54 protein-coding genes and 1 riboswitch are annotated in these 56,502 nt (G+C 33.6%); of the genes, 29 read left to right on the forward strand and 25 right to left on the reverse strand.

Annotated features, from left to right (window positions below; all coding sequences use genetic code 11):
- The 4 genes from Q0800_RS01400 to Q0800_RS01415 form a co-directional block, all read right to left on the reverse strand.
- Positions 1-1,472 (reverse strand): ABC transporter ATP-binding protein (locus Q0800_RS01400; RefSeq protein WP_299126949.1); only part of this gene is annotated, 1,472 nt, incomplete at its 3' end.
- A gap of 3 nt (positions 1,473-1,475) precedes the next feature.
- The gene (locus tag Q0800_RS01405) at positions 1,476-3,203 is read right to left on the reverse strand and encodes a phospho-sugar mutase (protein WP_299126951.1); all 1,728 of its coding nucleotides are present in this window, start codon (positions 3,201-3,203) and stop codon (positions 1,476-1,478) included.
- A 78-nt stretch (positions 3,204-3,281) separates the two neighbouring features.
- Positions 3,282-4,229 (reverse strand): glycosyltransferase family 2 protein, encoded by a 948-nt coding sequence (locus Q0800_RS01410; protein WP_299126953.1) that lies wholly within the window; start codon positions 4,227-4,229, stop codon positions 3,282-3,284.
- Positions 4,230-4,272: 43 nt separating this feature from the next.
- Positions 4,273-4,785, reverse strand: coding sequence for a DUF4199 domain-containing protein (locus Q0800_RS01415; RefSeq protein ID WP_299126955.1), 513 nt, complete (start codon positions 4,783-4,785; stop codon positions 4,273-4,275).
- Between the two features lie 161 nt (positions 4,786-4,946).
- Here Q0800_RS01415 and Q0800_RS01420 point away from each other — a divergent pair, with 161 nt between their 5' ends.
- The 5 genes from Q0800_RS01420 to Q0800_RS01440 all read left to right on the forward strand — a co-directional run bounded on the left by Q0800_RS01420 (position 4,947) and on the right by Q0800_RS01440 (position 11,119).
- Positions 4,947-5,198: a type B 50S ribosomal protein L31 gene (locus tag Q0800_RS01420; RefSeq protein WP_299126957.1), complete on the forward strand. Its 252-nt coding sequence runs from the start codon at positions 4,947-4,949 to the stop codon at positions 5,196-5,198.
- 230 nt (positions 5,199-5,428) lie between these two features.
- Positions 5,429-6,604 carry a GlmU family protein gene (locus Q0800_RS01425; protein ID WP_299126959.1) on the forward strand — a complete coding sequence of 392 codons (1,176 nt, stop codon included), beginning with the start codon at positions 5,429-5,431 and terminating at the stop codon, positions 6,602-6,604.
- Between the two features lie 225 nt (positions 6,605-6,829).
- The gene (locus Q0800_RS01430) at positions 6,830-7,732 is read left to right on the forward strand and encodes a hypothetical protein (protein ID WP_299126961.1); all 903 of its coding nucleotides are present in this window, start codon (positions 6,830-6,832) and stop codon (positions 7,730-7,732) included.
- Positions 7,733-7,837: 105 nt separating this feature from the next.
- A complete protein-coding gene (locus Q0800_RS01435) occupies positions 7,838-9,478 on the forward strand; it encodes a DUF1800 family protein (RefSeq protein WP_299126963.1) in 1,641 nt (546 codons plus the stop codon).
- 12 nt (positions 9,479-9,490) lie between these two features.
- On the forward strand, positions 9,491-11,119 hold the full coding sequence (locus tag Q0800_RS01440) for a DUF1501 domain-containing protein (RefSeq protein WP_299126965.1): 1,629 nt from the start codon (positions 9,491-9,493) through the stop codon (positions 11,117-11,119).
- Here the strand turns inward: Q0800_RS01440 and Q0800_RS01445 are convergent.
- Positions 11,116-12,738 (reverse strand): ABC transporter substrate-binding protein, encoded by a 1,623-nt coding sequence (locus tag Q0800_RS01445; protein ID WP_299126966.1) that lies wholly within the window; start codon positions 12,736-12,738, stop codon positions 11,116-11,118. The two genes, Q0800_RS01440 and Q0800_RS01445, sit on opposite strands and share 4 nt — an antisense overlap.
- A gap of 150 nt (positions 12,739-12,888) precedes the next feature.
- On the opposite strand from Q0800_RS01445, the gene mtaB reads away from it, so the two are divergent.
- The gene (mtaB, locus tag Q0800_RS01450; RefSeq protein ID WP_299126967.1) at positions 12,889-14,232 is read left to right on the forward strand and encodes a tRNA (N(6)-L-threonylcarbamoyladenosine(37)-C(2))-methylthiotransferase MtaB; all 1,344 of its coding nucleotides are present in this window, start codon (positions 12,889-12,891) and stop codon (positions 14,230-14,232) included.
- Between the two features lie 61 nt (positions 14,233-14,293).
- A complete protein-coding gene (locus tag Q0800_RS01455; protein WP_299126968.1) occupies positions 14,294-14,827 on the forward strand; it encodes a hypothetical protein in 534 nt (177 codons plus the stop codon).
- A gap of 90 nt (positions 14,828-14,917) precedes the next feature.
- On the opposite strand, the gene Q0800_RS01460 is transcribed toward Q0800_RS01455, so the two are convergent.
- Positions 14,918-15,214: an N-acetyltransferase gene (locus Q0800_RS01460; protein ID WP_299126969.1), complete on the reverse strand. Its 297-nt coding sequence runs from the start codon at positions 15,212-15,214 to the stop codon at positions 14,918-14,920.
- A gap of 184 nt (positions 15,215-15,398) precedes the next feature.
- On the opposite strand from Q0800_RS01460, the gene Q0800_RS01465 reads away from it, so the two are divergent.
- The 3 genes from Q0800_RS01465 to cls are packed head-to-tail and all read left to right on the forward strand — an operon-like array spanning position 15,399 to position 18,484.
- Positions 15,399-16,055 carry an alpha/beta hydrolase gene (locus Q0800_RS01465; protein ID WP_299126970.1) on the forward strand — a complete coding sequence of 219 codons (657 nt, stop codon included), beginning with the start codon at positions 15,399-15,401 and terminating at the stop codon, positions 16,053-16,055.
- 42 nt (positions 16,056-16,097) lie between these two features.
- Positions 16,098-17,033, forward strand: coding sequence for a lytic transglycosylase domain-containing protein (locus Q0800_RS01470; protein ID WP_299126971.1), 936 nt, complete (start codon positions 16,098-16,100; stop codon positions 17,031-17,033).
- A gap of 2 nt (positions 17,034-17,035) precedes the next feature.
- Positions 17,036-18,484, forward strand: coding sequence for a cardiolipin synthase (gene cls / locus Q0800_RS01475; protein WP_299126972.1), 1,449 nt, complete (start codon positions 17,036-17,038; stop codon positions 18,482-18,484).
- Position 18,485: 1 nt separating this feature from the next.
- Here the strand turns inward: cls and Q0800_RS01480 are convergent, their stop codons facing one another.
- Positions 18,486-19,064 (reverse strand): DUF2892 domain-containing protein, encoded by a 579-nt coding sequence (locus Q0800_RS01480; protein ID WP_299126974.1) that lies wholly within the window; start codon positions 19,062-19,064, stop codon positions 18,486-18,488.
- A gap of 158 nt (positions 19,065-19,222) precedes the next feature.
- Here Q0800_RS01480 and rpmH point away from each other — a divergent pair, with 158 nt between their 5' ends.
- From rpmH to Q0800_RS01500, 5 genes are all read left to right on the forward strand, one after another.
- Positions 19,223-19,384, forward strand: coding sequence for a 50S ribosomal protein L34 (rpmH, locus tag Q0800_RS01485; RefSeq protein WP_138434274.1), 162 nt, complete (start codon positions 19,223-19,225; stop codon positions 19,382-19,384).
- Between the two features lie 98 nt (positions 19,385-19,482).
- Positions 19,483-22,338 carry a carbamoyl-phosphate synthase large subunit gene (carB, locus tag Q0800_RS01490; RefSeq protein ID WP_299126976.1) on the forward strand — a complete coding sequence of 952 codons (2,856 nt, stop codon included), beginning with the start codon at positions 19,483-19,485 and terminating at the stop codon, positions 22,336-22,338.
- A 76-nt stretch (positions 22,339-22,414) separates the two neighbouring features.
- The gene (locus Q0800_RS01495) at positions 22,415-23,275 is read left to right on the forward strand and encodes a T9SS type A sorting domain-containing protein (RefSeq protein ID WP_299126977.1); all 861 of its coding nucleotides are present in this window, start codon (positions 22,415-22,417) and stop codon (positions 23,273-23,275) included.
- A 116-nt stretch (positions 23,276-23,391) separates the two neighbouring features.
- Positions 23,392-23,535: a DUF5777 family beta-barrel protein gene (locus Q0800_RS14145; protein ID WP_366518823.1), complete on the forward strand. Its 144-nt coding sequence runs from the start codon at positions 23,392-23,394 to the stop codon at positions 23,533-23,535.
- A 174-nt stretch (positions 23,536-23,709) separates the two neighbouring features.
- Positions 23,710-24,039: a T9SS type A sorting domain-containing protein gene (locus Q0800_RS01500; protein ID WP_299126979.1), complete on the forward strand. Its 330-nt coding sequence runs from the start codon at positions 23,710-23,712 to the stop codon at positions 24,037-24,039.
- Positions 24,040-24,204: 165 nt separating this feature from the next.
- Here Q0800_RS01500 and Q0800_RS01505 read toward each other — a convergent pair whose 3' ends face one another.
- The 5 genes from Q0800_RS01505 to Q0800_RS01525 all read right to left on the reverse strand — a co-directional run bounded on the left by Q0800_RS01505 (position 24,205) and on the right by Q0800_RS01525 (position 29,355).
- Positions 24,205-24,753 carry an acyl-CoA thioesterase gene (locus tag Q0800_RS01505; protein ID WP_299126981.1) on the reverse strand — a complete coding sequence of 183 codons (549 nt, stop codon included), beginning with the start codon at positions 24,751-24,753 and terminating at the stop codon, positions 24,205-24,207.
- 8 nt (positions 24,754-24,761) lie between these two features.
- Positions 24,762-26,081 carry a DNA recombination protein RmuC gene (gene rmuC / locus Q0800_RS01510; RefSeq protein WP_299126982.1) on the reverse strand — a complete coding sequence of 440 codons (1,320 nt, stop codon included), beginning with the start codon at positions 26,079-26,081 and terminating at the stop codon, positions 24,762-24,764.
- Between the two features lie 107 nt (positions 26,082-26,188).
- Positions 26,189-26,983: an ABC transporter ATP-binding protein gene (locus Q0800_RS01515; RefSeq protein WP_299126985.1), complete on the reverse strand. Its 795-nt coding sequence runs from the start codon at positions 26,981-26,983 to the stop codon at positions 26,189-26,191.
- Between the two features lie 119 nt (positions 26,984-27,102).
- Positions 27,103-28,125: an iron ABC transporter permease gene (locus tag Q0800_RS01520; protein ID WP_299126986.1), complete on the reverse strand. Its 1,023-nt coding sequence runs from the start codon at positions 28,123-28,125 to the stop codon at positions 27,103-27,105.
- An 84-nt stretch (positions 28,126-28,209) separates the two neighbouring features.
- Positions 28,210-29,355, reverse strand: coding sequence for an ABC transporter substrate-binding protein (locus Q0800_RS01525; RefSeq protein WP_299126987.1), 1,146 nt, complete (start codon positions 29,353-29,355; stop codon positions 28,210-28,212).
- Positions 29,356-29,493: 138 nt separating this feature from the next.
- A riboswitch (cobalamin riboswitch) is annotated at positions 29,494-29,746 on the forward strand.
- Between the two features lie 63 nt (positions 29,747-29,809).
- On the opposite strand from Q0800_RS01525, the gene Q0800_RS01530 reads away from it, so the two are divergent.
- Complete coding sequence (locus Q0800_RS01530) at positions 29,810-31,756, forward strand: TonB-dependent receptor (protein ID WP_299126990.1); 1,947 nt, start codon at positions 29,810-29,812, stop codon at positions 31,754-31,756.
- Between the two features lie 279 nt (positions 31,757-32,035).
- Here Q0800_RS01530 and Q0800_RS01535 read toward each other — a convergent pair whose 3' ends face one another.
- Complete coding sequence (locus Q0800_RS01535; protein WP_299126992.1) at positions 32,036-33,460, reverse strand: S41 family peptidase; 1,425 nt, start codon at positions 33,458-33,460, stop codon at positions 32,036-32,038.
- 209 nt (positions 33,461-33,669) lie between these two features.
- On the opposite strand from Q0800_RS01535, the gene Q0800_RS01540 reads away from it, so the two are divergent.
- From Q0800_RS01540 to Q0800_RS01555, 4 genes are read left to right on the forward strand one after another with little or no spacing between them, the layout of a single operon-like run.
- Positions 33,670-34,179 carry a sigma-70 family RNA polymerase sigma factor gene (locus tag Q0800_RS01540; RefSeq protein WP_299126994.1) on the forward strand — a complete coding sequence of 170 codons (510 nt, stop codon included), beginning with the start codon at positions 33,670-33,672 and terminating at the stop codon, positions 34,177-34,179.
- Positions 34,166-34,666, forward strand: coding sequence for a hypothetical protein (locus Q0800_RS01545; RefSeq protein WP_299127009.1), 501 nt, complete (start codon positions 34,166-34,168; stop codon positions 34,664-34,666). The genes Q0800_RS01540 and Q0800_RS01545 overlap by 14 nt, the downstream gene beginning before the upstream one ends.
- A gap of 59 nt (positions 34,667-34,725) precedes the next feature.
- Complete coding sequence (locus tag Q0800_RS01550) at positions 34,726-35,301, forward strand: DUF4252 domain-containing protein (protein WP_299127011.1); 576 nt, start codon at positions 34,726-34,728, stop codon at positions 35,299-35,301.
- A gap of 35 nt (positions 35,302-35,336) precedes the next feature.
- The gene (locus Q0800_RS01555; RefSeq protein WP_299127013.1) at positions 35,337-35,879 is read left to right on the forward strand and encodes a DUF4252 domain-containing protein; all 543 of its coding nucleotides are present in this window, start codon (positions 35,337-35,339) and stop codon (positions 35,877-35,879) included.
- Between the two features lie 249 nt (positions 35,880-36,128).
- Here Q0800_RS01555 and purB read toward each other — a convergent pair whose 3' ends face one another.
- Together purB and Q0800_RS01565 are read right to left on the reverse strand one after the other, a co-directional pair.
- Complete coding sequence (gene purB / locus Q0800_RS01560; RefSeq protein WP_299127016.1) at positions 36,129-37,472, reverse strand: adenylosuccinate lyase; 1,344 nt, start codon at positions 37,470-37,472, stop codon at positions 36,129-36,131.
- A gap of 226 nt (positions 37,473-37,698) precedes the next feature.
- Positions 37,699-38,268 (reverse strand): adenylosuccinate lyase, encoded by a 570-nt coding sequence (locus tag Q0800_RS01565; RefSeq protein WP_299127018.1) that lies wholly within the window; start codon positions 38,266-38,268, stop codon positions 37,699-37,701.
- Positions 38,269-38,441: 173 nt separating this feature from the next.
- Between Q0800_RS01565 and Q0800_RS01570 the strand changes: the two genes are divergently transcribed.
- The 3 genes from Q0800_RS01570 (at position 38,442) to Q0800_RS01580 (ending at position 40,891) form a co-directional block, all read left to right on the forward strand.
- A complete protein-coding gene (locus tag Q0800_RS01570) occupies positions 38,442-38,849 on the forward strand; it encodes a hypothetical protein (RefSeq protein WP_299127021.1) in 408 nt (135 codons plus the stop codon).
- Entirely contained in the window at positions 38,846-39,535 is a 690-nt protein-coding gene (locus tag Q0800_RS01575) for a helix-hairpin-helix domain-containing protein (protein ID WP_299127023.1), read from the forward strand. The genes Q0800_RS01570 and Q0800_RS01575 overlap by 4 nt, the downstream gene beginning before the upstream one ends.
- Positions 39,536-39,601: 66 nt before the next feature.
- Positions 39,602-40,891 carry a glycosyltransferase gene (locus Q0800_RS01580; RefSeq protein ID WP_299127024.1) on the forward strand — a complete coding sequence of 430 codons (1,290 nt, stop codon included), beginning with the start codon at positions 39,602-39,604 and terminating at the stop codon, positions 40,889-40,891.
- Positions 40,892-41,012: 121 nt separating this feature from the next.
- Here the strand turns inward: Q0800_RS01580 and Q0800_RS01585 are convergent, their stop codons facing one another.
- Entirely contained in the window at positions 41,013-42,002 is a 990-nt protein-coding gene (locus Q0800_RS01585) for an aldo/keto reductase (RefSeq protein ID WP_299127026.1), read from the reverse strand.
- Between the two features lie 61 nt (positions 42,003-42,063).
- Positions 42,064-42,744: a Sir2 family NAD-dependent protein deacetylase gene (locus Q0800_RS01590; protein WP_299127028.1), complete on the reverse strand. Its 681-nt coding sequence runs from the start codon at positions 42,742-42,744 to the stop codon at positions 42,064-42,066.
- A gap of 70 nt (positions 42,745-42,814) precedes the next feature.
- Here Q0800_RS01590 and Q0800_RS01595 point away from each other — a divergent pair, with 70 nt between their 5' ends.
- On the forward strand, positions 42,815-43,471 hold the full coding sequence (locus Q0800_RS01595) for an RNA methyltransferase (RefSeq protein WP_299127030.1): 657 nt from the start codon (positions 42,815-42,817) through the stop codon (positions 43,469-43,471).
- Between the two features lie 22 nt (positions 43,472-43,493).
- Here Q0800_RS01595 and Q0800_RS01600 read toward each other — a convergent pair whose 3' ends face one another.
- The 8 genes from Q0800_RS01600 to Q0800_RS01635 all read right to left on the reverse strand — a co-directional run bounded on the left by Q0800_RS01600 (position 43,494) and on the right by Q0800_RS01635 (position 52,294).
- Complete coding sequence (locus Q0800_RS01600) at positions 43,494-44,303, reverse strand: carboxypeptidase-like regulatory domain-containing protein (RefSeq protein WP_299127032.1); 810 nt, start codon at positions 44,301-44,303, stop codon at positions 43,494-43,496.
- A 109-nt stretch (positions 44,304-44,412) separates the two neighbouring features.
- Positions 44,413-46,215 carry a DEAD/DEAH box helicase gene (locus Q0800_RS01605; RefSeq protein WP_299127034.1) on the reverse strand — a complete coding sequence of 601 codons (1,803 nt, stop codon included), beginning with the start codon at positions 46,213-46,215 and terminating at the stop codon, positions 44,413-44,415.
- Between the two features lie 232 nt (positions 46,216-46,447).
- On the reverse strand, positions 46,448-47,083 hold the full coding sequence (locus Q0800_RS01610; RefSeq protein ID WP_299127035.1) for a hypothetical protein: 636 nt from the start codon (positions 47,081-47,083) through the stop codon (positions 46,448-46,450).
- The gene (locus Q0800_RS01615; protein WP_299127037.1) at positions 47,058-47,684 is read right to left on the reverse strand and encodes a tRNA (guanine-N1)-methyltransferase; all 627 of its coding nucleotides are present in this window, start codon (positions 47,682-47,684) and stop codon (positions 47,058-47,060) included. Before Q0800_RS01615 ends, Q0800_RS01610 begins: the two co-directional genes overlap by 26 nt.
- 134 nt (positions 47,685-47,818) lie before the next feature.
- The gene (locus tag Q0800_RS01620) at positions 47,819-48,559 is read right to left on the reverse strand and encodes a hypothetical protein (protein ID WP_299127039.1); all 741 of its coding nucleotides are present in this window, start codon (positions 48,557-48,559) and stop codon (positions 47,819-47,821) included.
- A gap of 61 nt (positions 48,560-48,620) precedes the next feature.
- The gene (locus Q0800_RS01625) at positions 48,621-49,133 is read right to left on the reverse strand and encodes a hypothetical protein (RefSeq protein ID WP_299127040.1); all 513 of its coding nucleotides are present in this window, start codon (positions 49,131-49,133) and stop codon (positions 48,621-48,623) included.
- A 170-nt stretch (positions 49,134-49,303) separates the two neighbouring features.
- On the reverse strand, positions 49,304-50,752 hold the full coding sequence (locus Q0800_RS01630) for a glyceraldehyde-3-phosphate dehydrogenase (protein ID WP_299127042.1): 1,449 nt from the start codon (positions 50,750-50,752) through the stop codon (positions 49,304-49,306).
- Positions 50,753-50,890: 138 nt separating this feature from the next.
- A complete protein-coding gene (locus Q0800_RS01635; RefSeq protein WP_299127043.1) occupies positions 50,891-52,294 on the reverse strand; it encodes a trypsin-like peptidase domain-containing protein in 1,404 nt (467 codons plus the stop codon).
- 151 nt (positions 52,295-52,445) lie between these two features.
- Between Q0800_RS01635 and dapF the strand changes: the two genes are divergently transcribed.
- The 5 genes from dapF (at position 52,446) to Q0800_RS01660 (ending at position 56,469) form a co-directional block, all read left to right on the forward strand.
- A complete protein-coding gene (gene dapF / locus Q0800_RS01640) occupies positions 52,446-53,225 on the forward strand; it encodes a diaminopimelate epimerase (protein ID WP_299127044.1) in 780 nt (259 codons plus the stop codon).
- Positions 53,219-53,743, forward strand: coding sequence for a GNAT family N-acetyltransferase (locus Q0800_RS01645; RefSeq protein WP_299127046.1), 525 nt, complete (start codon positions 53,219-53,221; stop codon positions 53,741-53,743). The genes dapF and Q0800_RS01645 overlap by 7 nt, the downstream gene beginning before the upstream one ends.
- 3 nt (positions 53,744-53,746) lie before the next feature.
- Positions 53,747-54,790, forward strand: coding sequence for an endolytic transglycosylase MltG (gene mltG, locus Q0800_RS01650; protein ID WP_299127047.1), 1,044 nt, complete (start codon positions 53,747-53,749; stop codon positions 54,788-54,790).
- Between the two features lie 2 nt (positions 54,791-54,792).
- On the forward strand, positions 54,793-55,698 hold the full coding sequence (locus Q0800_RS01655; protein WP_299127048.1) for a DUF2279 domain-containing protein: 906 nt from the start codon (positions 54,793-54,795) through the stop codon (positions 55,696-55,698).
- Positions 55,699-55,815: 117 nt separating this feature from the next.
- Positions 55,816-56,469 carry a peptidoglycan-binding protein LysM gene (locus Q0800_RS01660; RefSeq protein ID WP_299127050.1) on the forward strand — a complete coding sequence of 218 codons (654 nt, stop codon included), beginning with the start codon at positions 55,816-55,818 and terminating at the stop codon, positions 56,467-56,469.
- Positions 56,470-56,502 lie beyond the last annotated feature (33 nt).

The following is a 56,502-nucleotide window of genomic DNA, read 5'->3' on the forward strand; positions in this document are numbered from 1 at the left end:
TCTTTTACAAATTCCCAAGCATTAGCTATTTTTAGTGCTTTTATAATATCGTCTTCTGTTGCGTTTTCGCTTCCGATTTTAAGATTATTTGCTACAGTATCGTTAAATAAAATAGAATCTTGGGTAACGATTCCCATAAGCGCTCTAAGGGAATGTTTAGTTAAATTTCTAATATTATCTCCGTCTATACTAATGTTACCTTCGTTAACATCGTAAAAACGTGTTACTAAATTTGCAATGGTACTTTTTCCACTTCCCGATTGGCCAACTAAAGCCACACTCTTGCCTTTTGGAACAGTGAGCGAAAAGTTTTTAAGTACAAGATCGTCTTCGTATTTAAATGAAATATTATCTATGCTAATGTTAGATGTAAAGTCTTGTTTAGTTTTTGCATTTGGAACGTCTTCCAAAGGTGATATGGTTTCTAGTATTTCTAAAATTCGATCAGCTGCTGCATTACCAGCTTTTACTTTATAACTTGCTTTGCTAATTGCCTTTGCAGGAGTTAATATTTGATAGGCTAGTGCCATATAGGTAATAAAAGCACCACCAGTTAGTGTTTTTTCAATTAAAACCATAGACCCACCATACCATAAAAGGGCTGCAATTGTCACAATACCTAGAAACTCACTAGTGGGCGAAGCTAAGTTTTGCCTATTCATTAATTTATTTGAAAAGTTATAAAATCGATCTGTAGATTCTTGAAATTGATCGTTAAAACGTTTTTGTGCGTTAAAACCTTTAATTACCTTAAGTCCAGACAATGTCTCTTCTAATGTAGATAAAAAAATACCTTGTTCGGTTTGGACGCGGTTGGATTTTTTCTTGAGACTTTTTCCAATTCTTGAAATAATAAAACCAGAAATAGGGATAAAAAGAAACACAAAAATTGTTAGCTTAACAGAAATAGTAAACATGGCAATTATTGCAAATAATATAGTTAACGGTTCTTTAACTATAAGCTCTAAAATGGCAAGGAGGGAGTTTTTAACTTCATTGACATCTCCTGAAATTCGGGCTATAATATCACCTTTCTTCTTTTCGGAATAGTAGGATATAGGTAAAGTCAATACCTTATCATAGATTTCATTTCTCAGTCCTTTAAGAACGCCATTCCTAAGGAATGTAATAAAATAAAGCCCTAAATAATTAAAAAAATTCTTTAGTAGAAATAACGAAATAATAAGAATTATCATATACAAAAGAGAGCGTTGTGGACCAAACTCATCTGATGTTGATGAAATAAAATAATTCATAGAATTTTCGAGGTATTCCTTTAAGCCAGTAAAGCCTTTATAAACTGGTTTTGCGGTTACCTTTTTACCCTCTCCAAATAACACATTTATCATTGGCATTAAGGATACCATGGCAAGGGTGCTAAAAAGCGCATAGAAAACATTAGCTATGATATTTAAAATCCCATAACGTTTGTATGGGATAATAAACTTAGAAAGTTTCTTTATATAATTCATGCATTATAAATTCATATCCTTTAGGATAGCATCAATTCTATCTTCCAATAGCTGCTCCGTTGCTGCAAAAGCAGACACATTGTCTAGTTTGGTGTTTACGCTGATATAGAATTTTATTTTAGGTTCCGTACCACTTGGTCTTAAGGCAATCTTACTTCCATCTTCGGTATAGTAGATAAGAACATTAGATTTTGGGATGTCAATGACGGTTTCAGTACCACTAATGGTATCTTTAGCCATAGATTGTTGATAATCTTCAATCCTAATTACCTTAGCTCCATTGACTTCTTTTAGTGGATTTTCTCTGGCATCAATCATCATTTGTTTAATTTCTTGCGCCCCAGAAATACCCTTTTTTGTTAGAGATATTAGTCTTTCCTTATAAAAACCGTGTTTCACATATAAATCAATAAGCTTTTCGTAGAGTGTTTTTCCTTCGGCTTTGGCTTGGGCTGCAATCTCGCAAGCCAATAGGGTAGAGGTAACAGCATCTTTGTCTCTTACAAAATCACCAACCATAAAACCAAAACTTTCTTCTCCACCTCCAATAAAATCTAGTTGTGGAAAATCTTTTATCATTTTGGCAATCCATTTAAAACCCGTTAACCCTATTTTGTATTCAACATCATAAGAATCTGCCAATACAGACATCATTGGAGTGGATACAATAGTACTGGCAATAAATTGATTACCATTGATTTTTCCAGCATTTTTCCATTGTTCTAATAAGAAATCTGTCATTAGTAACATGGTCTGGTTTCCGTTAAGGATAACGAGCTTGTTCTCTAAATTTCGGGTTACTACACCTAGACGGTCACAATCTGGATCGGTACCAATTACAATATCTCCATTAACGTTTTCGGCTAGTTCCATCGCCATCTTAAGTGCTTCTGGCTCTTCGGGATTTGGCGAAACTACAGTAGGGAAATCACCATTGGGCTCTTTTTGAGCTTCAACAATATTTACATTGGTGTAACCTGCACGCTTAAGCGTTTCAGGAATTGACATTATAGATGTGCCATGTAATGAGGTAAAGACAATATAAAGATTTTGCCTTGCCTCAGCAGATGTATTGAAACTTCCATTTTTAATAGATGCAGTTATAAAGGCATCATCAACGTCCTTACCAATGTATTCAATTAGCTCAGTATTAGCTTCAAACTTAATTTCTGAATAGTCTAATGCGTTTATTTCTGCAATAATTTCACCGTCTTGCGGCGGAACTAATTGTCCACCATCTTGCCAATATACCTTGTACCCATTGTATTCTGGCGGATTGTGTGATGCTGTTAAAACTATACCGCAATGACAACCTAAATGTTTTAGTGCAAAAGATAATTCTGGTGTTGGTCTTAAATCTTCAAACAGATAGACCTTAATACCATTAGCAGAAAATACATCAGCTACCACTTTTCCAAAGGTTTTACTATTGTGTCTGCAATCGTAAGCGATGGCAACTTTTACTTGTTCATTTGGGAAGGATTGGTTTAAATAATTACTTAGGCCTTGGGTGTTTTTTCCAAGGGTGTATTTATTGATTCGGTTGGTGCCAAGTCCCATAATCCCTCGCATTCCGCCAGTACCAAATTCTAAATCCTTGTAAAAACTTTCTTCTAAACCTTTAGGGTCAGAAGCAATCTTATCTTTTATTTGGTCTTGAGAATCTGTGTCAAAAGTTGGAGTTAGCCATGCGTTAACACGTTCTAAAATCTCTGGTTTAATGTGTATCATGAAAAATTGGTTTAGTAACAAAAATAATCAAATCATCATTTTAAACTATTCTGTACTGTCTTTAAATTAAGTCTATAACTATAAATTTAAATGATCTTTAATAAAATAGCGTTGCTGTTGCCGTTTAGACCTTAGGATTAATTCACCTAAGAAACCTGCAATAAACAATTGCGAACCAATAACCATAGTTGCTAAGGCAATATAGAATTGTGGACGTTCAGTAATTAGACGTCCTGTTGGGTTAATAAACAATTTATCTACACCGAGATAAAACGAAAAGCCAAAGCCAATTATAAACATTAAAACACCTAAGGAACCAAATAAATGCATTGGTCGTTTTCCAAAACGCGAAATAAATGATATGGTTATTAAATCTAAAAAACCATTGGTAAAACGACTCATACCAAATTTGGTTGTTCCATACTTGCGTGCTTGGTGTTTTACTACTTTTTCACCAATATTAGAGAATCCAGCATTTTTTGCAAGCAAAGGAATATAACGATGCATTTCGCCGTAAACATCAATGTGTTTTATAACGTCATTACTGTAAGCTTTTAAGCCACAATTAAAATCATTTAATTTTACACCAGACGTTCGTCTTGCCACCCAATTGAATAATTTTGAAGGCAGATTTTTAGAAAAATAAGAATCATAGCGCTTCTTTTTCCAGCCAGAAACCAGATCATACCCATCGTTAACAATCATTTTATATAAGTCTGGTATTTCTTCTGGGTTGTCTTGCAAATCAGCATCCATTGTAATAATAACGTTGCCCTGTGCTTTTTCAAAACCAGCATGTAAGGCCTGTGATTTTCCAAAGTTTTTTAAAAATCGAATACCTTTAACACAAGGATTAGTTTCAGAAAGTGCAATAATGACGTCCCAAGATTTATCAGTACTACCATCATCAATAAAAAGTAGTTCGTAAGAAAATGAATTGGACTGCATCACTGATACAATCCAATCGTATAATTCTTTTAAGGAATCTTCTTCGTTGAGTAGTGGTATAACTACTGATATTTCCATAGTATTTGTCTCATGTATAGACGTCAAAAATAAAATAAATTATTTAGTGATCACTTTTCATTATTAGGCCAGTAATTACCGATACAATTAAACCAAATATTAACGATCCAATAATTGACATTAAGCTAAAAAAACCAGGAGTCATAAACATACTGCTCATACTCATAGCTTGCTCAATTTGTTCATCGGTCATTTCAGGATTGTTTTCAATCATTTGATTATATGCTGTTTCTTTTTGAATATCTATAAACTCTGGGTAAATATATTCATAGTGTACATAAGAATAGATTGCGGCAATTAATCCACCCACAACAGCTATTGCTAAGCCAACTTTAATGGCTTGTCCCACAGATAATATATTAGAATTTGATTGTTTATAAGCTTTTATGCCATATACTAAAATTAATACACCAAGCGTAAAGCTGATACCAGATAGAATCCAGCTTTTATCAATATTTCCTACATACATTATTACGAGTACTGCTATACTTATTAAAGCGGAATATAAACCATAGGTATAGGCTATTGGTTTAACAGGTGCTGTTTGATGTTCCATAATTTTCTTGAGTTTTATTGTTAATTGTTTAGTTTGTAATCAAATATAGGAATTTGTTACAGTAATTAAGAAAATAAAAATTATTAAAAATGATTGTACATTTACAAAAATTACTTAAATTTGCACCTCGAAAAATCGAATTTATAATAAAGCATTAAGCGATGAAAGCAGGAATACATCCAGATAATTATAGAGTAGTAGCGTTTAAAGATATGTCTAACGAAGATGTGTTTTTAACAAAATCTACAGCAGACACGAGTGAAACTATCGAAGTTGATGGTGTTGAATATCCATTAGTAAAATTGGAAATTTCTAGAACTTCTCATCCTTATTACACTGGTAAGTCTAAATTAGTAGATACAGCCGGTCGTATTGATAAATTTAAGAACAAATATGCTAAGTTTAAGAAATAAACATAGCTTACCGATAATCGAAAAAGCCTTTCTAACAACAGAAAGGCTTTTTTGTTTTCTATAATTAGGCTACTTTTGAGCTATATACATAAGGTAGTTAATACTATCATTTAGAGCATAGTCGAGAAATTTGTCATTTTTTTATGGGCATTTCTGCTGCTTTGTAGCGTGCTTTCAACTAATGCTCAGTATGACAGTAGAGATAATGAGATTAAAAATTAAATTTTAAAATGAATTACATACTCTTTGATGGTCCATATAGAAACAACCTTTTACCATTTACATACACAAGACCTGTAGCAGATATAAGAGTTGGTATATTAACGATTCGTCAGAAGTGGGAATCGTATTTAGAGTATACAACAACTACAGTTACTGAAGATTATTTGGCAGATAAGTTTCCTATGGTAGAAATGGAGGATAACATTATGATTAATGCATCTTACCTTCCTAATACAGAGGTTGTTGAATTTGTAAAAAATCTAAAACATAACCAAGCACTTTTTAACGGTGAAGATGTTATTGCGTTTTTTGCTAAAGAAGGAGAAGAAGTTAATGATTTTTCAAGTTTTGAAGCCGTTGAGTTTAACGGTGAAATTTTAACTATAGAAAACACATGGGATATTTTTTCAAAAAATGGAGAGGCTATTGAGGAAGATTTTAGACTGATTACCAAGGATAGAAAATCAGAACCTATTCCAGCTACAGTGAATACTGTTAATGCTGAAAATATTTTCATTGAAAAAGGAGCGACATTAAATTTTGCTACCTTAAATGCAAGCTCAGGTTGCATTTATATTGGTCGCGACACAGAGGTTATGGAAGGCTCAGTCGTTAGAGGGCCTTTAGCGCTTTGTAATAATGCTACCTTAAAATTAGGAACTAAAATTTATGGACCAACCACGGTAGGGCCATTTTGTAAAGTTGGAGGTGAAGTTAATAACTCTGTACTATTTGGCTATTCTAACAAAGGCCACGACGGCTTTTTGGGTAACTCAGTTTTGGGCGAATGGTGTAATCTTGGTGCAGACACAAATAACTCTAACCTAAAAAATAATTATGCGGAAGTACGTCTTTGGGACTATGAGACTGGTGGTTTTGCAAAAACAGGATTACAGTTTTGCGGACTTATGATGGGAGATCATAGTAAGTGCGGTATCAACACTATGTTTAACACTGGTACGGTTGTTGGTGTAAGTGCTAATATCTTTGGTAGTGGATTTCCAAGAAATTTTGTTCCCAGTTTTTCTTGGGGCGGAAGTAAAGGCTTTGTAACCTATAAAACAAATAAAGCCTTTGAAGTTGCTAAAGTCGTAATGGCTAGGCGCAAGGAGGAATTTACAGAAAAAGATAAAGCTATTCTTGAACATGTATTTGAAGAAACGAAACAATACAGAAGAGAATAGCGGATGCCTAAAAAGTCAATTAAAACAAAACTGTCGCATTGAGCATAGTCGAATTGCTTTGTTAATCTGAGTTTAATTTTTTCGATTACACTTCGGCTACGCTCAGCGACCACGCTCGAAATGACAGAAAGAATTACTTTTCAGATATCCTCATCAGACAATTGATTTAAACTGCGATTTTATATGACACCTTCAATTTTACAGTCGAATTCAAAACTAAATACTATGAAAACCAAATTTACATTACTACTTTTAGTAACCTTAACCTACGGATTCTCTCAAAGTAAAAATGTTGAGATAAAAAAGCTTAAAATTAATACAGATTTAGATCATTTTGCAGCACGTGTTGTTGGTGATAAGGTATATTTTAGTCATAATCTAAAGACCAAAAGAGGACGGTCTATAAAGGATAAGTACGATGGTCTTATCTACATTATGTATGAGGCTCTGGCAAGAAAAGATGGTGAGATTGAAAACGAAAAACCAGTAGAAAAAACAGAGTTAGGACGATTTAATATGTCCTCGGCCACGTTTTCAAAGGGTGGAAGGTATATGTATTTTACAACAAATCATTTAGATACAGGGGAAAATAAATTAAAGGGTGTAGAAACCTATAATTTACAGATTAAGCGTGCAGAGTACATAGATGGTAAAGGCTGGACGAATTTTGAAACGCTCCCATTTTGTGTGCCAGATAACAACTTTGCACATCCTGCTTTAAGTCCAGACGGAAGTGAATTATATTTTATTTCAGATATAAAAGGAACCAAAGGAAAGTCTGACTTATATAAAGTTTCTGTATATAATCATAAAATCTACGGTGATATTGTTAGTTTAGGGGAAACAATAAATTCTTCACGTACCGAGATATTTCCTTTTGTAAGTGCCGATAATAAATTGTATTTCACTTCTAACCGAAGAGGTGGAAAAGGTGGCTTAGATATTTATGTCTATGATTTAGAGTCTACAGACAATGAGCAAGTACCTGTATCTTTAAATGAACCGATTAATAGTAGAGGTGATGATTTTTCATTTTTCTTAAATGATGATTTAACAACTGGTTATTTGTCTTCTCGACGTTTAAAAGGCGAAGGTGGTGATGATTTATATTATTTTTCTTTGAAATAATCTCAATAATTTTTTTGTTTATTTGAATATTTCATAATTTTTTGTGCAATTGTTCTATAAGCGCGTTTTTAAAAGCACTGTTTATTATTTTATATCGTATCTTCCATGAGACATAAAAAAAATAAAATGGCTAATATTAATGCGTACAACGGAGTTTTGGACCAGCGCTTAGCATCTCATTTGCTTAGAAGAGGTTCTTATCATTACTCAAAATCTCGCATTAACGAATTAACTGGCTTAACTGCAAGCGCAGCTGTTGCTAATCTTTTTCAAGATTATACCTTAAGTTTAGAACAACCCATAAATCCAGACACCAATGATGTATGGATAAATGGTGGCACACCAACAACCAATAATCAAGGTAAATATAGAGATATCATCGTATCTTGGTGGATGGATGAAGCTAGACAAAATCAAGGTATTCAGCATAAACTAGAATTTTTTCTTCATACCATTTTTACCATTAACCATAATTTTGTTAATCGCTCAGAAAATTTATATGATTATCTGAGCTTCAATAGATTTTATGCTTTAGGTAATTTTAAGGACTATGCTTTTAAGATTACAAAATCTAATGCCATGTTATTGTACTTAGATAATACGGATAATGAAGCTCTAAATCCTAATGAGAATTACGCCAGAGAGTTTCTTGAGCTTTTTACCATTGGTAAAGGTTCCCAAGTTGGTGAAGGGGATTATACAAATTATACAGAATTAGACGTTCAAATGGCTGCCAAGGTGCTTACAGGATTTAAAACAAAATTAGACAGAACGATAATAGATACAGATACGTCTATTCCTATTGGAAGAGTATCATACAACAAACACGATCAAGACGACAAAACATTTAGTCATAGATTTCAAAACCAAACGATTACTGCTGCTGTCAATGCAGCTGATATGGATAGAGAATTACAAGACATGATCACTATGATTTTTAATCAAGAGGAAACAGCACGTTTTTTCTGTCGCAGATTGTATCGCTACTTTGTAAATACTGTCATTGATGCTGAGATTGAATCTGATATTATAGCTCCGCTGGCACAAGAATTTATAAGTCAAAATTTTGAAATTCAACCTATTGTAGAAATGCTACTAAAATCTGAACATTTTTATGATTTAGATGATATTGAAAGTGCCGACAATAACATTGGAGCTTTAATTACGAGTCCGATGGAACAAATGTTAAGGACCATCACGTATTTTAATTTAGAGGTTCCCGATCAAACCACAGATACCGAAAGATTTGACCGTTTCTATAGACGTTTTGTGCAACAAACATATTGCGAATTATCAGGTATGGAAGTTTTTGCACCTACCACAGTTGCAGGTTATGAAGCCTATTATCAAGAACCCAATTTTACCAAAAATTGGTTTAACTCGTCTAATATTATTGCAAGATATAAACTTGGTGAAATGTTTATAACAGGTTTAAGACTATTAGAATCTGGTAACAATGGTTATGTTTATGCGAATATGGTAGATTTTGTTGAGAATACCATCACTGATGCGTCTGATGCAGTTTTATTGGTTGAAGAATTAACAACACACTTGTTACCAGAAGCAATTGATGCTGATAGAATGAATTACTTTTTAAATGATGTCTTTTTAGATGGACTGAGTCCTATAAATTGGCAAGTAGAATGGAATAATTATTTAAATTCTGGTGATAATTCTGATGTAGAAATTCCATTAAACAGATTATATCAAACATTGATGTATTGTCAAGAATATCAAAGTTTTTAAATATATATAAAGGTGAAAAGAAGAAAGTTTATTGGTTTAGGATCATCAGCAGTGGCTGGTAGTTTTTTATTGAATGGTCATATTGCCAATGCTTTTCAGTACGCACCTTTTATGGATGATTTTAACTGTGATGCAACCAACGATCGCGTAATGGTTATTATACAATTAAAAGGAGGAAACGACGGTTTAAACACAGCAATTCCTCTAGGAAGGTTTGATACATACGCTAATTTACGACCAAACATATACATACCAAATACTGGACCGAACGGTATTATTAATCTTGATACAAGTTTAGCTACTGAAGCTCAAGTGGGATTACATCCCTCAATGACTGCTATGAAAGGTTTATACGATAGCGGTGAAATGGGTATGATTCAATCCGTAGGCTATCCAGACCACAACCGATCGCATTTTAAATCAACAGATTTATGGTTAAGTGGAGGTGATGGCACACCAGAAGGCTTTAATATTTCTGACGGTTGGATGGCGCGTTATTTAGAGAATGCTTTTGAGCCATCGAATTTTCAAGATCCATTAGGTGTTCAATTAGGAAGTAAAAACAATTCCTTAGGATTCCATACTGAAGAAGAACATACCATATCAATTAACTTAACTGGTCAAGATCCTGGAGGATTTTACTCTTTGATTTCTGGTATTGGTGCTGAGACACCTTTAAACATTCCAAATTCAGATTTTGGTGATATTTTAGAACATATAATTCAGGTAGAAAATGGTGTAAATACCTATGCACAGCGCATTACGGATGTGTTTAATGCAGGTCAGAATCAATATACGAGTTATCCAGATACAGATTTAGCAAATCAGTTAAAAACTATAGCGCGCTTAATGAGTGGTGGCTCTCAAACAAAAGTCTTTTTAGCAAATTTGGGTGGTTTTGATACTCACAGAGATCAAGTTGTGGATGGTAATACTTCTGTAGGAGATCACGCTGAATTGTTATTAGAATTATCGGAAGCTATCCATGCGTTTCAACAAGATTTAAAACTCATCGGAATCGATGAACGTGTGGTCACCTTTACCTTTTCAGAATTTGGTAGAAAGGTATCGCAAAATGGAAACTTCGGAACCGATCATGGAAATTTTGCACCACTTTTTGTTTGTGGTACAAATATAAATGCAGGAGTGTTAGGAGTCAATCCAAATATTGATGACCTCGCAGATAACGATCAGTTACAAGACTTACAATTCGATTATAGACAAGTGTTTACAACCTTTATTCAAGATTGGATGGGTGGATCTGATACGATATTAAATTCTACGTTTTATCAAGATTTTTCAGAAGATAAATTACCACTTATTAAACCAGCTGCAGTGGTGGCTGAGGCTTGTTATAATGAATCGTTAGGATTGCCTGAAGATATCATAACTACCAAACAATTTGCAGCATACCCAAATCCATTTAAGGAGAATCTTTATGTAGAGTTACAATCAGAACATTCAGTTAATTGCAGATTACAACTCTATAATCTCGAAGGAAGAACTGTTTATGATAGACAGGTACGTTTATCAAATTCTGCAAAAACACTAGACTTGTCCTATTTGCCATCTGGTGTATATGTTATGGTAGCTATAGACGGAAAGCAGCTTATCGGAAAAGAAAAAGTAATTAAAAACTAATTGGATTTTTTTACAGATTTTAGTTCGAGCAAATTAGTAGCATTAATCCCAAGACCACTAACTTCTTTTCTTGTAAACCGAACCACTTCATCATAGAACATGGGTACAATTGGTGCAGACGCCATTATTAATGAGTCCATTTTAGTATAAAGGTGTTCTCGTTTGGTAATATCTGTTTCAAGATATGCCGTCTCATACATCGTATCAAAAGCATCACTTTTAAAATGTGTGTAATTTGGACCGTTTGGAGCAAAATTCTTGCTGTAGTACAAGGACAAATAATTTTCCGCATCAGGATAGTCGGCAATCCAACTGGCTCTAAAGAAGTCGAGTTGACCATTAGCTTTAGCATCTTTTAAGCTAGATGCAGGTATCACATCGACATTCACATTAACACCAATTTTCTCAATTTCGCGCTGTATAAATTCACAAAAACTCAAGTAGTTACTCGTTGTTGTTAAAGTAATTTCAGGATTCTGAATTCCTGTTTCTGATTTAAACTCAGTGACTAATTGTTTAGCTTTTTTAGGTTGATAGGTAAATCCTATGGAATCATCAAAACCAGGCAAGCCTTTGGGTATAAAGCCACCAGAAGCAGGTGTCCCAATGCCATTTCGTAAATAGACCATCATTTTTACTCTGTCAAATCCTAAGTTGATGGCCTTTCTCAATTTTAAGGCTTGTAATTCTTCAACTTCAGTTTCCATAAATAAGGCGAGATATTCTGTGTTGAGGTATGGTCCACGAATCATGTTAACATCATCAGCGTATAATGGTCGTAACTTGCCATCAGTAGTTAAAATTTCATCTTTATAAGACGCATCTAAACCAGATACAAAATCGATATTGCCTTGTGCAAATTGTAGAAACTCGCTTTGCTTGTCTGGTAAGAAGGTGATGGCTACAGCTTTTAGATAGGGTAATTGTTTTCCATTAGTATCCGTTTCAAAATAGTTGTTGTTACGTCTAAAAACCAGTTTTATGTTTTCTTCCCAACGCTTAAATTTAAAAGGACCAGTTCCAATAGGATGAGATCTAAAATCACTACCATAATGCTCAACAATTTCTTTAGGTACTACAGAACAATACTTCATGGTTAACAAGCCTAAAAATGCTGGGAAAGGTTGCTTCAGTTTTATTTGAAAGGTAGAATCGTTTACAGCAGAAAAACTTTTGACTTTTTTTAATACCCAACTTCCAGGAGATGCTATTGATTTATCATTCAATCTATTAAAACTGTATTGAAAGTCGGATGCTTTTACAGTTCTTGTAGAATCTTGGTTGCTGAGCGAAGTCGAAGTACCGAAGATTTCATGCTTGTGAAAAAATACATCTTTTCTAAGGTTGAAGGTGTACGTTGTAGCACTGTCAGTAATGATCCAGTTTTTCGCAATACATGGTTGTACATTAAGCTGGTCATCCATTTGTACTAAACCATTAAACAACTGATGCGTTCCCCAAATATCTGCTAAGTCTTTAGAAAAGGCAGGATCTAATGAACCTATATTTTTGTGTTCGTTGTATTTGAAGACGAGATAATCTTTGCTGGAATCTTGTTTTGAATTGCAGGACAATAAAAGCACCAAACATAAAAATGAAAATCTCGTGAGTTTTAGCATATAACTAATATGTTGTAAATTTGCGCGCTGCTGCTATATTGAGCGTAGTCGAAATACTTTAATGTTGTTATTTTAGTAAGAAACGATTCTGTATTTCAAATGTAAAGGTAAATTTAAAAAGATCCTGAAACAAGTTCAGGATTACAAAAAATGGATACAAAAAAAGTCGCATTTTACACCTTAGGTTGTAAGCTCAACTTCTCAGAAACTTCTACAATTGCTAGAAGTTTTAAGGATGAGGGTTTTGAGCGTGTGGACTTTAATGACAAAGCTGATATCTATGTGATTAATACGTGTTCTGTTACTGAGAATGCAGACAAACGATTTAAAACCATAGTCAAACAAGCACAAAAGGTAAATCCTGAAGCCTTTGTGGCTGCTATTGGCTGTTATGCGCAGTTAAAACCAGAAGAATTAGCTGATGTAAATGGTGTGGATTTGGTTTTGGGAGCTACTGAGAAATTTAATGTAACTTATTATATTAATGAATTACTAAGTAATCCTGAGCGTAGTCGAAGGGTTGGTGAAGTCCATTCTTGCGAAATAGAGGAAGCAGATTTCTATGTTGGGAGTTATTCTATTGGAGACAGAACTAGAGCCTTTCTAAAAGTACAAGATGGTTGTGATTATAAGTGTACTTATTGTACGATTCCGTTGGCTAGAGGAATTTCTCGTAGTGACACCATGGAAAACGTATTAAAGAATGCCAAAGAGATTTCAGAACAAGGCATTAAGGAAATTGTACTAACTGGTGTAAATATTGGAGATTACGGAAAAGGTGAATTTGGTAATAAAAAACACGAGCATACCTTTTTAGATTTGGTTACAGAATTAGATAAGGTCAAGGGGATTGATCGTCTCAGAATTTCTTCTATTGAGCCTAATTTACTTAAGAATGAAACCATAGATGTAGTCTCTAAATCTAGAGCTTTTGTACCACATTTTCATATACCACTGCAAAGCGGGAGTAATTCTATTCTTAACAAAATGAAACGACGTTACATGCGAGAGTTATATGTAGATCGTGTTTTAAAAATAAAAGAAGTGATGCCGCACGCTTGTATTGGTGTTGATGTTATTGTTGGTTTTCCGGGTGAAACTGACGACCATTTTATAGAAACTTATAATTTCTTAAACGCGCTCGATATCTCTTACTTACATGTATTCACCTATTCTGAGCGCGATAACACCGAAGCCGCAGAAATGGATGGAGTAGTACCTAAGGCTATAAGAGCAAAACGCAGTAAAATGTTACGTGGCTTATCCGCTAAAAAACGACGCGCTTTTTACGAAGAACAATTAGATACTGAGCGCACGGTTTTATTTGAAGGCGAAAATAAAGAAGGCTATATCAACGGTTTTACCGAAAACTATGTGAAAGTAAAAGTACCGTGGAACCCGGAGTTAGTAAATACAATTCATAAGGTTAAGTTAACTAAAATTGATGACGATGGATTAGTACGGTTCAATTTTGTAGAAGAACTAATAGCATAGATTATTGTCGCAGTTCAATTCTATTTTTATATTTGTGGTCTAACCCAAATACATATTTTAAATGAAAAAATTAATTTTTACTCTATTTAGTTTAGCCTCTCTTGTTTTAATAACTTCTTGCGAGAGCGATGATGATGCTAGCACTAATAGCGACGCATCTATTGAAGGGACATGGTTATTAACAGCATGGAACTCTAGTATACCCTTAGATTTAAATAATGACGGTACAGCGAGTACTAATTTATTAGATGAAGTTAACTGTTTAACTAACGAAACTATTGTTTTTGATGCTAATGGTGGTGCGGTAGTAAATTCTACGTCTTTTTTAGATTTAGAAATTTTTGTAGAGTCAGGGACTACAGACAGTTTTGAGTTTGAAGTAAATTGTGAGTTTGAAGATGAAACCTTTGCATTGGCTTATACTAGAGTAGATAATCCCGTTATTCTCACAGAAATTGGTGAGTCAGAAGGTTTTGTAGGAACTTTAAATGGTAACGAACTAAACTTAGATTTAGAAGAAGAGTTTGAAATCTATGATGATGAATTTGAAGTAGCGGGTACTATAGATTTAAATATTGTTTATACCAAACAATAAAGACTTAAATAACTCTTATAAAACAAAAAATCCCAAAACAAACGTTTTGGGATTTTTGACTTGACTGAATTTCTTCTTTTTCTTTTCAATTTATATGCGAATACCAACAGGTAGCATACGCTTATATTTTCTATTTCCTCTTACAAATTTTGCAATTTCAGGACTTGTAGGTACCATACTGATATTACGATCTTTAATATCATCAAATACAAGTGCTAAAAATTCTTTTTTAAATTCAGTAGATTCAATAGCTTCAGGTATCACCATTTTAGTTAAAAAAATCTTACGCTCTTGCAAAGAGTATTCGATTACAGCCATATCTTCTTCAACCTTTAGTTCATATTGGCGCAGAAAGTCATTATCAATCAATTCAGTAGCTTCGGTCATAATTTTCTTTGTTTTTAAGTTAACGGTTGGCAAGTAGATACTACATTTTCAGTAGTTTTGCAATGCAAAGGTACAAAAAAACGTTGAGACTATAAAGGAGAGCATGTTAAATCCTTATTTTATAAGTGTTTAACTCACAGTTTTAAGCAGACAATTTAATACCTTAATTTCTAAAGAAATAAAGATGACGCATGTGTATTTAATGCCAGGTATGGCTGCAAACCCAACAATTTTTGAATACATTAAGTTACCAGAAGATCGCTATAAAATTCATTGGTTAGAGTGGCAAATTCCTTATAAAGAAGAAACCTTGCAGGCCTATGCAAAGCGTATGTGCAAATTTATTAAACACGATAATGTCGTTTTATTAGGTGTTTCTTTTGGAGGTATGCTAGTACAAGAAATGAGTAAATTTTTAAGTCTAAAATGCTTATTTGTTGTGTCTAGTGTAAAATCGCATTATGAATTACCTAAACGCTTAAAATTACTAAAGCACACTAGGGCCTATAGGTTTTTACCTACCCAGTTGGTAAGCAATATTGATTTATTAGCTAAATATGCCTTTGGCGAAACTATAAAGAAGCGTGTAACACTTTATAAAAAGTATCTTTCCGTTAGTGATAAAACGTATTTAGATTGGGCTATAAAGCAAGTGGTGTGTTGGGAGCAAGAAAAGCCGCATCCTAAGGCGATATATATTCATGGAGACAAGGATATTGTATTTCCGCATTCTTGTGGAGGTAATTGTATTGTTATAAAAGGCGGTACGCACATATTGATTATTAATAAATATAAATGGTTTAACAAAAACTTACCAAAACTTATAGAATCTTCAATTTGAAAGAATTAAATAGTTTATTACATTGTAAAAAAAAATAAAGCCATGCAAATCTTAAAAAATGTTTTAGCCGCAATCGGTTTAGTCTGTATTTTGGCACTTTTTGTATTCTCAATGCAAAAAGCACCATCTGACGAAATGATAGGTAAAGAAACTCCACTGGTTAACGATTATAATGTTTATGCCTTAGAAATGCCAGAGGGATTAAATTTCGCTGGTGAGTATGTACCTATAGAAAATCCTGATATTTACGAGCGCATGGATAGGGAGCTTTTAGTCAATACCTATTGGCAGTCTAACGGACTATTAATGTTTAAGCGCGCTCAAAAGTATTTTCCTATTATAGAGCCAATTCTAAAAAAGAATGGTATCCCAGACGATTTTAAATATTTAGCAGTCATAGAAAGTGGGTTAACTAATGCCGTATCACCTGCTGGTGCCAGAGGATTTTGGCAAATAATGAAAGCCACAGGTAGAGAAAATGGTTTAGAAGTCAATACCAATGTTGATGAGCGTTATAACTTAGAGAAAGCAACTGAGGTGGCTTGTACATACTTAAACAGAGCAAAAGCCCAGTTAGGGTCTTGGACCTTAGCCGCAGCAGCTTATAATGCTGGTAATGCAGGTATTTCTAAACGTTTAAGAGAGCAAGGAGTTAATGATTATTACGACTTGCTTTTAGGAGAAGAAACAGGACGCTATATGTTTAGGATTGTAGCCTTAAAAGAAATTCTTAACAATCCGTCTCAATATGGTTTTAACTTTAATAAAAGCGATTTATACAATAATATACCTACTTATAGAGTAGAGATAGATACAGCCGTTGCTGATTTTTCCCAGTTTGCTAAGCGCTTTGGGATTAATTATAAAATATTAAAATTACACAATCCTTGGTTAAGAGAAGGTCACCTTAACAATAAGTCTCGCAAATTGTATACACTACAAATTCCTAAGGAAGGCTATTATAAAACGAAGCCTTAGAATTGGAATATATTAAGAATCATATCTGGCAGATTTTAATAGGGCTAAACTATGTTTTGGCCCTTTCTGCTGTTTTAACCATATTATTTAAAAAACTTAACCCAACAAAGACCTTAAGTTATATTATTGCACTATTAGTACTACCCTTTGTTGGTTTAATATTCTATTATCTATTTGGTTTAGAATACCGAAAAACAAAAATATTTAATCGTAAAAATGTTTTAAATCAGTCGGTTGTAAAAAAAATTCAGGATGCGTTAGAACTTAATAAAAAAGCCATTAATAAAGTTGATGATTTATTAAATGAAAAATCAAAGCTAATTGCACTGCTTTACAATAATGAGAATTCAAAAATGAGCATTAATAATGATGTAAAACTCATAAAAGATGGTGATGAAAAATTTAAATTACTCTTTAAAGATCTTAGCAATGCTGAGCATCATATTCACTTAGAATATTTTATTGTAAGGGATGACAACATAGGAACTGAACTATTAGAGATATTATGCAGAAAAGCTAAAGATGGTGTGCAAGTTAGAGTGGTTATAGATGATGTAGGGAGTAGCATTTCGTCACGCATGAAAACTAAACTTAACAAAGCAGGTGTAGACATGCATTCATTTATGCCAGTTTTATTTTCCAATACAACGGGTAAAATGAATTACCGAGACCATAGGAAAATAGTAGTTATAGATGGTAAGATTGGTTATATTGGTGGTATAAATATTTCAGACGATTATGTGAATGCAAATAATAAGCGGTATTGGCGAGATACGCATTTGCGAGTGGTTGGTGAGGCTGTACAACATTTGCAAATACTGTTTTTTACATCATTTGATTTTGCTGCTAATACCGAATTAAAAATTTCAAAACTCTTTTTTCCCGATCAAAACATTAAGCATCAAACTCCAGTACAAATTGCAGCAAGTGGCCCAGATACAGATTGGTCTAATATTATGGAAGCTTTTTTTGTAGCCATTACCAATGCTGAGTCCACTATATACATTACAACCCCTTATTTTATTCCTAATGATGAAATTATTACCGCCTTAAAAGTGGCTTCTCGAAGTAATGTTGAAGTTAAAATTATTGTTCCTAAAAAGTCGGACTCTTGGGTGGCCGAATATGCAACCAACTCATATATAGGGCAACTCTTAGAGGCTGGTGTTGAAGTCTATCAATATAACAAAGGGTTTATCCATGCAAAAACCATGGTAGTGGACGGTGTTTTTGGTACAGTAGGAACTGCAAATATGGACTACAGAAGCTTTAATATTAATTTTGAAATTAATGCTTTGGTGTATGATAAAGCCTTTAGTAAAGATCTCACAGCTATGTTTAATGAAGATATTACCAATGCGGAGTTCATTGATTATAACGACTGGAAACAACGTTCTAAAATCACTAAGTTTAAAGAAGCCGTTGCAAGATTAGCAGCACCCTTGTTATAAATTACCGTCTACTTCTTCGGTTTTGTCTTGCAGAGGTTGGCTGTCCGTAATGTTGTTTTGGTATTGCGGCTTTTTTCATCTGTTGTTTCATCATTTTTATCTGGTCTGCAAGCATATCGCGTTTGTCTAGTTTTTGGGCTTCTGCCAATAGTTTTTGTGCTTCTTGTTTTCTGCGCTTAGAAAATGCAATCCCAGCCAAGTTGAGTTTAGCCATTGCTAAATCATGATCCATAGATAAACCTAAATCTATAGCTTTTTTAAAGTGTTTTTCAGCCTCGTTCATATTGGTTTGCGAAACCATAATACCATTAAGGTAACTGAGGTAGCCTTGCTGTTTTTTTACTAAAGCACCCTTAGGATTTTTAATTTTATCTAACCATTTTTTAGCACCTTCAAAATCTTGCTTTCTCAGTTTTAAAAATGCCAAAAGAATCATTTCGTTTTTAAAGTAAAAGAAAATAAATACTAAGGATAATAATAAATACATAATGCCATTACCGATATAACCTTGGATAAACTGATATACGGCAAAGGCTATTATTAAACCTGCAAGAACTAATTTTATATTTTTATTGAACATAAAGGTGTTTAATTTAAAGGATGGCAAAGTTAATAAATTTCTACAGAAATAATTTTATTTACAGACTTGCTAAAGTAAAAACTTGTTGTATATTTGCACGCAGTTTTGAGATAGCTACAAAACATAACTTTACAATAAAGACTTTAAAAAGATAAGACATGCCAAAAAGAACGTTTCAACCGTCAAAGCGAAAGAGAAGAAACAAGCACGGTTTTAGAGAAAGAATGGCTTCTGTAAACGGAAGAAAAGTTTTAGCACGTAGAAGAGCTAAAGGAAGAAAGAAATTGTCTGTATCTTCAGAATTAAGACATAAAAAATAATGATTAACAATTGTTAATATTTTAGAGGTGTTACTTAGGTGTAACGCCTTTTTTTATACCCTACTGATATTTATTTTTGCAATTCAAAAGAAAAACTCATGCCAAAGAACAAAAACATTAAATCTATTTTACTTATAGGATCTGGTCCAATCGTTATAGGTCAGGCCTGTGAATTTGATTACTCAGGATCTCAAGCACTACGCTCGTTACGAGAAGATGGGATAGAAACTATTCTCATCAACTCTAATCCTGCAACTATTATGACGGATCCGACAATGGCCGATCATGTTTATCTTCTACCCCTAAACACCAAATCTATAATTAAGATTCTTAAGGAGCATCCTCAAATTGATGCAGTTTTACCAACAATGGGTGGGCAAACAGCATTAAACCTTTGTATTGAAGCTGATGAAAAAGGCATTTGGAATGATTTTAATGTAGAAATCATTGGTGTAGATATCGATGCTATTAATATCACAGAAGATAGAGAGAAGTTTAGAGATTTAATGACAAAAATTGGTGTTGGCATGGCACCACAAGAACCAGCGACGTCTTTTTTAAGAGGAAAAGAAATTGCGCAAGAGTTTGGTTTTCCGCTTTGTGTTAGAGCGTCTTTTACCTTAGGTGGCGCAGGAGCTTCTATTGTTTACGACGAAACAGAGTTTGATGAATCCTTAACGCGTGGTTTAGAGATTTCACCAATCCATGAGGTGATGATTGATAAGGCACTATTGGGATGGAAAGAATACGAATTAGAGCTCTTACGAGATAAAAATGATAACGTTGTTATTATTTGTACAATAGAAAATATGGATCCTATGGGTATCCATACAGGAGATTCTATAACAGTTGCTCCTGCCATGACCTTGTCAGATAAAACCTTCCAAAAAATGCGAGATATGGCCATACATATGATGCGCAGTATTGGTGATTTTGCAGGTGGTTGTAACGTACAATTTGCGGTAAGCCCAGATGAGGAAGAAAAAATTATTGCTATAGAGATAAACCCTCGTGTATCGCGTTCATCAGCGTTAGCAAGTAAAGCAACGGGTTACCCAATTGCTAAAATTGCAGCAAAGTTGGCATTAGGTTACACATTAGATGAATTAAATAATCAAATTACAAAATCTACATCGGCTTTATTTGAGCCAACATTAGATTATGTTATTGTAAAAATACCACGCTGGAATTTTGATAAGTTTGAAGGCTCTGACAGAACATTAGGGCTTCAAATGAAGGCCGTGGGTGAAGTAATGGCTATTGGTCGTTCTTTCCAAGAAGCTTTACATAAAGCGACACAGTCTTTAGAGATAAAAAGAAATGGTTTAGGAGCAGATGGTAAAGGTTATAAGGATTATGATACCGTTATCAACAAACTTAAATATGCAAGTTGGGATCGTGTTTTTGCAATCTACGATGCCATAGAAATTGGTATTCCATTAAGTAGAATTTTTGAGATCACAAAAATAGACATGTGGTTCTTAAAGCAATACGAAGAATTATTTCAATTACACAAAGAAATATCTACTTATGATATTGAAACCATCGATAGAGACTTATTATTAGAAGCCAAGCAAAAGGGCTATGGAGATAGACAAATAGCACACATGCTAGGCTGTTTAGAAAGTGAAGTGTATAATAAGCGTAGCGAATTAAATATTAATCGTGTTTATAAATTAGTAGATACTTGTGCTGCCGAATTTAAAGCGCAGACACCTTACTACTATTCAACCTTTGAAAGTGAAATGGAAACTGCAGACGGAACAGTTTCTGTTGCCAATGAAAGTGAGGTTACCGATAAAAAGAAAATAATTGTATTAGGCTCTGGTCCCAATAGAATAGGACAAGGTATTGAGTTTGATTACTGTTGTGTACATGGTGTTTTAGCAGCATCAGAATGTGGGTACGAAACTATAATGATAAATTGTAACCCAGAGACCGTATCTACCGATTTTGATATTGCAGATAAGCTTTATTTTGAACCTGTATTCTGGGAACATATATATGATATTATTCAGCATGAAAAACCAGAAGGCGTTATTGTGCAATTAGGCGGGCAAACTGCTTTAAAGCTTGCTGAAAAATTAGAGCGCTATGGTGTTAAGATTATGGGCACAAGTTTCCAAGCTCTAGATTTAGCAGAAGATAGAGGGAGTTTTTCAACATTACTAAAAGAAAATAATATTCCTTACCCAGAGTTTGATACGGCAGAAACTGCAGATGAGGCTTTAGCCATAGCAGACCGTTTAGATTTTCCAATCCTTGTAAGACCATCTTACGTACTTGGAGGACAAGGGATGAAGATTGTCATCAACAAACAAGAATTAGAAGAGCACGTTGTTGATTTATTACGTAAAATTCCTAATAATAAACTATTATTAGATCATTATTTAGATGGTGCTATTGAAGCAGAAGCCGATGCTATTTGCGATGCCGATGGTAATGTTTACATTATAGGTATTATGGAGCATATAGAGCCATGTGGTATTCACTCGGGCGATAGTAATGCCACCTTACCTGCATTTAATCTTGGAGATTTGGTAATGCAGCAAATTATAGATCATACGCATACTATTGCTAGAGCATTAAATACGGTAGGTTTAATAAATATTCAGTTTGCTATTAAAGACGATACCGTTTACATTATTGAAGCTAACCCAAGAGCATCTCGTACGGTTCCATTTATTGCTAAGGCCTATAAAGAGCCGTATGTAAATTATGCAACAAAAGTAATGCTTGGAGAAAATAAGGTTACTGACTTTAATTTTAATCCACAATTAGAGGGTTATGCTATTAAACAACCCGTATTTTCATTTAATAAATTCCCTAATGTGAATAAAAAATTAGGGCCAGAAATGAAGAGTACAGGTGAAAGTATATTATTTATAGATAGCTTAAAAGAGGATGAGTTTTATGACTTATACTCTAGACGAAAAATGTATCTGAGTAAATAAAAGGTACGGTTTATGATGTATTGTAAGTAAATCTCATTAAAATAGACTACCTTACTTCATTAAAAGATCTATGTTTATGAAAACAATTTTACTTTTTTTAAGTTTTTTAATCACTACTGTTATGGTTGCTCAAATAGGCGCTAACCAGATAGATGATTTTCAAGACGGTACGACTCAAAACTGGCGTATAGGTAATGCGGCAAATGCAGCACAATCACCTATGAATATAGCAGATGCAGGACCTAATGGAGAAGGAGATAATTGTCTTCAATATACCTCAACAGGTAGTGGAAACGTAGCGAGTAAAATGATTTTCTTTTCGCAAGGGCAGCAATGGAGTGGTAATTTTACATCTGAGACTATAGGTAGTATAGATATGGATGTAAGAGTGCAAACCAATGATCTTAACCTTAGGTTAGCCATGCAAGGGAGTAATGGTACAAGGATATGCTCAACAAATCCAGTGGCTTTAAACGCTAATGGTATATGGACATCTATTAGTATTCCTGTTGACCCAGCTTCTTTTACTTTAATTAGTGGTACAGGAGATGTAGCGAGTGTTTTAGCTAATGTAACCACATTAAGAATTCTAAGTAGTAGTGCGCCTACTTGGCAAAATGCAGATATTATAGCATCAACGATACAAGTTGATAATGTTACTGCAAATTCTACCTTAAGTACTTCAGAATTATCTGTAAGTGATAACGATTTTGTGATTTCACCAAATCCAGCAACAAATAGAATAAATCTTACATTGAATAGTTTTAATGCTAGTCTAAATCTCGAAGTTTATGATGTCTTAGGAAAGCGTATCTACAAAGAATCTATAAATCGTTTAGAAACAAGTATTAATGTTTCTAATTGGAAAAGTGGAGTATATTTAGTTAGGGTCTCTAATAATGAAACCATACAAACTAAACGTTTTATAAAGCAATAACTTAATAATTTTAAGAAAAGCAACCTTTATTAGGTTACTCTTTTTAGTTTCACAAGTTTATAATTATGTTTTGTTTTACGACCATAAAGAAGTGTTTTTAAAACTGTTTTATTTCAATAGTATCATTTAAACTAAGATCTGTTACTTTTCCCAACGCTCAGGCCATTTTTTCTAATGGTTTCCTAGGGCAAGCTAGGGGAGATAGTGGTAGCGGAGATATATTTTTTGGATTTAATTTAATAAGAGCATTTAGCTTGTAGAAATTATAGCGTATTTAATTTTTTTGTTGAAATAGTTTTTTTGTTGAATCGTTTGATATATGCTATTTGCCAAATAATAAGGGCATATTTTGATGCGAAAAAGATAAAATTTTAATAAAACGTTTTCGATGTATTGATTTTTTTAATAAATTACGTTTCATTTATCCCAAATCAATGAAAACAAAATTACTAGTTTTATTACTTTTTATAAGTGTATCTTTTAGTTTTGCGCAAAATACTACGACGCAAAATCAGCCAAAAGATGCGTTGAGTGAATTCAGCATTTCACCCAATCCAGCAAAAGATAAATTAAATCTTAAGTTGAATAGTTTTAGTGCTATTTTAAATCTCGAAGTTTATGATGTCCTAGGGAAGCGGATCTACAAAAAATCTATAAATCGTTTAGAAACAAGTATTGATGTTTCTAATTGGAAAAGTGGAGTCTATTTGGTAAGAGTCTCTAACGATGAAACCACACAGACAAAACGTTTTATTAAGCAGTAGCAAAATAATAAGTAATGCTATTAAAAGAGGCTGTCTAAAAAGTCGGTAAAACTACAAACAGTCAAATTGAACGTAGTTGAAATGATCTGGTAATCAAAATTTTAGATGTCTCGACTACGCTCTAAAAGACAGAAAACAATACGTTTCAGACATTCTCTTTTTGGTTTAATATTCTGGTAATTCTATTTTTACACGGTAGCCTTTTAATTCTTCGAGATAATCTTCTAAAGAAAAAGTGGTACTCTCAAACTCTAACTTTCGCTCACGCTTGGTTTTAATACGTTTAATCGCTTTTAAAAACCGTTTTACTTCAATATTATCATTTAAAATAAGCCCTGGGACTTCGGTAGATTTTCCATAATCGTCTTTTGCAACCATGGTAAAATAAGACGAATTGCAATGTTTTATTTTACCAGTTTGAATATGTTCAGATTCAACTCTTATACCAATAACCATTGAGGTTTTACCAACAAAATTAACAGAAGCTTTCATGGTTACTAATTCACCAACTTCAATAGGGTTAATAAAATCTACAGTATCTACTGAGGCTGTAACACAATAGGTGCCAGAATGTTTAGACGCACAAGCAAAAGCAATTTGGTCCATTAGATTTAAAATATAACCTCCATGTATTTTACCACTAAAGTTAGAATGCGATGGTTGCATTAATTGCGAAATATTAACCCTCGAAGAATCTACAGTTTTGTACATCATCTTTTATTTTATAAGTCTTCAGAAGCTCTTTTAATAATACTTTCTGGAAGTGATTTTTTGGCCTTAGCTCCCATTTTTTTAATATTTTCTACGCGAGAGATGAGGTTGCCTTTACCTTCAACCAATTTGTTCATGGCAGAAGAATAATCATTTTTTGCCGCATCTATTTTTTTGCCTACACCAGTTAAGTCAGTAACCAGACCTTCAAATTTATCATAAAGCGCACCAGCCTGTCTGGCAATTTCAATAGCGTTTTGTTGTTGTTTTTCGTTATTCCACATAGTGTCTATGGTACGCAGTGTGGCTAGTAGGGTAGATGGAGTTACTATAACAATATTTTGCTCAAAAGCTTTATTATATAAGGAATTATCTTCATTTATAGCAACTGCAAATGCAGGTTCAATAGGAATAAACATCAAAACAAAATCTGGCGATTCTATATCGTATAGGTCTTGATAGTTCTTGGCCGAGAGCTGATCAACGTGCTTTTTGATGGAATTGACATGTGCCTTAAGAAATACAAGACGTTCCTCTTCCTCGGCATTGACCATACGCTCATAATCTGTTAGCGATACTTTAGAGTCAATAATCATTTTTTTAGAATCTGGGAGGTGAAGCACAACATCTGGCATTACCCTAGAGCCATCTTTGCGCTGAAAGTTTTGCTGAACAAAATACTCTCTATCTTTTTCTAACCCAGATTTTTCAAGCACACGTTCTAAGACTAATTCGCCCCAATTCCCTTGGGTTTTACTATCACCTTTTAAAGCTTTGGTTAAATTGGTAGCTTCTTTGGCCATTTGTTGATTAAGATCTTTTAGTCCCAACAATTGCTCTTTTAGTGCAGAATGCATACTAATACTTTCCTTTTGAGAATCTTCAACTTTCTTTTCAAAAGTTTTAATCTTTTCTTCAAGAGGGTTTAAAATAGTTTTGATATTCTCTTTATTTTGAAGGGTAAATTTTTCTGATTTTTCATCTAGAATTTTAGAAGCCATTAATTCAAAATCCTTTCTTAGTTGTTCTTGCTGTTTGGCTAATTCTTCATCGCGTTTAAGGTTCTGCTGCTGCAGATTTTTAAATTCTGTATTTCGTTTTGAAAGTTCGGTATTTAAAAATTCTTTTTCTTTACGGATGGTTTCGCGCTCATTTTCAATTTTAGAAATAGTGTCCTTTAATTCATTTATGGTAAGCCCTAATTGATTTTGGCGTTCCTCAAGTGTACTTTGCTCACTTTTAGTTTTAAGTTTTGTGAAAAGCATGCCTAAATAACCACCAACTGCGGCTGAAATAACTATTACAATTAAGAGAATTATAGTATCGTTCATATAAAGAATGAGATTTTATCAAAGATAATTGATTTGTCATTTAGAAGGAATGAAATGACTGAAGAATCTCTTTTAAATTGAGATTCTTCGCTACACTCTAAATAACATTATTTATTAACACGAAAGCTTCCCGTTGAATTATCAAACGCTATTAAATCCTTTGGAAATAAAGTATCAAAAACACCATTAGATATAAGATTACAAGGCGTATTATATATGACTTTGTCGTCAGTCATAACAATCATATGGTCACACAATTGAATCGCTAAATCAATTTCGTGCGAAGAAAAAAGAATCGTTTTACCTGTTTCTTTGGTTAGCTTTTGTAGTAATTTTAAAATATATGCTTTATGATACATGTCTAAATGGGTGGTTGGCTCGTCTAAAATAATAATATCTGTGTCTTGCGCTAATGCTCTGGCAAGCATTACTTTTTGCAGTTGTCCGTCACTAAGTTCGTAACACCACTTATCTTTTAAAGTCGTAATATTTACCAAGTCTATGGCATTAGAAATGATAGTCTTGTCATTTTTAGTTGTATTACCTATCCAATTGGTGTAAGGATGTCGTCCTAGAGCTACAAGTTCAGACACTCTAAGATTTTTAGAGCTCAATGGTTCTGTTAAGACTATGCTGAGTTGTTTTGCTAATTCTAAATTAGATATGTTTTCTAGTGGTTGTCCGTTTAATAGTACAGAGCCAGAAAGTGCTGGTTGCAACTTAATGAGTGTTCTTAACAATGTTGATTTGCCAATACCATTGCCACCAACTAAGCCAATAAGCTGACCTTTTATTAATTCAAAATTAATTTTTGAAGCTATAATTGTATCAGCCTTTTTGGTTTTATAACCTATTGAAAGCTGTTCTGCTTTTAGGATGGTATTATTGTTTTCTGAATTCAAAATTTAGAATAAATTTTGTCATCATGAACTGTCACACGGAGCATATCGAAGTGTTGATTCAAAATCTCATGAGATCCTGAATCAAGTTCAGGATGACAAGTTATTGTTTCTTTCATATCTTAAAACATCATTTTTCGTTGCCTTACTAATAGCCAAATTACAACAGGTGCTCCCACCAAAGCTGTTATAGCATTAATAGGTAAGGTGTAATCACTCCCTGGTAGTTGTGCTATGCTGTCGCAGACCAACATAACTAATGCTCCAAATAAAAATACGGCAGGCAACAATATCTTATGGTTTGAAGTTTTAAAAATCTGTCGTGTTAAATGCGGAATGGCCAAACCAATAAATGCAATGGGCCCTGCAAATGCGGTTATGGTGCCAGCAATTAAACTTGTAGCTAGGATTAATACGAGTCTACTTTGCTTAAGATTTAAACCCAAACTTTTTGCGTAATGATCTCCTAATAATAAACCATTTAATCCTTTTATAGACGCTATACTTAGAATTATACCAAGGAGATATATGCCAAAGAAAAGGGTGAGTTCTGCCCAAGATAAATTGCTTAAGCTGCCAAAGCCCCAAAAAATATATTGCTGTAGCTGTTCGGCTGAACTAAAGTAGGAGAGTACACTAACAACAGCAGCCGTAATACTTCCAAACATTAAGCCAATGATTAAAATAGCCATAGTATCCCTTACTTTACTAGATACGGCTAATACGGCCAAAAGCACTAAAAAACTACCTAAACTAGAAGCGATGACAATACTCCATTTTGAAATTAATGCAGTAGCAAGAAGACTACCAAATAAGCCCGATCCTAAAATTACCAATGCTACTCCTAAACTTGCACCAGAACTTATACCAAGCACAAAAGGGCCAGCTAAAGGATTTCTAAATAATGTTTGCATCAACAATCCTGAAATACCTAAACCTGAGCCAACAAGAATAGCAGTAATGGCCTTTGGTAGGCGATAATCAGTAACTATAACCTCCCATGTTGAGTTTTCAATCGTTCCAAATAGGCTGTTAAAAATACTCTTCAACGGAATGTACACAGAACCTACACTTAAGTTAATGAAGAAACATACAGTTAATAAGACTGATAAAATTACAAAGGTGTATGTATAATTCGTTTTCAAAGCTGTTTGTTATTCCAAGGAACGAGGAATCTCAATTTTTATCAAAAATACTATAAAAGATGCTTTGCTATGCTTACAATAACATCAATCACTTAATTTTTTAAAAAAGTAAGGAGTGTAATCTTCTAAAAGTTCGGGATGGCAGACTTTAATAATATCTTTTAAAACTATGTCTGGTCTTGTGGTGCCGAGTTCATAGTATAAAACACCTCCAGTAGCTCCGGTAGTATTAGAAAACGTGTAAACCAATTTATTTTTAAAAGCACTAAAGTTGGAGTATAGATTGCTTGCCTCTTTAAGTTGACTATAACTTGTGTAGTAAGAAGGATTTAACCATATATCAGCATCTTTTGCTTTATCTAAAACAACCTCAAAGTTTAAGGCTAAACTCCCGTTGCCAGAAGTGTTACTCCAGAGATAATCTACATTAGCGTCTTTTAAAAATTGTGCTTCTGCACTTGAGCCATTTGGCATATACCACACTTCTTTGTGCATGGCTCCGCTTAAAATAGTTGGTCTGCGTTTTGCTTCTGTTGCAATAGATTTAGCAGCTAAATAATCGTTTTCAATTTTATTGAAAATAGAGTCAGCCTCTTTCTCTTTATTAAAAAGAACTCCAAAAAACTTAATCCATTCAGCTTTTGCTAATGCGGAAGATTCAACCCAATCACCATTATAAATAACAGGAATACTAGCTTTTTTTATAGTCTCAAAGGTTTTATTAACTCCGTCTACACCAAAACCAATCACTACATCTGGATTTAGTTCTAATAAAACTTCGGTATTAATACCTTCATTTTTTCCTAACTCTCTAATATGGCCTTCGTCTATACGTTGTCTAGTTTTTTTTGAAGAGATATAATTTGTTCCAGGAAAGCCAACTAAAGTTTGCTCTACTCCCAAGAGTTCTAGGGCTGGTATATGCGTTGTTGAGGTGACAACTATTTTTTTTATGTCATCTGAAATAACAAAGTCAAATCTAGATTTCTCTAATGACCAATTTATGTTTTTATCGTCTTTTAGGATAGCATATCTGAAGACCTTTTTTGCATTTGGCCATGGTTTATAGATTTTTATGGTTACATATGAACCATAGTCTTTTACTGTAAAACCATCTGCATATTTCAATTCTAAAGCTTTTCCTACAGTGTTTTCAATTAATTGTTTGGCAGGTTCACTTTTACAAGAAGCAAAAGCGAAGAAAAGTAACACATAAATAAATAATCTCATTTTTAATGCTTAAAAATCTATTATGGACTCAAAAGTAAGATTATTTAAAGTTTAAAGTAAATCCTAGATATATAATGTCTACTTTCGCAGTGAAATTAGGTTTGACGATGTCACAAAAACCAAAATTGGGATATTCATTTATAAGATCCCAAATTAAGTTTGGGATGGCTTCGCCAATTAAAAGGGAATCTGGTGAAATTCCAGAACTGTTCCCGCAACTGTAAGTTTATGCCGAACGTGTATCGGCACCTCAAGTAGAGGTTATTATTTTCTGCAATACCACTGAGAGATTGCCGCCGTTGACGTAAACGTCAACCTGGCAATAATAGTCTTGGGAAGGTGAAATAATCAAAAACAAGTCAGGAGACCTGCCAGTTTCAACATAGAAGTCAAACTTTCGGGATAAAAGTTTACGTATAGTTTTCTATATGTTCTCGAACAATTAAAATTTAAAATGAACAAGATAAAATTGTTTTGTAGCATACTTGTTATGGGTATGTTGTCTACTGGATTTGCGCAAAAAATCCCAACAGCTATCGGGAAAGATTCAGTAAAAATTGAAGCACTAGATGAAGTGTTTGTTACAGATTCTCGTTTTGCACTAAAACGTGAAAACTCTGGTAAAGTAATTACAAAAATCACCGCTCAAGATTTAGACAAAATGCAGGGCCAAAGTATTGCAGAAATTATTGGAAGAACCGTTGGTGTAGAGGTTAATGGTGTACGAAGTAATGCAGGCCAAAATTTGGGTTACATTGTACGAGGAGGTAGAAATCGCCAGGTTTTAATTATGATTGATGGTATACAGCTCACAGATGCTTCACAGATTGCCAATGATTATGATTTACGCCTACTTAATGCCGACCAGGTAGACTCTATTGAAATTCTTAAAGGGGCATCTAGTACATTGTACGGTACAGGTGCTGCAACTGCAGTTATTAATATTAAACTTAAAGAAGCGACTAAGAAAAAACTTAATATTAATTTAAGAAGTACCGCTGGTACCAATAGGTCGTCAGAAGATAAAAGTTATGCTTTTGAAGATTTTAGAAACAGTATTTCTGTTAATGGTACTGTAGATAAAATGAGCTATTTGGCAAGCTTTGGGTTACAGTCCACAGACGGTTTATCGGCCATAGAAAATACCACAGAGTCCGACAAGTTTAAAAGCTACAACGGAAATTTAAAACTTGGCTATAAATTTAATGAAGACTTTAAAGTTAATACCTATGCAAGTTTTGATAACTTTGATGCCGATTTTGATGATAGTTTTGGTATGATGGATGCTGATAACGTCTCTAGGTCTAAACAGTTTAGAATAGGATTGTCTCCAGAATATACCTATACCAAAGGAACTGTAGTGTTAAACGCAGCCTATAATACTATAGAGCGAGAGACGGAGTCTAGTTTTCCTTCTAAGTTTAATGCGCAAAGTTTGGTATTAGATGCCTTTAATCGCTATAATTTTAAGGATACATTTTATACGGTAATGGGTGTTAACTATCAAAATAACACTATGGAAAGTTTTTCTATTCCATTTGAAGAAACAGCTTTTAGCCAAGATATAAACCCAGATAATGCTACATTTAATAGTATAGATCCTTATTTAAATGCCGTTTATGTTTCAGATTTTGGGTTAAATATAAATGCAGGTCTACGATTAAATAATCATAGTGAATACGGGAGTCAATTGGTTTATAGTATTAACCCATCTATTAAAGAATCATTTGAGTTTGGTTACTTAAAAGGTATGGTGAGTTATAGTACGGCTTTTATTACACCGTCTTTATTTCAGTTGTTTGAACCAAATTTTGGAAATCCAGATTTACAACCCGAAGAGAACGATACCTTTGAGATCGGCGCAGAACTTCATTTAGATAACAAAGCAACCTTAAGCTTGGTGTATTTTAATAGAAATGAAGACAATTTTATTGATTTTGTAGATACAGGCGGTTTTGTGTTTCAATATAGAAATGTTGAAGACGCTTTTAATGCCAATGGTTTAGAGTTTGTAGCTAATATTATGGCTGTAAAAAATCTGAATTTAAATACTAATGTAACCTACACTAAAATTAGTGAAGACTTAAATTTACGTATTCCAGAATTGAAGATTAATGCTAGGTTAGACTATCAATTATGCGATAAAACAACTTTAGGTATAACCTATCAATTTAACAATGATAGAAATGATGTGTTCTTTGATAATACAACGTTTCAAAGTGTTACTGTAAATTTAGAGCCTTTTATAATTACGGACTTTTATGCTAGCCATAAGCTTTTAAAAGATAGAATGACGGTCTTTGCAAACGTTACTAATATCTTTAATGAAGAGTATCAGGAACTATTTGGGTTTGAAACCCGAGGGAGAGGTTTCAATTTAGGATTTAATTTAAATCTTTAAGCGTTGTAAAATGCCTAAAACAAAGTAAAAACCTATATGACATTAAAAACAGTAATACCACGCTTACAGAAGTGGTGTTTCAGTAGCTTTAATGTTTCAATTTCAAAATATTAATAAAACGTTGAACTAATTTAGCGTTACAAAGAGGCTGTCTAAAAAGTCAGTAAAACTGAAATCTGTCTCATTGAGCGTAGTCGAAATGCTTTGAAAATCAAAATTTTAAATTTCTCGTCTGCACTCTAAATGACAACTAATAATACTTTTCAGACAGCCTCTGTTTTATTCAATAAACATATCTTGTTCTAAACTATTATTTTCTATTGAAGTTTCTACAAACTGTTGTCGTCTTACAGTATTTATACCAGATCTGCCAGTGCCTAAAATATCAGCAATAGCTTCTGCTAAAAGAGGTTCATTAGGATCTCCTAAAGTTCCTAAATTATATCTAACTTCCGTTAATGGAATGTTAGGAGCAATTCCGTTACTTGGTACGGTTTCATCATTAACATTTGTAGAATTTGCAACTAAAGGCTGCATGGCGTAATTATGATTTGGGTTTACGTTTTCAAAATTAAAATTTGGAGAATCATAAATCGTTATAGACGCTTGGGTTTTTCCAACGGTATTTTCGCCGATAACTACAACATCGATATAAGATCTAAGGCTATTAATGACCAACTCGCTTGCGGATGCTGTTCTTCTATTTGTAGTTAAAACATAGACTTTAGATAAATTTAAACTATTAATAGCACCAATATCTTCAATAGAATTTGTAAAAAGAAAATCGGCATTAGCTTGTTGTAAATTTTCGTTATAAAATAGCTTAGAATAGATTTCACCATTAAACTGACCTGTAACCATACTGCCTAGATATGCTGCAGTTTGTACCGATCCTCCACCATTATATCTTAGGTCTAAAACGAGTTCTTGTACTCCTTCTGCTTGGAAACTAGCAAAGGCTTCATTCAATTGGCTGTCAAAATTACGGTTAAATGCATTATACATTAAATAACCCAGTTTTGTATTATTACTCAAAGTTAGTGTTTGGGCAATATGCACAGGGTTTTCGGTATATTCAACTTTAGTAAGTGTTTCACTTGTACCATTTAGTGTTATAGTATCGTCCTCAATTTCTGTAGTGCCATTATCATCATAGTCTGCAAAATTTAGGGTGTACGTATTTTGCCTAAATAATAAATCTCCAAAATTAGAAGCATTAAGATTAATGCCATCTACAGCTCTAAATATCTGACCTCTAGTTAATCCTAAATCATCTGCCACACTGTTATTAAGCACTAGAGTTATAGCGCCAAATACCTCGTCACTTCCTTCGGACACTCTGTATAGGTTAAATTCAAGCCCATTACTTAGGCTAATTCCTTGCTGTTGGTTTTGAAGATCAAAGTAATTATCTACTATTCTGCTAAATCTATCAACGGTTTCAGGTGCAAATAATAGCGATCCAAATAAGGCTTCTGGCGTATCAAAGTCATTAAGGTAGTTGGCAAATTCTTCATTAGAAGAGAAGCGATCATCAGCTAAATCTGGTATATCGGATTTATATAAATACACAGCATTCATCCCCTTCCAAACAAAATCATTAATTTCCGAGGCTGCAATAGCATTATCATCTTGGTCCTCAAAGCAACTTGTTAGAGATAGGGCAATAACTAATGAAAGTAGTAAGTATTTAATCTTTATCATAATTTCTTTTTCTTAATAAATAGCAATGGTTTTACTTTAGTTAGTAAAACTCTAAATTTACTTACATTATTGTAAATAAAAAAACTTTGTAACAAAATGTAAAGTGGGTCGTCGTACTATTGAAAGCAGGTAAAAACTGTTTTTTTAGCCTGAGTTTGCCATTGTGCAGTACAGTTGAGTTAGCAAAGGGACAACCAATCAAATTAGTAATGAAGCAAGCAGATTTTGTAAGCTTAGTAATGCCGTTTAAGGATAAAGTATTTCGTTTAGCGAAGCGCTTATTAGTGTCTCGTGAAGAAGCTGAAGATGCTACCCAAGAAATACTATTGAAATTATGGAGAAACAAAGGTAAAATAGAAGACTATAAAAATGTAGAAGCCTTCTCAATGACCATGACAAAGAATTTTTGTTTAGACCGTTTAAAATCTAAACAAGCACAAAATCTAAAGATTGTACATAGTAATTATACGGACAATAGTTCGTCATTACAAAAGCAAGTAGAAGCTAGAGATAGTATGGGTTGGGTTTGGAGAATAATTGAAGACCTACCAGAACAACAAAAAATAATAGTGCAGCTAAGAGATATAGAACACTATAATTTTGCTGAAATCGCTAAAATATTAGATATGAACGAGACAGCAATACGAGTAAACTTATCTAGAGCACGTAAAACAATACGAGAAAAATTGACTAATACACATCGCTATGGTATTAAATGATATAGAAAAACTTTTAGAAAAGTATAACAATGCAGAGACCTCTTTAGCAGAAGAAGCACAATTAAGGGCTTATTTTAAAGGAGAGGATGTAGCGCCACATTTAGAGCATTACAAATCCATGTTTGTCTACTTTTCGCAATCGCAACAAGAGCAGTACACCAAAGACGTTTCATTAAAAACTAAAAACACTAAAGTGTATCAATGGATTTCTGTCGCAGCCGTTACTGTTTTAATGCTTGGTTTTATAGTGCCAAAAGTTCTTGGTCCAACAGATAAAGAACTGAAACAACAGCAAGATGCACTAATAGCCTATAACCAAACTATGGACGCTTTTAAGTTAGTTTCAATAGGAATGAACGAAGGAAAGCAACAGTTAAATTCGCTTGCTATGATGTCTAATAATTTAAATCATGGAATAGATGAAGCAGGTCGATTAAGCGAATTTTCAGAAACAACAAATAAAATTTTTAAAACAAGAAAAAAATAAACACACAAAACTTAGAAATTATGAAAAATTTATACTCCCACAAAAGCAAAATAAACACCATGAGTAAAAAAGTAATTGTAATAATTGCATTAGTTGTAGCACCAATGTTATCTGGTGCGCAAAGTATCTTTGACAAATTTGAAGATTTAGATGACGTCGCATCTGTTGTTGTTAACCAAAAGATGTTTAGTATGATAGCCAGTATAGATATAGATATGGACGATCCTGAAGCCCAAGAATATATGGATATGGTAAAGAAAATCACAGGATTAAAAGTATTTACCACAGGCGATGAAAAGATCTCGGCAGATATGAAAGCAACAGTAGCAAAGTACTTAAAATCTACTGATCTTGAAGAATTAATGCGTATTAAGGATGGTGACCAAACTGTAAAATTCTACGTAAAAGAAGGTAAGGATGAAAATCATGTAAAAGAACTATTAATGTTTGTAAGTGGTCTAAAAGAGATTACTAAAGAACAAAATATTGAGTTTAATGGTAAAAAGCGCGAAATAGAAACGGTATTATTATCCTTAACAGGTGATATAGACCTTAGACAAGTATCTAAAATTACAAACCAAATGGATATTCCGGGTGGTGAGCAGTTAAAGAAAGCTAGTGAAAAGAAGAACTAATTATTAAAAGATTCCTATTTCCATGGGAAATTAATATGACAAAATCAATCAAAAAACTAATAGTAATGATGGCTTTGGTTACAACTCTAATAAGTTGTAACCAAGGACCAACATTGCAAACCTACTATGTAGATAATGAGCTTAAGTCTGGTTACGCGCAGATAGATGCACCAACAAGCTTGATTAATATAGAGCATGTTGAAATGACCGAGCAGCAACGAAATGCCTATAAGTCTGTAGATAAACTTAATATTTTAACCTACATGCCAAAGGATTCTTCTACTGGTACTATAAAGCAGGAAATTGAAAAAGTCACTGCTATTTTAAAGAATCCTAAATATGAAGAGCTCGTAAGAGGAAGTACAGGTGAGGGTAAATATTTAGTTAAATATATAGGTGATATTGATAATGTTGATGAAGTTATCATCTTTGGTAGTGACGTAAATAGAGGATTTATTATTGCTAGATTATTAGGTGATGATATGAATGCTGGTAAAATATATGCCTTAAGAACGGTTTTGGATAAAGCAAAATTTGACGATACAGATCTTAAAGGCCTTTCCGATTTTTTTAAATAAACTGACAATTATTTAAAATGTTAATGAGAATCCGTTTTGGAGCTATGCTTCAGGACGGTTTTTTTTTTTTCTTCTCATTAGATTGGATATAAATGAGGGCGTAAATAAATAAAATACCATAAGCCAAAAATAAAAGACTCTTAACTATAAAATAATCTAAGACATCTAACACACCTGCTGCAAAAAATGTGATAACAATAATAAAAGTTAGACTTAAGGCAATTGTGTTTTTATTTATTGGAAACAGTCTCATATACCAGTATAATTGCTAGGCGAAATTAATTTTAATTCAGATTTAATAGTATCTGCAACGTCTAATGTATCAATAAAATTTGAAATAGAATCTTTGGTTATAGCTTCATTAGTTCTGGTTAAACCTTTTAAGGCTTCATAAGGGTTCGGATAACCTTCGCGTCTTAAAATAGTCTGTATGGCCTCTGCAACAACGGCCCAGTTTTGTTCTAAGTCTTTTTCAAATTTATTGGCATTAAGTAGTAATTTACCTAAACCTTTTAAGGTAGACTTAAAGGCAATAAGGGTATGACCAAATGGTACACCAACATTTCTAAGTACAGTACTATCGGTAAGATCGCGTTGTAATCTAGAGATTGGTAGTTTAGCAGAAAGGTGCTCAAAAATAGCATTGGCAATTCCGAGATTACCCTCACTGTTTTCAAAATCAATCGGGTTTACTTTGTGAGGCATCGCAGAGCTACCCACTTCCCCTTTTTTAATTTTTTGTTTAAAGTAATCCATAGACACATAGGTCCATATATCCCGATCCAAATCTATAATGATGGTATTAATTCGTTTTAAGGCATCAAATAAAGCGGCCATGTGGTCGTAGTGCTCAATTTGTGTTGTAGGGAACGAATGCTGCAAGCCTAATTTTTCTTGTACAAATTGTGTTCCAAAAGCCTTCCAATCAATATTAGGGTAAGCCACTTGGTGTGCATTAAAGTTACCTGTTGCACCACCAAATTTAGCAGCACTTGGTACATCGTTTAATAAATTAAACTGCGCTTTAAGACGCACTGCAAAGACGTCAATCTCTTTGCCTAAACGTGTTGGTGACGCTGGCTGTCCGTGTGTTCTTGCTAACATTGGGATGTCTGCCCATTCTTTGGCAAGCGCTTCTATTTTTTCAAGTAAAGTAAAATATTCGGGTACGTAAACATTGTTCATAGCGTCCTTTATACATAAAGGAATTGCGGTATTATTAATGTCTTGTGAGGTTAATCCAAAATGTATAAATTCTTTGTGGTCAGATAAACCTAATGCATCAAACTTTTCTTTAATAAAATATTCTACAGCCTTAACATCATGATTTGTAACTTTTTCAATCTCCTTAATGGAAGCAGCATCAAGTGAAGTAAAATTTTTATAAATCGCTCTTAAATCTTCAAATACAGAATGAGGCACAGCTTCTAATTGTGGTAGCGGTAATTCGCAAAGTGCAATAAAGTATTCTATTTCTACTAAAACTCTATATTTTATCAATGCTTCTTCAGAAAAATAATTACCTAAAGCGTCTACTTTAGATCTATATCTACCATCAATTGGTGAAATTGCGTTAAGCTGTGAGAGTGCCATGTACTTTACAAATTTTAAGGCTGCAAAGATAGCAAAGTATGTTGGATGAGGAAACGTAGTTGATGAAAAGTGTTAATTGAGAGATCTTAGACATTAGACATTAGACATTAGACAGTAGACAGTAGACAGTAGATAGTAGATAGTAGATATTAGATAGTAGATATTAGATAGTAGATAGTAGGTAGTAGGTACTAGGTATTAGATGGTTGATAGTTATCAGTAGTTATTAGATTTTGGGATTTATTTTTTTTAAAATATGCCGAGCCCTAGCCTTAAAACCTGAACTTTGCATCTGAAAATCGCGCTCCAAAATAATAGCCAATTCTGGGTGTATCCAATCGTATTCTGTGCCTAGTAAATATAGGGAGGTCATGGAGTAGGCCTTGGGTGCAATCTTTTCGTCATTAATCATCCAATCAAAACAGGCTTCAATTATTTTTTCTTTATGCGTTTCTGATAGATGAGATTTTATAAGATTAGAAGTTTTAGAATAATAGGCTTTAATTAAGTGTTCGCAAATTTTAGCCATTGGGCGCACGGCAGAATCTAAATGTACCCTTGACAACTCTTGTGTAAACGTATCTAAATAAGGAATAATAGCTTCTAATTTTTCGCCACACATAAACTCAAAAACCCAAGCCGCTCGGCACGAAATTTTGTCATTAACTTCAAAAAGAATTTCAAGAAGTGGCTTTACTAATTTAGGATTATCAATAACTAAATTAGCATAATACAAACGCTTTTCGCGCGAATGATTTACGTAATTTAATTCTTTGTAAAGTTGATCTTTTGTCAAAAAAAACAAGTTTTGAAAATGGCTAATACTAAAACGAAAATAGCAAAAAAATGATAGCCTTAATTTAAGGCTTATAATTTCAACTTTTATTTTATTTAGAATTTTTCTAAATAATTTTTATTTACCATCTTTCGTGCGTAATTTTGTGTTAAAATCAAATTAAGCTAAATCTCTTGCGTTTAAACAACGTTATTTTAATAGCCTTACTTTTAATGACAGTCGGTACAGTGTTAGAATTGTACTTACTTAGTCATTATGAAAGTTTTTTGCAGCTTATTCCAATACTTTGTATTGGTTTAGTGCTACTTACGGTAATTATTTTAGCGTTTCGTAAAACGATAATAATTAAAAATGTGTTTAAATTATTACTGGTTCTTACAGTTTTAAGCGGTATTTACGGAACGATTCTGCATCTACAATCTAATTATGAATTTGAAATAGAGATGACACCAACCGCAGACCGTTGGCATTTGTTTTTAGAAAGTTTTGCTGGTGCATTACCAGCATTAGCACCTTTAAGCATGATTGTTTTAGCATTAATTGGATATTCATATTTAAAACTTATAAATCTAAAAGAATGAAAAATGTTACAAAATTAGTCCTCGTATTTGTTTTAGCTGGTATAAGCTTTACAGGTTGTAAAAACACAGAAGCGGATAAAAAAGAAACAACAGAAACGACAGATACAACAACAGAAGCCAAATCTGAAATAGCTGATAAAACTTCTGTGGTTTTAAATGCTAATTTAGCTACAGAAGCAGAACTTAATACACTTGGGCTTTCAGCAGAAACAGTAGCTCAAATATTAGAGCAAAGACCGTTTGTTAACATGGAAGATTTAGATGCTTTAATTACTAATGTAGATAAAGAAGCGCTTTATAAAAACGTATTTGTACCGTTTAATTTAAACACTACTGAAGAAGCAAACTTTAAAATGATACCAGGTGTAGGTGAAAAAATGGCGCATGAGTTTGAAGAGTACAGACCATACACCAGTGTAAAGCAATTTAAAAGAGAAATTGGTAAATATGTAGATGACGCCGAAGTAGAACGTTATTTAAACTACATATTTGTACCTGTAGAATTAAACACAGCGTCAGAAGAAGATATTAAAGCCTTACCAGGTGTTGGTAATAAAATGGCACATGAGTTTGAAGAATATAAACCATACAGTAGTCTCGCTCAATTTAGAAAAGAGATTGGTAAATACGTTGATGATAAAGAATTAAAACGTTTAGAGCGTTTTGTATATTTAAGTGAAAAGTAATAAACATTATAATGGTTAATACTTCTTACCATTTTAGTCCTTGTAATTTTCAATTAAGAGGTTGTTATGTCTCATAACAACCTCTTAATTATTGGTACGGTATGGCCAGAGCCTAAGAGTTCTGCCGCAGGTATTAGGATGTTACAGCTTATTGAGCAGTTTCAAAAACAAGAGTATAATATTGTGTTTGCGAGTGCTTCAAAAACTTCAGATAATACTTTTGATCTCTCTCAATTAAGCGTTACAACGCAACCTATTCTTTTAAATGATAGTTCCTTTGATGCGTTTATTACCCAATTAAAACCAGCTATTGTTCTTTTTGATCGGTTTATGATAGAAGAACAGTATGGTTGGCGTGTTGCAGAACATTGCCCAGACGCACTAAGAATTTTAGATACCGAAGATTTTCATGGTTTACGAAAGGCTAGGGAACTGGCTTTAAAAGAGAGCGTTGAGGTTTCAACAGAACATTTACAAAATGACACTACAAAACGTGAAATTGCCAGTATCTACCGTTGCGATTTAAGTTTAATCATTTCTGAAGTTGAGATTGAAATTCTAACTAATAAGTTTAAAATTGATAAAGCGCTATTATATTATCTCCCCTTTTTGCTCGAACCGATTTCTGAAAACATAAACGATCAATTGCCATCTTTTGAAGAGCGACAGCATTTTATTACCATTGGTAATTTTTTACATCCGCCAAATTACGATGCGGTCTTATATTTAAAGCAATCGATTTGGCCATTGATACGACAGCAATTACCCAAAGCAGAATTGCATATCTATGGTGCTTACGAGTCTCAAAAGGTAACTCAATTACATAATGAAAAAGAGGGCTTTTTCATTAAGGGTTTTGCAGAAGATGTTAATGCTATTATGCAAAATGCCAAAGTATGTTTAGCACCTTTGCGTTTTGGTGCAGGACTAAAAGGTAAACTAATAGATGCTATGCAAAATGGGACACCATGCGTTATGTCTTCTATAGCCGCTGAAGGCATGTTTGATTCGGAACTATCTGATAACTATAATTCAGGATGTAATACTGAGCCTGTCGAAGTATCTCAACAAGTAAACGGTTTTATAAATGAAAATCCTGAAATCTTTGCTAAAAAAGCAGTGAAACTTTATAACAATTCTGAAATTTGGAAAGACACACAAAAACATGGATTTGTAGTTATTACCAAACGTTTTCAAAAATCTAATTTTGAAACTGAGTTTAGCAATTGCATTACAGAATTAATTAACAACCTTAAAGTACATCGCCAAAATAATTTTATTGGCAATTTATTGCAGCATCATACACTACAGAGTGCCAAGTATCTAAGTAAGTGGATAGAGGCGAAGAATATATAGATATGTGGCATTATAAAGCATCATAAATACAGCTTTTACAGTTAAGAATATTTTGTGCTAACTAAAGCCTTTGAAATTCAAAAAAAGCTTAGTTTTTTACTAAACCCTAAAAGCAATTTTATTACCATTTTTCATTGGCTATATCTGGCCAAATGTTATCCTCATAAATTCTTTTAATACCATCGATTTGTTCTAAAGTTAGATTAGGTTGTGCGGATGCCATTGTATTTGCTATAGCCTGAGCAGGGCTAGATGCACCAGGAATAACACAGCTTACCTCTTTAAACATTAAAATCCACCTTAGAGCTATTTTAACTAAATCTACATCTTTAGGAAAAAGTTCTTTGATCTCTTTAACAGCTTTTAATCCATTATTATAATCTACTCCAGAAAATGTTTCACCTTTATCAAACATTTCCCCATTTCGGTTAAATGAGCGATGATCGTTTTTATTAAATTGAGTTGATGGTGAAAATTTCCCTGTCAACAGCCCACTTGCTAAGGGTACTCTAGCTATTATACCAACATTATTTTTAGCAGCTAAAGCAAAGAAATCATTTGCAGGACGCTGCCTTAACATATTAAAAATAATCTGTACTGTAGTAACGTTGCTATATGTAATTGCTTTTTTAGCTTCATCAATTTTCTCAACACTAACACCCAAGTTTAAAATTTTACCTTCTTTTTTTAAGGTATCAAAAAGGTCAAATATTTCGGGTCTATCATAGGTTTCGGTAGGAGGACAATGCAGCTGAATTAGATCTAAAGTTTCTAGTCCCATACGCATTAAACTATCTTCTACAAATTTTCGTAATGCGGTTGTTTGGTAGGCTTTGTCGTTATGAGGCGAAAGTTGTCGGCCACATTTTGTTGCAACATATATTCTCTCACTACGAGACTTAATGAGTCGACCGATTGCTTTTTCGCTATCACCATCATTATAAACATCTGCCGTATCAATAAAATTAACACCATTATCAATGGCCAGATTAAGAATTTTATCGGCATTGTTATGATTAAAATCTTGGCCCCATTTGCCTCCTAATTGCCAAGTACCTAATCCAATTTCAGAGACTTCAAATTCTGTTTTTCCGAGTAAACGCTTATTCATTTTTGTTAATTTATGTTTTTAAAATAGGGCATTATTATATGTTATAAAGTCATTATCGTTATCAATTTTTCTTTAATAAGTCTATAAAATCTATCATACCTTTGGTGGCTTGTTTAGGAATTACCTTAATGTAAGGATTGCTGGTTATAGCGGGTTTTGGATCTATATAATAGATTTTAGTGTCTGGTTGCACATAATGCATTAAACTTGCTGCAGGATAAACTTGCATACTAGTTCCTATAATTACCAGAATATCGGCAGCATAACAAATTTTAATCGCTGTGTCAATCATGGGTACGTCCTCGCCAAACCATACAATATGAGGTCTTAATTGGTAGCCCTTATCGCAAGTGTCACCCAGATTGATATCTTCGGTCCAAACCTTAATGTCCTTAGGGTTTCCAGTACTTCTAATTTTACGTAATTCGCCATGGAGATGCACAACATCAGTACTACCTGCACGCTCATGTAAATCATCTACATTTTGAGTAATGATGGTAACTTTGTATTCATTTTCAAGATCAGCTAAGTTTTTATGAGCTTGGTTGGGTTCTACGTCTTTGAGTTGACGACGTCTTTGGTTATAAAATTCTAACACCAATTCAGGATTTTGTTGAAATCCTGCTGGCGAGGCCACTTGCATAACATCATGCCCTTCCCAAAGTCCGTCATGGTCTCTAAAGGTTTTTACACCACTTTCGGCACTCATACCTGCTCCTGTTAAAACTACGATGTGTTTCATTTTTTAAAAGTAATCAATTCCGATTTCATTTTCGACTTCAACTTCGACTTCAATTTCATACTTTTGGTGTATGTCAGACCTAAAACTTTTAGAACATTTAGAATCCTACCTCACTGAAAACCGAAGAACACGTTTTAAAAACGTTTTAGCACAACGGACTAAGCATTTTACTGTAGCTACTGAGGATGTATATCAACTGCATAATACCAGTGCGGTTATTCGCTCTTGTGATGTTTTTGGTATACAAGAAGTAAATATTGTTGAAGAGGTGAACTCTAAACAGATTGATAGAGAAATAGCTATGGGAGCGCAAAAGTGGGTAGACCTTAATCGCTATAATACAACAAAGGCTTGTATTGAAGATCTAAAGTCTAAAGGCTACCAGATTGTAGCCACAAGTCCACATGCTGAGGATTGTGATTTAATAGATTTTGATATTTCTAAAAAATCTTGTTTTTTCTTTGGTAGAGAAACTGAGGGTTTATCTCAACAGGTACTAGATGATGCGGATTGTTTTTTAAAAATACCAATGGTGGGTTTTACGGAAAGCTTAAATATTTCAGTATCAGCCGCAATTATATTGCAGCATGTCACCTCAAAACTACGCAATTCTAATATAGATTGGAAGTTGTCTAAAGACGAGTTAATTACAAAACGATTAGATTGGATTAAAAAAACAATTAAGGACTACGATACTATAGTAGATCGATATTATGAATCTAACTAAACGTTTATAATCACCTTTTTATTTAAGCTCTGTTTTTTCTTTTACTTTTTTTACGGTCTTTACTGCGTTGAATTACTTTATATTCTTCATAACACTCACTAATAGCATCTAATACTTGGAGGTCGTTTGCCGTATTTATAAAGTTTTTTGAGTAGTTACACTGGTTTATAATTTCATCTAAATCAAATTTTGTAACCTGAAGTAAGACCATAAGCATTTCCCTATCAAAACGTTTTGCGAGTTGATTTCTAATTTCGTCGTCCTCTTTCATTTTTTTCAGCTTTCTCATTTCGTTTGGTTTTTTTCCAAACATATTATATAAGAAGTCAGCAGGGTTAAATATAGCGCCCAATACTTTAGTAGCAATATTGGATTTACCACCTTCATAAGCCTTGCCATATAAGCCAGATATACGATACTGATTATTAGACTGAATAGGCACTTGCTTCATGTCTACTTCTAAATAACCCGTTAATTGTAGTTGCCTAACAGTTACTTCCTCTAACGCTAATGCTAATTCGGTCATCACTATTTCGGTATTCCCAAATTTTAACCAATCATTTGTTACTCTAACTTTTATAGATTTATAACCTAGGTAGGAAAGGTGTAAGGTATCGTTAGCCTTGGCTTTGATCTCAAAGGCACCATTATCGTCGGTTGCAGTCCCTACAACTTGATTAATATTTACAATATTAACTTCGCTTAAAGGGGCTTCTGTAGTAGAGCTCGTTATGGTTCCTTTTACTGTTTTAGGACTATCAACAGCAGTACTATCTTGACCAAAGCCAATAACCGTAGATAGACATAAAATAAAAATGAGAAAAAAGCGCATTACATACATTTACACGATAAAGGTACTAAACTAAACGCATTTATAGACTAAAGATTTTACACATTTGACTAAATATTAACGTTTACTCATAGTATAGGTAAACCATGTCTTATTTACGACGAGAGCGTCTTGGCCTCTCTGATGGTGAGCCAGAACGTCTCGGTTTTGAGTTATCGTCTCTTTTTGGTCTTCGTTCGGACCTGTTGTTGCTAGAATCGGACCTTCTAGAGCGTCTTTCTTCTCTTGGTTTGTCGCTACGTCTTCTGCCACCACGGTTTCTATCGCGTCTTCCTCCACCACCTCGGCCTTTGTTTTCACTGACTTCAACATTAACAAAACGTCCGTTGTGTTTATAATCTGTAAAGAACGCAAGGACTTTTTCTTGTTGTGTTTTTTCAGTATTAAAGAATGAAAAACTGTCTTTTACATCGACTTTAAAGACATCATCGCGGCCTAAGTCTAACACTTCTTTTAGGAAATCTTTTAAAGACATCCAATCGTAACCATCCTTGCGACCAACATTAATAAAGTAACGTGAGTCATTAGATTGCTTACCGTAGTCTCTGTCTCCACCAGAATCTCTAGAGTCTGAAACTGATAAATCTTTAGATTTCTGATAATAGTTGAAAAAACGCGAAAACTCTACCGAGAAAAACTTCTTTATTAATTCTTCTTTTTCAGTATCCTTAAATAACTCGTTGATGTTATCTAGGTATTTATCAATCTCATGGTTAACTTCTGTATTGTGCACTTTATTAGCTAAGCTCATAAGCTGTACTTCGCAGATTTCCATACCAGAGGGAATAGCTTTCTTTTCAAACTGCTTTTTAATAATGCGTTCAATACTTTTTATTTTTCTTACCTCGCTTTTGGCAACAATAACCATAGATACGCCAGTTTTACCTGCACGTCCTGTACGGCCAGAACGGTGTGTATAAGTTTCAATTTCGTCAGGTAATTGGTAATTAATTACGTGTGTAATATCATCAACATCAATACCTCTCGCAGCAACATCAGTAGCTACTAGCATTTGTATTTGCTTGTTTCTAAAGGACTTCATTACTAAGTCACGCTGATTTTGGCTTAAATCACCATGAAGTGCGCCTGCAGAATAGCCGCTCTCCACAAGCTTTTCTGCCACACGCTGTGTATCGCGTTTCGTTCTGCAGAAAATTACAGAAAATATATCTGGGTTAGCATCTGCCAAACGTTTTAGCGCTAAATAACGATCTCTACCATTAACAAGATAATACTCATGGGAGACATTGCTTGTACTTTCATTTTTATTACCTACTGTAATTTCAATAGGATCGTACATAAATTTCTTTGCAATTGTAGCCACTTCCTTTGGCATAGTTGCTGAGAATAACCAAGTACTTTTATCGTCTGGTGTATGCGATAAGATGTTTGTAATATCCTCATAAAAGCCCATATTAAGCATTTCGTCTGCTTCATCTAAAACACTGTATTGTATTTTAGAAATATCAACCAACCGTCTGCTAATCATATCTTTCATACGACCAGGTGTTGCTACAATAATTTGAGCGCCACGTTTTACTTGCTTCGCTTGTTCAGTAATACTTGCACCTCCATAGATGGCTACAACGTTTAAACCTTTACAATACTTACCGTACAACTTAAGCTCATTGGTAATTTGTAAACATAACTCTCGTGTGGGAGATAGGATAAGCCCTTGAGTGGTTCTGCTGTTGACATCAATTTTTTGTAGCATTGGGAAACCAAAAGCAGCTGTTTTACCAGTACCAGTTTGGGCTAAAGCCACTAAATCAGCTTCTTCCTCTAATAATAATGGGATTGCTTTTTGTTGAACTTCGCTAGGGTTTTCAAAACCTAAATCATTAATAGCATTGATAAGGTCTTCGTTAAGACCAAGTTCTTGGAATGTACTCATTCTATAAGTATTTATAAGTTGTTATGAGGTACTATTTAGAAGTGTATCGACATAACAACAACCTTAATAAGGTTAACTCGCCTTGTTATAAAAGCCATTGGGCTTTAAAGGCTGAAATACTTCTTTTTAGCACATCCCTCACCTTGAGGGTTTACTCTTGCTTTAAACTCTAATTTATATTTAAAGCGCTGCAAATATAGACTTTTAAAAAGATTGTAAGAATATTAAGTGATCAATTTGATGGCTTAGTTTGGTAGAGCGCAATAGCTTTCAGATAATTCTGGGCACCTTTCATACTTAAATCGTATATGAAACCATCTAATTTTGGATGGTTGATTGCAATCCATTTTACCAGTAGATCTTTTTCTTTTTGCCATGTATCCCAATCTGCATTTAAGCAGTCTAAAGTTTCAATTTTATATATGTTTCCAGATTTTAGGTAAAACTTAAATTTACAGGTTAAGGGATTGTTTTTTAGAAATTTAAATTTTAATGAACGGCTCTCAACTGTAGCAATACTAATAGAGGGTGTAATTGAATCTATGTTTTTTAAGTTGTATTTTGTATTAAAAACTGAGTCCCATTTAAAGTGTTGGTAAAACGTATTTTTATTAAACGGCATTATATAATCACCTTCTATAATTGTTATTCTATCTGCAATGTGCGTGTTTATATCTTTAAAGTTGGAGGCATTTAAACCTTTATAATATGCTGTAATCGGATCTAACTTACGCGTCTGTTTTGTTGAACAACTTAGTACAATAAGTACCAAAAAAAGATACGTAAATGACTTCATAAAAACCTTATGCCTTGCTCTAAACGTTATAAACGCATGTAATTTACTAAGACTTATTTTTGTTAATTTCATCTTGAAGTTGACGTCTTACCTTTTGCTCACGTTCTAGTGCTACACGTCTGTGATCTTCATATTCAGTTTCTACTTCTTCCAACTTATTTTTAGCATCTCTGGTAAGTGCATTACTGTTTTTAAACTTGCAAATAAAAAATACTGCTAATGCTAATAAAGCGGCAACAATACTCCACATTAATACATTATAATTAGTCTTACCCATTTGTACACCAAAAAGTGCCATGCTATCTTTTTCTTCGTTAGTATTTAAAAGATCTACTTGCGTGTTTTGAAGTTGTGTTTTTAAACTTTCAATCTCTTTATTTTGCTGTTCTACGGTTTTCTCCGAACTGTTTAATTTAGTGTAGGTAGTTTTTAGAGAGTCTAGTACATTAGATTTTAATTTTAATAGCCAAATTTGTTTTACAGCTTCATAGGGTTGTCCGTTGGTGCCTTTAAAGTTGCCAGATTTTCTAAAAACATATTCAAATTGGCTATTAATGTTTCCACTGTTTAACGAGTATTTTTCGTCTATATCATTAAGCTTTTGCTGTGCATTTGTAAACTGTAAATTACATGTAATTAAAAGTGCTACAGAGATTTTGGTTAAGAATTTCATCCGTAATTATATTTTGGTTGGATTGGATTAATGAAGTGCCAAGATAATAATTTTATAAGCATGTTATAATTATTAACTAACAAATAGCCTCTCAAAATATGAGAGGCATAAGTATATACGAACCAAATTTAATTTTAGATGTTGATAATGCTTAAAGGACTAATATTTGTTATGTTGTTAGTATCTAAACTGTACTGATATAAACCGTTTTCGCCAATGAGCACCAATATGTTATTGTTAATAATAACATCAAAACTATTTACATTAATAGAGGTTACTAATTGCGAATTTTCGGGATCTGAAATATCAAAAACCTTAACTTCATCATCACAAACGAAGAGATAATCTCCGTAAAGACCTAAGCCAATAGGCCTCGTGAGGTTTCTAGAGGATATTAAAACCGGATTTGTAATGTCATTGATGTCATAAATTTCTAGAACATTAAGATTAACGCCACAACCTATATTAGTATGCAGGGTAACAAAGGCATGAGTCTCATTAGCGACAACAGGATCGCATGCTGTTAAATGCTGAACGTCAGAAACGTAAGTAGGTTCTTCTGGATTGTTAATGTTGTAGATGTACATACCATTTCTAGAGCCAATGTATAAGTGGTTCTTTAAATGAAATAGAGTTTCAATATTAAAGCCAATATTAACTGTATTAACCAATACGGGTTGCTGTTGGTCTACAATACTAAATACATTTAGGTTTGTATCATCAACCACGTAAAGGTAATCTGAGTACAGTGCAAATCTGGCCAAAGAACCTCCTTGTCCAGTTTCATTAAAGGTAGAGGCATCATTGGATGCGCTGTCTGAGCTACAACCTAGTAATAGTGTTATAATTATGAGTAAAGTATATATGTTTTTCATCTGTTTTAATTTTTATAAACCTGCGATAGGTTAAAGTATAATAGCTATAGTTTTAGACTAATTAATCTGCAGGTATCCAATCTACTACGATTTCATCTTCGCCAACTCCAAAATACACTGGACCATCTGGTGTCCATATCTGCGGGAATACGTTAGCAATGCGTTTTGTAATAGTTAAACTCTCATTACTTTCATCTAAGGTAAAGGCGATAAGATCTCTTGCATTATTAGCATAAAAAACAGTATTTTTTATACTTAGATCCGAAGACCCTAAAACCTGAATAAAGCCTATATTTACAGGATTGGCTGGATCCGTATTATTAATAACATGAAATCCTTTATTGACTTCGTTTATAAAAATAAAATTACCTTTTACGTAAATCTTACCGGAATTTTCTATGGATCTTGGTGTGTTTTCTATAAAGGTTGAAGCCTCAAATTCTGAACGTTGTATTACAACTGGCTCGTAGTTCATTCGGCCTTCAATGACTTCACCACCGTCTATTCCCCAATTAATACAGTTTTGAAATAAAAGAATCGTAGCAACAAAAATTACCAACTTGATTTTTTTCATAATTGATTGATGTTTTAGTTAAAATATAATTCCGTGGGTATGAATTTATTTAGTAGATGTAATTAGAGCTAAACGGTTGCGTTAAAAACAAATTATTTATGAATAATGATATGTAAACAAAAAAAATCTTGCTATTAGCAAGATTTTTAAATTTCCTTTTTCAAGAGTTTCTAATAGTAAGCATAGCGTCTTACCTTAGAAATGTACTTTGCTAATCTTATAACTTGGTGGCTGTATCCATATTCATTATCATACCAAACATAGATAACGGCATTTTTACCGTCTTTTCTAACAATAGTGGCCTTACTGTCATAGATTGAAGGAGCAGAGCTACCTACAATATCACTAGAAACGAGTTCATCACTCATTTCATATTTAATTTGTTCAACTAAATGGCCTTCGAGCGCATATTTTTTCATTATGGTGTTTAAACTCTGTACAGATGTCTTTTTAGCTAGTTCTAAATTAAGAATGGCAAGCGAACCATTGGGTACAGGAACACGTATAGCATTAGAAGTTAGTTTCCCCTCTAGAGAAGGCAATGCTTTACTTACAGCTTTACCTGCTCCAGTTTCGGTAATTACCATATTTAAACCTGCCGCTCTACCACGTCTATATTTTTTATGGAAATTATCTACTAAGTTCTGATCGTTGGTGTAGGCATGTATGGTCTCTAAATGCCCAGACTTTACGCCAAAAGAATCTTCAATAGCCTTTAAAACAGGCGTAATAGCATTGGTTGTGCATGATGCAGCCGAGAAAATATCTACCTTATCTGGGCTGTGTTCTAAATGATTAACACCATGTACAATATTTGGTATGCCTTTGCCAGGTGCGGTTAATAATACTTTGCTTGCGCCTTTAGCTTTAAGGTGTCTACTTAGTGCTTCATCATCTCTAAAGGCTCCTGTGTTATCTATGATTAAGGCATTATTAATGCCGTACGTTGTATAATCAATTGCTTCTGGTGCGTTAGCAGAAATAATATTTACGGTAGTCCCATTAATAATTAAGGCACTATTTTTAACATCAATAGTCACCATGCCCGAAAAATCTCCATGTACAGAGTCGTTACGTAATAGGGAAGCACGTTTTTCTAAAACAGATGCGTTAATCTCGCCTCGGGTTACAATGGCTCTAAGACGTAATTGATTACCCTTGCCAGTACGCGTCATTAACTCGCGCGCTACAAGTCTACCAATTCTACCAAAACCATAAAGTACAACATCTTTAGGCTCTATATTTTTGGATTTTTTAGCATCAGCAAGTTTTGCTGAAACAAAGGCTATGGCGTTATTGTATTTTTGGTCTTCTAAATGATATTCATAGGTAAGTTTACCAATATCTAATTTTGAAGGTGGAAGGTTAAGCTTTTTAATAGCTTGCGCAATCTCTACAGAATCAAAGATTGAAATTGGTTTCTGTACAAATGCACCAGCGTATTCATGCAGATTTAAAATTTCACTGACTTTTCTGTCAATTAATTGATTTCTGAATAAAACAAGCTCTATGGAATTGTCGTACCAAAGATCGCTGACCGTTTTAATAAACTCAACCGTAGCTCTTCTACGATCTGCCTGAAAGGCTAACTCTTTTTCGTAAGTGTCGTTAAAACCCATTCTTAGATTGATTTAGTAGTTTTGATTTGGCGTAAAAATACATATTTCAAACGTTTTCGTAGCGTATTTTACCGAAAATAAAAAACCCTTTAAAGAATAATTTCTTAAAGGGTTTTTATGATCGAAATTTTGATGGATTTATCTAAAGTTGTAAACTACTTTTTCGCCTTCTTTGTTAATGACTTCGATTCGCAGCGGTTCTCCTAAGTTTCTAGATTTGAGTACATTTTGTGCATCATCTACAGAGTAAAGCTTTTTGCCATTAATTCGGGTTACAATACTTCCTTCTTTAATACCCTCACGATTCCAATATGGTTTATAATTTTCATCAAACTTAGAAATTTTTATACCATAATCTACACCATATTTTTTTAAGTCATTTTTTGAGGCATTCTTTACAAATCCTATAGTTTCTACAATGTAAGTTGATGGTTTTAGTAAAGTAACAGATACAACTTCTTCATCTCCGTTTCTAATTAATGTTACATTAACCACATCATTCGGATTCTTAGTTTTTAAATAACCGCTTAGGTCTGAGAATTTACTGATTTCAACATTATCTAATTTCTTTATTATGTCACCAGACTTTATACCTGCTTTTTCAGCACCAGTTTCTTCTTGTACCTCGCTTACATAAAAACCTTCGGTAATATCTAATCCTTTTTCTTCTGCAAATGCACTATTAAGTGTTCCACCAACAACACCAAGTATTCCATTTTGTACATTGCCGTACTCCATAATGTCATTAACGATTTTTCGGGCAATGTTACTTGGTACAGCAAAGGAATACCCTATATAGGAACCCGTTCTAGAAGATATGGCTGTATTAATGCCAATTAAATCTCCATTTGTGTTTACTAAAGCTCCACCAGAATTACCAGGGTTTACTGCAGCATCTGTTTGTATAAAGGACTGTGTATTTTTACCACTAAGATCTCTAGACTTAGCGCTAATAATACCTGCGGTGACTGTAGAATTTAAATTAAAAGGATTACCTACTGCCAAGACCCACTCACCAATCTTGGCATTGTCAGAATCTCCAAATGCCATAAACGGCAAATCGTCATTGGTTTCTATTTTAAGCAAGGCTATGTCTGTGGCCTCATCAGTGCCAATGAGTTCTGCCATATATGATTTATTGTTATTTAAGGTAATACTAATCTCGTTAGCATTTTTAATAACATGATTGTTAGTGACGATATAACCTGTTGGTGAAATTATAACTCCACTACCTGTGCCTACTTGAGCGCGTTGCGAGTTACGACCAAAAAATAAATCCTCCATACTCATCGGTGCCGTAACAATAGAGGTGTTTTTTACATGTACCACAGCGTCCAATGATTTTTCGGCTGCCTCTATAAAATTTGGCACCTCGGCAACAGCGGTATTGGTAGTATTAGTGGTAGGAACATAAATAGGTAAATCAGAAACTTGTTCTACAGTTACCTGTTCTTTTTCTTCTTCTACAAAAAGCTTGTAACCTCCTAAGGCTAAAACACCACCTAATGCAGAAACACAAATTAAAGTTAGAATCTTCTTCATAATTTTCAGATTTATATTACAATGTATTTAACGATTAAAGTTAGAAATTTATTGAATTGTTTTTATCTTTTAACGACTATTTAACGTCAACTTTAACTGCCTTTTAACAGCTCGTTTTACGCCCTAATATTGTTATATTTGTGCTCATATTATGAATATATCTTTTTATAAATACCAAGGCACAGGAAACGATTTCATTATTATTGATAATCGTTTGCAACTTATAGACAAGAATAATACCAAACGCATCGCAGAATTGTGTGACCGACGATTTGGCATTGGAGCAGATGGTTTTATCCTTCTAGAGAATGATAAAAATTCTGATTTTAAAATGGTCTATTACAACGCAGATGGCAACGAGAGTACCATGTGTGGTAATGGCGGACGATGCATTACTGCTTTTGCAAAGTTTTTAGGAATTATAAATAATGAAACCGAGTTTGAAGCAATTGACGGTTTACACAAAGCCAAAATAGAAAATAATATTGTGCATTTGCAAATGCAAGAGGTAGCTGACATAAAGACCTTTGATGAGCATTTGTTTTTAGATACAGGCTCTCCTCATCATATAAAATTAGTCTCAAATATTGAAGAATTTGATGTTAAAACTAATGGCTCACAGATACGTTATGGTGCGCTTTATGGTAAAGCAGGTAGTAATGTAAATTTTGTTGAGCAATTATCAGAAAGTCAGTTTGCAGTAAGAACTTACGAGCGTGGAGTAGAAGATGAGACCCTCTCTTGTGGTACAGGCGTAACGGCTGTTGCTTTAGCTATGCACCATTCCGCAAAGACCAAAACTAATGAAGTAACTTTAAAAACTCAAGGAGGTCAACTAAAAGTAAGTTTTGAGACCACTACTAATGGTTATAAAAACATTTGGTTGATAGGCCCTGCTGAGCAAGTGTTTAAAGGTGAGCTTAAATGGTAAGTTTAAAAGGTAAACATATTCTATTAAGGGCTTTAGAGCCAGAAGATCTCGATTTTATTTACGAGATTGAAAATGATGAATCCTTATGGGAATTAAGCGATACACAAACACCGTATTCAAGATATTTGATTAAACAATATCTTGAAAATGCATATCAAGATATTTACGAAGCTAAGCAATTACGGTTGGTCATTTGTACACCTAATGACTGCACTATTGGCCTTATAGACGTTTTCGATTTTAATATAAAGAACAAACGCGCAGGTATTGGTATATTAATTAAGGATAAATCTAATAGAGATATTGGTTACGGCAAGGAGGCTTTACAGTTATTAGTGGATTATTGTTTTGAGGCGCTTCACCTACATCAGGTTTATGCCAATATTTCTGAAAATAATACGGCTAGTCTAAAGTTGTTTAAAAACAACGGTTTTAAAACTATAGGTTTAAAAGAAGACTGGAGTTTTGATGGTAAACAGTTTTTAAACGAATATATTTTACAACGTATTAATGCTTAATAGATGTATATAAAGAAAATACTTTGGGCTATTGCCCTAATTGGTTTAGTCATATTTGGTGTTATAGCCTACTATATTTATGGTGCTATGTTTGAACCAAATACTAAGTTTAATGAAGAGAAGGCTTACATTTATGTGCCAACAAAGTCAAATTATCTTCAGGTAAGACAGCAATTAGAGCCGCTTTTAGAAGATATGGGTACTTTTGATGCCCTTGCAAAACAAAAAAAATATACTTCTAATATTAAAGCTGGGCGTTTTCAGATTTTAAAAGGAATGAATAACAATGAAATTATTAATTCCATTAGAAGCAAAAATTTACCGCTAAAAATAGCATTTAATAATCAGCATACACTACAAGATTTAGCAGGGCGTATTAGCGCTCAGCTTGAAGCCGATAGCTTATCACTTATAAAAGTTATGACCGAAGCTTCGTTTTTAGATAAAAACGGATTTACCAAAGCTACCGCACTAGGCATGTACTTGCCTAATAGCTATGAGTTTTTTTGGAACACCTCTGCTAAGGGTTTTAGAGATAAAATGTTAAAAGCATACCATCGGTTTTGGAATGATGCAAGGCGTGCAAAAGCTAAAGCACTTCATCTCTCACCAGAAGAGGTAATGACTTTAGCATCTATTGTGCACGAAGAATCTAAACAACCCAACGAGCAACCTCGTGTTGCTGGTGTCTATTTAAATCGTCTCAGAATAGGCATGCCATTACAAGCTGATCCAACACTTAAGTTTGCAGCATATCAATTACCAAAATACAAGAATACTATCATTAGGCGCGTGTTAAATATTCACAAAGAAATAGATTCACCTTACAATACCTATAAAAATTTAGGCTTGCCACCAGGACCAATAGCTATGCCAGATTTATCTGCTGTAAAAGCCGTTTTAAATCCAGAAAAACATGATTATCTTTATTTTGCAGCCGACGCAAAGCGAATTGGTTATCATAAGTTTGCAAAAACCCTTAGGCAGCATAATAATAACGCCATACAATATCAAAGGTACTTGTCTTCTCAAGGTATTAATAGATAGGCTTGAGGTGGTTAAAATACCATATCATCTTTTGGCTTAGTGTCTCTGGTGTCGTAGCATCGCAATCTCAGTTAAATCAGTTTTTAAAACCTAGTGACACACTACATACCGCAAGGAGAAATGGGTTAATTATTACTGAAGCGTCATTGGCAACCTTAACCTTAATTAGTTTAGATCAATTATGGTATGCCGATTATCCGCGGTCTCATTTTAAAACTATTGATGATAGTAACGAATGGTTACAAATGGATAAGTTTGGGCATGTGTTTTCATCTTATCAATTAGGAAGAATTGGTGCCAACGCATTACGTTGGTCTGGTGTAAGTAGAAAAGATCAATTAATTTATGGCGCTACACTAGGTTTAGGTTTTCTCACTGCTGTTGAGGTTATGGATGGTTTTTCTGAAGAATGGGGATTTTCATGGACAGATATGCTTGCAAATACGATAGGAACTGGCTTGTATATTGGCCAAGATGTGTTATGGCAAGAGCAACGTTTCATTTTAAAATATTCATTTCACAGAACTTCGTTTGCTAAGCAACGTCCAGATAAATTAGGCAATGGGCTAACTGAAGAATTTTTAAAAGATTATAATGGACAAACGTATTGGCTAAGTGCAAATATCAATTCATTTTTAAAAACAGATTATATTCCTAATTGGCTCAATTTAGCGTTTGGCTATGGTGCTGACGGTATGTTAACAGGTGACGCAAATGATCCTCTATTTTTAAACCAAAATAGAACCCGTCAGTATTACCTAAGTTTAGACATCGATTTAACACGCATAAAGACAAATTCTCAGGTCTTAAAAACACTTTTTAGCGTTTTTAACGTTATTAAGATCCCTTTTCCTACCATAGAACTTAATAGTAAAGGTCGTGCGAAGCTGCATTATATTTACTTTTAATAACTTTTAACAAAGCTTAACGTTCTGAATTTCAGTATATCTATATAAGTTGTATATTTGCACGAGAATTTTATGAAGCAGTTGGGGACTGTTTTATGAGTTTAATAATTGGCTGTTATGACTAAAAATAGCATTAAGAATATTGTATTACCATTTGCAATTTGTTTGCTTGTTGCCTTAGCTTTATATCCTAATTCTAGTTTAAATCCCGAATTGTATTCGACCAAGGGACTAGATTTAAATTATAATATGTCTTCTGAATTGGCGATGACTGAAGAAAAGACGTCTAACACATCTTTATTTACACCTCATTTAGGATATTCATTTCAGGGTTTTAAAGAAGCTTTAGCGTTTAAAGAATCTCAAGGTAATTACTTTACCGTAAATACTTTAGGGTATTTAGGAAAGTACCAATTTGGCTCTGAAACCTTAAAACTTTTAGGGATTTATACACCAAATCAGTTTTTGTATAGTCCAGAATTACAAGAAAAAGCTTTTATTGCCAATGCATCGCGTAACAAATGGGTACTAAGAAAAGATATTAAACGCTTTGAGGGAAAGGTTATATCTGGAGTTAAAATAACAGAATCTGGTATTTTAGCTGCAGCACACTTAGCTGGCCCAGGGAGTGTTAAAAAGTTTTTAAGGAGCTACGGAGCCAACAACATTTCTGATGCTTACGGCTCTACAATTAAGCATTATATGAAAACCTTTTCTGGTTACGATACGTCTATAATTACCCCAAATAAAAAGGCAAAAGCCATCCTTTAATCTTTTTGAATTATAAATATAGCAGGTCTCTTA

This window comes from uncultured Winogradskyella sp., from assembly GCF_937958655.1.
GTDB lineage: Bacteria > Bacteroidota > Bacteroidia > Flavobacteriales > Flavobacteriaceae > Winogradskyella.

What these genes read in the sequence shown, in the direction of transcription:
- Q0800_RS01405 (WP_299126951.1), bottom strand. Translation starts at nt 3,203, where the DNA reads ATGATACACATTAAACCAGAGATTTTAGAACGTGTTAACGCATGGCTA.
- Q0800_RS01410 (WP_299126953.1), bottom strand. Translation starts at nt 4,229, where the DNA reads ATGGAAATATCAGTAGTTATACCACTACTCAACGAAGAAGATTCCTTA.
- Q0800_RS01415 (WP_299126955.1), bottom strand. Translation starts at nt 4,785, where the DNA reads ATGGAACATCAAACAGCACCTGTTAAACCAATAGCCTATACCTATGGT.
- Q0800_RS01420 (WP_299126957.1), top strand. Translation starts at nt 4,947, where the DNA reads ATGAAAGCAGGAATACATCCAGATAATTATAGAGTAGTAGCGTTTAAA.
- Q0800_RS01425 (WP_299126959.1), top strand. Translation starts at nt 5,429, where the DNA reads ATGAATTACATACTCTTTGATGGTCCATATAGAAACAACCTTTTACCA.
- Q0800_RS01430 (WP_299126961.1), top strand. Translation starts at nt 6,830, where the DNA reads ATGAAAACCAAATTTACATTACTACTTTTAGTAACCTTAACCTACGGA.
- Q0800_RS01435 (WP_299126963.1), top strand. Translation starts at nt 7,838, where the DNA reads ATGAGACATAAAAAAAATAAAATGGCTAATATTAATGCGTACAACGGA.
- Q0800_RS01445 (WP_299126966.1), bottom strand. Translation starts at nt 12,738, where the DNA reads ATGCTAAAACTCACGAGATTTTCATTTTTATGTTTGGTGCTTTTATTG.
- mtaB (WP_299126967.1), top strand. Translation starts at nt 12,889, where the DNA reads ATGGATACAAAAAAAGTCGCATTTTACACCTTAGGTTGTAAGCTCAAC.
- Q0800_RS01455 (WP_299126968.1), top strand. Translation starts at nt 14,294, where the DNA reads ATGAAAAAATTAATTTTTACTCTATTTAGTTTAGCCTCTCTTGTTTTA.
- Q0800_RS01460 (WP_299126969.1), bottom strand. Translation starts at nt 15,214, where the DNA reads ATGACCGAAGCTACTGAATTGATTGATAATGACTTTCTGCGCCAATAT.
- Q0800_RS01465 (WP_299126970.1), top strand. Translation starts at nt 15,399, where the DNA reads ATGACGCATGTGTATTTAATGCCAGGTATGGCTGCAAACCCAACAATT.
- Q0800_RS01470 (WP_299126971.1), top strand. Translation starts at nt 16,098, where the DNA reads ATGCAAATCTTAAAAAATGTTTTAGCCGCAATCGGTTTAGTCTGTATT.
- Q0800_RS01480 (WP_299126974.1), bottom strand. Translation starts at nt 19,064, where the DNA reads ATGTTCAATAAAAATATAAAATTAGTTCTTGCAGGTTTAATAATAGCC.
- rpmH (WP_138434274.1), top strand. Translation starts at nt 19,223, where the DNA reads ATGCCAAAAAGAACGTTTCAACCGTCAAAGCGAAAGAGAAGAAACAAG.
- carB (WP_299126976.1), top strand. Translation starts at nt 19,483, where the DNA reads ATGCCAAAGAACAAAAACATTAAATCTATTTTACTTATAGGATCTGGT.
- Q0800_RS01495 (WP_299126977.1), top strand. Translation starts at nt 22,415, where the DNA reads ATGAAAACAATTTTACTTTTTTTAAGTTTTTTAATCACTACTGTTATG.
- Q0800_RS01500 (WP_299126979.1), top strand. Translation starts at nt 23,710, where the DNA reads ATGAAAACAAAATTACTAGTTTTATTACTTTTTATAAGTGTATCTTTT.
- Q0800_RS01505 (WP_299126981.1), bottom strand. Translation starts at nt 24,753, where the DNA reads ATGATGTACAAAACTGTAGATTCTTCGAGGGTTAATATTTCGCAATTA.
- rmuC (WP_299126982.1), bottom strand. Translation starts at nt 26,081, where the DNA reads ATGAACGATACTATAATTCTCTTAATTGTAATAGTTATTTCAGCCGCA.
- Q0800_RS01525 (WP_299126987.1), bottom strand. Translation starts at nt 29,355, where the DNA reads ATGAGATTATTTATTTATGTGTTACTTTTCTTCGCTTTTGCTTCTTGT.
- Q0800_RS01530 (WP_299126990.1), top strand. Translation starts at nt 29,810, where the DNA reads ATGAACAAGATAAAATTGTTTTGTAGCATACTTGTTATGGGTATGTTG.
- Q0800_RS01535 (WP_299126992.1), bottom strand. Translation starts at nt 33,460, where the DNA reads ATGATAAAGATTAAATACTTACTACTTTCATTAGTTATTGCCCTATCT.
- Q0800_RS01540 (WP_299126994.1), top strand. Translation starts at nt 33,670, where the DNA reads ATGAAGCAAGCAGATTTTGTAAGCTTAGTAATGCCGTTTAAGGATAAA.
- Q0800_RS01545 (WP_299127009.1), top strand. Translation starts at nt 34,166, where the DNA reads ATGGTATTAAATGATATAGAAAAACTTTTAGAAAAGTATAACAATGCA.
- Q0800_RS01550 (WP_299127011.1), top strand. Translation starts at nt 34,726, where the DNA reads ATGAGTAAAAAAGTAATTGTAATAATTGCATTAGTTGTAGCACCAATG.
- Q0800_RS01555 (WP_299127013.1), top strand. Translation starts at nt 35,337, where the DNA reads ATGACAAAATCAATCAAAAAACTAATAGTAATGATGGCTTTGGTTACA.
- purB (WP_299127016.1), bottom strand. Translation starts at nt 37,472, where the DNA reads ATGGCACTCTCACAGCTTAACGCAATTTCACCAATTGATGGTAGATAT.
- Q0800_RS01575 (WP_299127023.1), top strand. Translation starts at nt 38,846, where the DNA reads ATGAAAAATGTTACAAAATTAGTCCTCGTATTTGTTTTAGCTGGTATA.
- Q0800_RS01580 (WP_299127024.1), top strand. Translation starts at nt 39,602, where the DNA reads ATGTCTCATAACAACCTCTTAATTATTGGTACGGTATGGCCAGAGCCT.
- Q0800_RS01585 (WP_299127026.1), bottom strand. Translation starts at nt 42,002, where the DNA reads ATGAATAAGCGTTTACTCGGAAAAACAGAATTTGAAGTCTCTGAAATT.
- Q0800_RS01590 (WP_299127028.1), bottom strand. Translation starts at nt 42,744, where the DNA reads ATGAAACACATCGTAGTTTTAACAGGAGCAGGTATGAGTGCCGAAAGT.
- Q0800_RS01595 (WP_299127030.1), top strand. Translation starts at nt 42,815, where the DNA reads ATGTCAGACCTAAAACTTTTAGAACATTTAGAATCCTACCTCACTGAA.
- Q0800_RS01600 (WP_299127032.1), bottom strand. Translation starts at nt 44,303, where the DNA reads ATGCGCTTTTTTCTCATTTTTATTTTATGTCTATCTACGGTTATTGGC.
- Q0800_RS01605 (WP_299127034.1), bottom strand. Translation starts at nt 46,215, where the DNA reads ATGAGTACATTCCAAGAACTTGGTCTTAACGAAGACCTTATCAATGCT.
- Q0800_RS01610 (WP_299127035.1), bottom strand. Translation starts at nt 47,083, where the DNA reads ATGAAATTAACAAAAATAAGTCTTAGTAAATTACATGCGTTTATAACG.
- Q0800_RS01615 (WP_299127037.1), bottom strand. Translation starts at nt 47,684, where the DNA reads ATGAAATTCTTAACCAAAATCTCTGTAGCACTTTTAATTACATGTAAT.
- Q0800_RS01620 (WP_299127039.1), bottom strand. Translation starts at nt 48,559, where the DNA reads ATGAAAAACATATATACTTTACTCATAATTATAACACTATTACTAGGT.
- Q0800_RS01625 (WP_299127040.1), bottom strand. Translation starts at nt 49,133, where the DNA reads ATGAAAAAAATCAAGTTGGTAATTTTTGTTGCTACGATTCTTTTATTT.
- Q0800_RS01630 (WP_299127042.1), bottom strand. Translation starts at nt 50,752, where the DNA reads ATGGGTTTTAACGACACTTACGAAAAAGAGTTAGCCTTTCAGGCAGAT.
- Q0800_RS01635 (WP_299127043.1), bottom strand. Translation starts at nt 52,294, where the DNA reads ATGAAGAAGATTCTAACTTTAATTTGTGTTTCTGCATTAGGTGGTGTT.
- dapF (WP_299127044.1), top strand. Translation starts at nt 52,446, where the DNA reads ATGAATATATCTTTTTATAAATACCAAGGCACAGGAAACGATTTCATT.
- Q0800_RS01645 (WP_299127046.1), top strand. Translation starts at nt 53,219, where the DNA reads ATGGTAAGTTTAAAAGGTAAACATATTCTATTAAGGGCTTTAGAGCCA.
- mltG (WP_299127047.1), top strand. Translation starts at nt 53,747, where the DNA reads ATGTATATAAAGAAAATACTTTGGGCTATTGCCCTAATTGGTTTAGTC.
- Q0800_RS01660 (WP_299127050.1), top strand. Translation starts at nt 55,816, where the DNA reads ATGACTAAAAATAGCATTAAGAATATTGTATTACCATTTGCAATTTGT.